General features: G+C 68.9%; 52 protein-coding genes and 1 pseudogene. 35 read left to right on the top strand and 18 right to left on the bottom strand.

Annotation, left to right across the window (positions count from 1 at the left end; all coding sequences use genetic code 11):
• Positions 1-48 precede the first annotated feature (48 nt).
• The 3 genes from GQ57_RS28990 to GQ57_RS28980 all read right to left on the bottom strand — a co-directional run bounded on the left by GQ57_RS28990 (position 49) and on the right by GQ57_RS28980 (position 2224).
• A complete protein-coding gene (locus GQ57_RS28990) occupies positions 49-864 on the bottom strand; it encodes an endonuclease/exonuclease/phosphatase family protein (protein ID WP_034199678.1) in 816 nt (271 codons plus the stop codon).
• Between the two features lie 5 nt (positions 865-869).
• Entirely contained in the window at positions 870-1358 is a 489-nt protein-coding gene (locus GQ57_RS28985; RefSeq protein ID WP_031399721.1) for a hypothetical protein, read from the bottom strand.
• A 146-nt stretch (positions 1359-1504) separates the two neighbouring features.
• Positions 1505-2224 carry a nitroreductase gene (locus tag GQ57_RS28980; protein WP_034199683.1) on the bottom strand — a complete coding sequence of 240 codons (720 nt, stop codon included), beginning with the start codon at positions 2222-2224 and terminating at the stop codon, positions 1505-1507.
• A gap of 228 nt (positions 2225-2452) precedes the next feature.
• Here GQ57_RS28980 and GQ57_RS28975 point away from each other — a divergent pair, with 228 nt between their 5' ends.
• The 10 genes from GQ57_RS28975 to GQ57_RS28930 all read left to right on the top strand — a co-directional run bounded on the left by GQ57_RS28975 (position 2453) and on the right by GQ57_RS28930 (position 13806).
• Positions 2453-3433: an AAA family ATPase gene (locus GQ57_RS28975; protein ID WP_031399723.1), complete on the top strand. Its 981-nt coding sequence runs from the start codon at positions 2453-2455 to the stop codon at positions 3431-3433.
• 144 nt (positions 3434-3577) lie between these two features.
• Entirely contained in the window at positions 3578-4687 is a 1110-nt protein-coding gene (locus tag GQ57_RS28970; RefSeq protein WP_031399724.1) for an NAD(P)/FAD-dependent oxidoreductase, read from the top strand.
• A 153-nt stretch (positions 4688-4840) separates the two neighbouring features.
• Entirely contained in the window at positions 4841-5152 is a 312-nt protein-coding gene (locus tag GQ57_RS28965; protein ID WP_031399725.1) for a high-potential iron-sulfur protein, read from the top strand.
• Between the two features lie 191 nt (positions 5153-5343).
• The gene (locus tag GQ57_RS28960; RefSeq protein ID WP_031399726.1) at positions 5344-6651 is read left to right on the top strand and encodes an MFS transporter; all 1308 of its coding nucleotides are present in this window, start codon (positions 5344-5346) and stop codon (positions 6649-6651) included.
• Between the two features lie 322 nt (positions 6652-6973).
• Positions 6974-8602 (top strand): ABC transporter substrate-binding protein, encoded by a 1629-nt coding sequence (locus GQ57_RS28955; RefSeq protein WP_031399727.1) that lies wholly within the window; start codon positions 6974-6976, stop codon positions 8600-8602.
• 117 nt (positions 8603-8719) lie between these two features.
• Complete coding sequence (locus tag GQ57_RS28950) at positions 8720-9730, top strand: ABC transporter permease subunit (protein WP_031399728.1); 1011 nt, start codon at positions 8720-8722, stop codon at positions 9728-9730.
• Positions 9731-9734: 4 nt separating this feature from the next.
• Positions 9735-10652, top strand: coding sequence for an ABC transporter permease subunit (locus tag GQ57_RS28945; protein WP_031399729.1), 918 nt, complete (start codon positions 9735-9737; stop codon positions 10650-10652).
• Between the two features lies 1 nt (position 10653).
• A complete protein-coding gene (locus GQ57_RS28940) occupies positions 10654-11652 on the top strand; it encodes an ABC transporter ATP-binding protein (RefSeq protein WP_031399730.1) in 999 nt (332 codons plus the stop codon).
• Positions 11649-12665, top strand: coding sequence for a peptide ABC transporter ATP-binding protein (locus GQ57_RS28935; protein WP_031399731.1), 1017 nt, complete (start codon positions 11649-11651; stop codon positions 12663-12665). Before GQ57_RS28940 ends, GQ57_RS28935 begins: the two co-directional genes overlap by 4 nt.
• On the top strand, positions 12658-13806 hold the full coding sequence (locus tag GQ57_RS28930) for a TraB/GumN family protein (protein ID WP_031399732.1): 1149 nt from the start codon (positions 12658-12660) through the stop codon (positions 13804-13806). Before GQ57_RS28935 ends, GQ57_RS28930 begins: the two co-directional genes overlap by 8 nt.
• 934 nt (positions 13807-14740) lie before the next feature.
• On the opposite strand, the gene GQ57_RS28925 is transcribed toward GQ57_RS28930, so the two are convergent.
• From GQ57_RS28925 to pxpB, 4 genes are all read right to left on the bottom strand, one after another.
• Positions 14741-15007, bottom strand: a complete 267-nt coding sequence (locus GQ57_RS28925) for a hypothetical protein (RefSeq protein ID WP_034199677.1) — start codon at positions 15005-15007, stop codon at positions 14741-14743.
• 643 nt (positions 15008-15650) lie between these two features.
• Positions 15651-16415 (bottom strand): 5-oxoprolinase subunit PxpA, encoded by a 765-nt coding sequence (gene pxpA / locus GQ57_RS28920; RefSeq protein WP_034199676.1) that lies wholly within the window; start codon positions 16413-16415, stop codon positions 15651-15653.
• Positions 16416-16470: 55 nt separating this feature from the next.
• Positions 16471-17538 carry a biotin-dependent carboxyltransferase family protein gene (locus GQ57_RS28915; protein ID WP_031399735.1) on the bottom strand — a complete coding sequence of 356 codons (1068 nt, stop codon included), beginning with the start codon at positions 17536-17538 and terminating at the stop codon, positions 16471-16473.
• Entirely contained in the window at positions 17535-18191 is a 657-nt protein-coding gene (gene pxpB / locus GQ57_RS28910) for a 5-oxoprolinase subunit PxpB (protein ID WP_031399736.1), read from the bottom strand. The genes GQ57_RS28915 and pxpB overlap by 4 nt, the downstream gene beginning before the upstream one ends.
• Before the next feature lie 148 nt (positions 18192-18339).
• On the opposite strand from pxpB, the gene GQ57_RS28905 reads away from it, so the two are divergent.
• Positions 18340-18852 carry a winged helix DNA-binding protein gene (locus GQ57_RS28905; protein ID WP_031399737.1) on the top strand — a complete coding sequence of 171 codons (513 nt, stop codon included), beginning with the start codon at positions 18340-18342 and terminating at the stop codon, positions 18850-18852.
• 71 nt (positions 18853-18923) lie between these two features.
• Here GQ57_RS28905 and GQ57_RS28900 read toward each other — a convergent pair whose 3' ends face one another.
• Positions 18924-19529 (bottom strand): 5-formyltetrahydrofolate cyclo-ligase, encoded by a 606-nt coding sequence (locus GQ57_RS28900; RefSeq protein ID WP_052001513.1) that lies wholly within the window; start codon positions 19527-19529, stop codon positions 18924-18926.
• A gap of 8 nt (positions 19530-19537) precedes the next feature.
• Between GQ57_RS28900 and GQ57_RS28895 the strand changes: the two genes are divergently transcribed.
• The 4 genes from GQ57_RS28895 (at position 19538) to GQ57_RS28880 (ending at position 24747) form a co-directional block, all read left to right on the top strand.
• On the top strand, positions 19538-21490 hold the full coding sequence (locus tag GQ57_RS28895) for a lytic transglycosylase domain-containing protein (RefSeq protein ID WP_031399739.1): 1953 nt from the start codon (positions 19538-19540) through the stop codon (positions 21488-21490).
• 344 nt (positions 21491-21834) lie between these two features.
• Positions 21835-22797, top strand: coding sequence for a complex I NDUFA9 subunit family protein (locus tag GQ57_RS28890; RefSeq protein WP_034199675.1), 963 nt, complete (start codon positions 21835-21837; stop codon positions 22795-22797).
• 64 nt (positions 22798-22861) lie between these two features.
• Complete coding sequence (locus GQ57_RS28885; RefSeq protein WP_034199674.1) at positions 22862-23509, top strand: glutathione S-transferase family protein; 648 nt, start codon at positions 22862-22864, stop codon at positions 23507-23509.
• Positions 23506-24747 (top strand): multifunctional CCA addition/repair protein, encoded by a 1242-nt coding sequence (locus tag GQ57_RS28880; RefSeq protein WP_031399742.1) that lies wholly within the window; start codon positions 23506-23508, stop codon positions 24745-24747. The genes GQ57_RS28885 and GQ57_RS28880 overlap by 4 nt, the downstream gene beginning before the upstream one ends.
• A gap of 36 nt (positions 24748-24783) precedes the next feature.
• Here GQ57_RS28880 and GQ57_RS28875 read toward each other — a convergent pair whose 3' ends face one another.
• Positions 24784-25560 carry a helix-turn-helix domain-containing protein gene (locus tag GQ57_RS28875; RefSeq protein WP_034199673.1) on the bottom strand — a complete coding sequence of 259 codons (777 nt, stop codon included), beginning with the start codon at positions 25558-25560 and terminating at the stop codon, positions 24784-24786.
• Positions 25561-25917: 357 nt separating this feature from the next.
• Here GQ57_RS28875 and GQ57_RS28870 point away from each other — a divergent pair, with 357 nt between their 5' ends.
• Entirely contained in the window at positions 25918-27768 is a 1851-nt protein-coding gene (locus GQ57_RS28870) for a M24 family metallopeptidase (protein ID WP_034199672.1), read from the top strand.
• Positions 27769-27787: 19 nt separating this feature from the next.
• Here the strand turns inward: GQ57_RS28870 and GQ57_RS28865 are convergent, their stop codons facing one another.
• The 4 genes from GQ57_RS28865 to flgA form a co-directional block, all read right to left on the bottom strand.
• Positions 27788-29131, bottom strand: coding sequence for an SGNH/GDSL hydrolase family protein (locus tag GQ57_RS28865; protein WP_034199671.1), 1344 nt, complete (start codon positions 29129-29131; stop codon positions 27788-27790).
• 149 nt (positions 29132-29280) lie between these two features.
• Positions 29281-29721: a flagella synthesis protein FlgN gene (locus GQ57_RS28860; protein ID WP_031399746.1), complete on the bottom strand. Its 441-nt coding sequence runs from the start codon at positions 29719-29721 to the stop codon at positions 29281-29283.
• Between the two features lie 72 nt (positions 29722-29793).
• A complete protein-coding gene (gene flgM, locus GQ57_RS28855; RefSeq protein ID WP_031399747.1) occupies positions 29794-30123 on the bottom strand; it encodes a flagellar biosynthesis anti-sigma factor FlgM in 330 nt (109 codons plus the stop codon).
• Positions 30124-30241: 118 nt separating this feature from the next.
• Positions 30242-31447: a flagellar basal body P-ring formation chaperone FlgA gene (gene flgA, locus GQ57_RS28850; RefSeq protein WP_034199670.1), complete on the bottom strand. Its 1206-nt coding sequence runs from the start codon at positions 31445-31447 to the stop codon at positions 30242-30244.
• A 204-nt stretch (positions 31448-31651) separates the two neighbouring features.
• On the opposite strand from flgA, the gene flgB reads away from it, so the two are divergent.
• From flgB to GQ57_RS28785, 13 genes are all read left to right on the top strand, one after another.
• A complete protein-coding gene (gene flgB / locus GQ57_RS28845; RefSeq protein ID WP_031399749.1) occupies positions 31652-32140 on the top strand; it encodes a flagellar basal body rod protein FlgB in 489 nt (162 codons plus the stop codon).
• A 46-nt stretch (positions 32141-32186) separates the two neighbouring features.
• A complete protein-coding gene (gene flgC / locus GQ57_RS28840; RefSeq protein WP_031399750.1) occupies positions 32187-32612 on the top strand; it encodes a flagellar basal body rod protein FlgC in 426 nt (141 codons plus the stop codon).
• Positions 32613-32667: 55 nt separating this feature from the next.
• Positions 32668-33459 carry a flagellar hook assembly protein FlgD gene (locus GQ57_RS28835; protein WP_031399751.1) on the top strand — a complete coding sequence of 264 codons (792 nt, stop codon included), beginning with the start codon at positions 32668-32670 and terminating at the stop codon, positions 33457-33459.
• A 27-nt stretch (positions 33460-33486) separates the two neighbouring features.
• A complete protein-coding gene (gene flgE, locus GQ57_RS28830) occupies positions 33487-34728 on the top strand; it encodes a flagellar hook protein FlgE (protein WP_031399752.1) in 1242 nt (413 codons plus the stop codon).
• A gap of 19 nt (positions 34729-34747) precedes the next feature.
• Positions 34748-35506: a flagellar basal-body rod protein FlgF gene (flgF, locus tag GQ57_RS28825; protein ID WP_031399753.1), complete on the top strand. Its 759-nt coding sequence runs from the start codon at positions 34748-34750 to the stop codon at positions 35504-35506.
• A 34-nt stretch (positions 35507-35540) separates the two neighbouring features.
• Entirely contained in the window at positions 35541-36329 is a 789-nt protein-coding gene (gene flgG, locus GQ57_RS28820; protein ID WP_031399754.1) for a flagellar basal-body rod protein FlgG, read from the top strand.
• A gap of 21 nt (positions 36330-36350) precedes the next feature.
• A complete protein-coding gene (gene flgH, locus GQ57_RS28815; protein WP_031399755.1) occupies positions 36351-37040 on the top strand; it encodes a flagellar basal body L-ring protein FlgH in 690 nt (229 codons plus the stop codon).
• A 5-nt stretch (positions 37041-37045) separates the two neighbouring features.
• Positions 37046-38224 (top strand): flagellar basal body P-ring protein FlgI, encoded by a 1179-nt coding sequence (locus GQ57_RS28810; protein WP_034199681.1) that lies wholly within the window; start codon positions 37046-37048, stop codon positions 38222-38224.
• A complete protein-coding gene (gene flgJ / locus GQ57_RS28805) occupies positions 38225-39196 on the top strand; it encodes a flagellar assembly peptidoglycan hydrolase FlgJ (protein ID WP_034199669.1) in 972 nt (323 codons plus the stop codon).
• A 224-nt stretch (positions 39197-39420) separates the two neighbouring features.
• Positions 39421-40176 (top strand): flagellar brake protein, encoded by a 756-nt coding sequence (locus GQ57_RS28800; protein WP_031403503.1) that lies wholly within the window; start codon positions 39421-39423, stop codon positions 40174-40176.
• A 204-nt stretch (positions 40177-40380) separates the two neighbouring features.
• Positions 40381-42318, top strand: a complete 1938-nt coding sequence (flgK, locus tag GQ57_RS28795; RefSeq protein WP_034199668.1) for a flagellar hook-associated protein FlgK — start codon at positions 40381-40383, stop codon at positions 42316-42318.
• 17 nt (positions 42319-42335) lie between these two features.
• The gene (gene flgL, locus GQ57_RS28790; RefSeq protein ID WP_034199667.1) at positions 42336-43571 is read left to right on the top strand and encodes a flagellar hook-associated protein FlgL; all 1236 of its coding nucleotides are present in this window, start codon (positions 42336-42338) and stop codon (positions 43569-43571) included.
• 261 nt (positions 43572-43832) lie between these two features.
• Positions 43833-45140, top strand: a complete 1308-nt coding sequence (locus GQ57_RS28785) for a solute carrier family 23 protein (RefSeq protein WP_031403506.1) — start codon at positions 43833-43835, stop codon at positions 45138-45140.
• 39 nt (positions 45141-45179) lie between these two features.
• Here GQ57_RS28785 and GQ57_RS28780 read toward each other — a convergent pair whose 3' ends face one another.
• Positions 45180-46064 carry a transcriptional regulator GcvA gene (locus tag GQ57_RS28780; RefSeq protein ID WP_031403507.1) on the bottom strand — a complete coding sequence of 295 codons (885 nt, stop codon included), beginning with the start codon at positions 46062-46064 and terminating at the stop codon, positions 45180-45182.
• A 96-nt stretch (positions 46065-46160) separates the two neighbouring features.
• Here GQ57_RS28780 and GQ57_RS28775 point away from each other — a divergent pair, with 96 nt between their 5' ends.
• The 6 genes from GQ57_RS28775 (at position 46161) to gor (ending at position 51866) form a co-directional block, all read left to right on the top strand.
• Positions 46161-46799, top strand: a complete 639-nt coding sequence (locus GQ57_RS28775) for a chromate transporter (RefSeq protein WP_034199666.1) — start codon at positions 46161-46163, stop codon at positions 46797-46799.
• On the top strand, positions 46796-47323 hold the full coding sequence (locus tag GQ57_RS28770) for a chromate transporter (RefSeq protein WP_031403509.1): 528 nt from the start codon (positions 46796-46798) through the stop codon (positions 47321-47323). Before GQ57_RS28775 ends, GQ57_RS28770 begins: the two co-directional genes overlap by 4 nt.
• A gap of 57 nt (positions 47324-47380) precedes the next feature.
• Positions 47381-48091 (top strand): YoaK family protein, encoded by a 711-nt coding sequence (locus tag GQ57_RS28765; RefSeq protein WP_034199665.1) that lies wholly within the window; start codon positions 47381-47383, stop codon positions 48089-48091.
• A 453-nt stretch (positions 48092-48544) separates the two neighbouring features.
• Complete coding sequence (locus tag GQ57_RS28760; protein ID WP_031403511.1) at positions 48545-49666, top strand: porin; 1122 nt, start codon at positions 48545-48547, stop codon at positions 49664-49666.
• Between the two features lie 375 nt (positions 49667-50041).
• Positions 50042-50266, top strand: coding sequence for a hypothetical protein (locus tag GQ57_RS28755; protein ID WP_031403512.1), 225 nt, complete (start codon positions 50042-50044; stop codon positions 50264-50266).
• Between the two features lie 244 nt (positions 50267-50510).
• Positions 50511-51866 (top strand): glutathione-disulfide reductase, encoded by a 1356-nt coding sequence (gor, locus tag GQ57_RS28750; protein WP_031403513.1) that lies wholly within the window; start codon positions 50511-50513, stop codon positions 51864-51866.
• 167 nt (positions 51867-52033) lie between these two features.
• Here gor and GQ57_RS28745 read toward each other — a convergent pair whose 3' ends face one another.
• From GQ57_RS28745 to GQ57_RS42175, 4 genes and pseudogenes are all read right to left on the bottom strand, one after another.
• Positions 52034-53335, bottom strand: a complete 1302-nt coding sequence (locus GQ57_RS28745; protein WP_031403514.1) for an NAD(P)/FAD-dependent oxidoreductase — start codon at positions 53333-53335, stop codon at positions 52034-52036.
• 27 nt (positions 53336-53362) lie between these two features.
• Positions 53363-54667: an NAD(P)/FAD-dependent oxidoreductase gene (locus GQ57_RS28740; protein WP_034199664.1), complete on the bottom strand. Its 1305-nt coding sequence runs from the start codon at positions 54665-54667 to the stop codon at positions 53363-53365.
• A gap of 111 nt (positions 54668-54778) precedes the next feature.
• Complete coding sequence (locus GQ57_RS28735; RefSeq protein ID WP_034199663.1) at positions 54779-56350, bottom strand: DUF3138 family protein; 1572 nt, start codon at positions 56348-56350, stop codon at positions 54779-54781.
• 100 nt (positions 56351-56450) lie between these two features.
• Positions 56451-56570 (bottom strand): annotated as a pseudogene (locus GQ57_RS42175) (putrescine ABC transporter permease PotI); the annotation flags it as partial.

The following is a 56570-nucleotide window of genomic DNA, read 5'->3' as shown; positions in this document are numbered from 1 at the left end:
AATGGGCGAGCCCCGAATGGTAGCGCGCCGCGCGACCGGAGCGCGGCGTTACGGCGGATCGAGGCGCAGGCGCGCGATGTACGGCAGGTGATCCGACAGCCACGCGGCCTCGCCGGACGGCGCGCGCCATTCGAGCGGCGTCAGCCCGCGCACGAACATCTTGTCGAGCGCGAGCGCCGGCGAGAACGCGGGGAACGTGCGGCCCGATTCGCCGAGCAGCGTCGCGACCTCGGAGAGTCCGATCTCGCCGAACAGCGCGACCGAATCGTTGCGCCAGTCGTTGAAATCGCCGGCGAGCATCAGCGGGCCGTCGCCCGCGTTGCGCACGATCCAGTGCGCGATCCAGTGCATCTGGCGCAGCCGCGCGGCCCGCGTGAGCGCGAGGTGCGCGCACAGCAGCGTGACGGGACGCGCGCCGGCGAGCGTCGCGCGCGCGACCAGCAGCCCGCGCCGCTCGAAGCGGTGCGCGGAGATGTCCCAGCGGCCGCCGAGGTCGAGCGGATGCGGCGACAGGATCGCATTGCCGTGCCGCCACGACGGCTTGAACACGTTCGGCCCGAGGGCGATCTGCCAGTCGAGCGCATGCGCGATCTCGGTGGCCTGGCAATGCCACACGTCGTCGACCGCATCGTCCATCGGCGCGCCGAAGCCCGGCGCGAGCACGGGGCGCGGCATGCGGCGCGCCATCGCTTCCTGCAGGAAATACACGTCGGCGTGCGTCGACTGCATCCAGTTGCGCATCGCGTTCCACGCGGTGAAGCCGAGCGGCGAGCGGCCCTTGTGCAGGTTCCAGCTCACCGCGGTGATTTCGTCGGGCGCGGCGTGCGGTTCGGCGAACGGCAGGGACAGGGCGTCGGCGGACATGACGTTCAATCCTGCGCGACGCGCGCACGCACGCGGTACACGAGATGCGGGCGCTGCTCGACGAGCGTCCAGTCCGTCCATGCGTCGCCGCCGACCGTCAGGCCGGGGTGGCTCGCGACGATTTGCCGCGGCGAGGCCGGCACGCACGGATCGCTGCGCGTCGCGCTTTCGTCGTCGAGCGTTTCCTGCACGTCGAGCGCGAGCGAGACCGTATTCGCGCCGGCGTCGACCGCGAGCGGCGCGACCGTCACCGCGCGCGAGCGCTCGGTCGGCACGACGCGGGCGGCGTTGCCGCAACCGACCGGCACGGCGGACGGATAGCGATGGGTATCGGTGCGGGTCTGGCCGACGGTGGTGTGCTGCTGGAACGTGTCGATCGTCTGGCCGTCGCGCACCACCTGGATCTCCCATGCGACGGAGGCCGGCGCGGGGCTCTGCGCATGGGCGGCGAGCGCGATGCTCGCGAGCAGGACGGCCAGGCCGTGTTTCAGCATGAAACGTCTCCGGAAATGCGCAATAGCGGGGAACGAACGTACATCTTACGCCCGATCGATTTCGATCGCGATGCGGCGGGGCGCGCCGCGCCGGCTTCGCCGCGCGATGCACGCATGTTGAAAAGGTAGGGCCGCGTCATGCGTTTTCAAGCGAAGAAGCGGGCGAACTCGGCGACCGGCGCGCGCTCGGTGACGAGACGGTTCTCGATCGCGGCGGGGTCCGCATGGCCGAGCGACATGCCGCAGACGAGCTGTTCGTTGGCGGGAATGCCGAGGTGTTCGGCGACGATCCGGTGAAACGGCACGAATGCCGCCTGCGGGCACGTGTCGAGCCCGCGTGCGCGGGCGGCCGTCATCACGCCCTGCAGGAACATGCCGCAATCGAGCCATGCGCCGTGGGTCATGATGCGCTCGAGCGTGAAGAACAGCGCGACGGGGGCGTCGAAGAAACGGAAGTTGCGCGCGTGCTGCGCGTGCATGCGGGCTTTCTCGTCGCGGGCGATGTTCAACAGGCCGTACAGGTCCCAGCCGACCTTGCGGCGCCGCTCGAGATACGGCGACACCCATTCGCGCGGGTAGTAGTCGTACTCGGCGACGTATTTCTCGTCGCGGGCGGGATCGTCGTGAGCCGCGGTGAGCGCGGCGGCGAGCGCATCGCGCGTGGCGCCCGTCGCGACGTACACGCGCCACGGCTGGATGTTGGTGCCCGACGGCGCGCGGCTGGCGGCTTCGAGGATCGCCTCGAGCGTGTCGCGCGACACCGGCGTGGGCAGGAACGCGCGGATCGCGCGGCGCGACGTGAGCGCGGTGTCGACGGCGTCGATCGCATCGGCGTCGATGCGCGGGGAAGCGGCGGGAACGGACATCGGCATACCTTCGGAGCGGGCGCGACCCGCCGCGCGGTCGTGGCCGGCGAAGCCGGCGCGGCGGGCGGGTCAACCGACGATCATACGCCGTGCCGCGCCGGCGTGCAGCGCGCTCCGGTGTTAGCAGCAGACGCGCGCGGCTGCTCGCTTGCGCGGCGATGCGGGCCCGCTACACTGAAATCGTAAGGGTCTGATGGTTGTGCGACGGCAAGCGGCAGCGAGGTTGGTATGACGACGGCGATGGTGAAACAGGAACTGGCGGTGGCGTCCTTCAGCACGGTGTACGACCTCGAACAGGTCGAGACGGCGTTGAGCGACCTGAACGAGAGTGCGAGCGACGCACTGCGCGCCACCTACGAGAAGATGCTCAAGACGGGCAATCTGCGCTTCTGCGTGAAGCCGAACCGGATGCCGTCGTTCGACGCGCTCGGCGACGCATTGCCCAATTTCACGGAGCCGCTCGACGACGTGCGCAAGCAGGTCGCGCTGTGTCTCGAAACGGACGACCGGCTCGAACTGATGCCGATCCTGCTGCTCGGGCCGCCCGGCATCGGCAAGACGCATTTCGCGAAGGCGCTCGCGCAACTGCTCGGCACCGCGTACCACTACGTGCCGATGAGTTCGCTGACGGCCGGCTGGATCCTGTCGGGCGCTTCGTCGCAATGGAAGAACGCGAAGCCCGGCAAGGTATTCGACGCGCTCGTGAACGGCAGCTATGCGAACCCGGTGATCGCGGTCGACGAGATCGACAAGGCCGGCAGCGATGCGCAATACGATCCGCTCGGCGCGCTGTATGCGTTGCTCGAGCACGACACCGCGCGGGCCTTCGTCGACGAATTCGCGGAAGTGCCGATCGATGCGGGCAACGTGATCTGGATCGCGACCGCGAACGACGCGCAGGCGATTCCGGAACCGCTGCTCAACCGGATGAACGTGTACGAGATCGCGCCGCCCGATGCGGCCGGCGCGCGCCGGATCGCGCAGACGATCTACGACGAGATCCGCACGTCGCACGCGTGGGGGCGGCGCTTCCCCGACACGCTCGGCGACGACGCGCTCGACGTGCTGGCCGCGACGCCGCCGCGCACGATGCGCCGCGCGCTGCTGCACGCATTCGGCGCCGCGCGGCTCGACGGCCGCGACGCGATCGGGCCGCGCGACATCCGCGCCGACGAGGGCGCCGCGAAGCGCCGGCCGATCGGCTTCTGACCGGGCGGCGCGCGCGGCGGCGGGCCGCGCGCGCCGCGCCGTGCGCGGTATCGTTGCGCCGCGTGCGCATCCGCTCGGCAAGCGGGTGAACCGGGACGTACAATTCTTATCTCTCCCCTCGACGCGCTAGCGGCGCGAAACGTCATGGAGCAGATGGATTGTGTCGTGATCGGCGCGGGCGTCGTCGGTCTGGCGATTGCACGCGAACTGGCCGCGCGCGGACGCGAAACGATCGTACTCGAGGCGGCCGATGCGATCGGCACGGGCACGAGTTCGCGCAACAGCGAAGTGATTCATGCCGGCCTCTACTATCCGCGCGGGTCGTTGAAGGCGCTGTCGTGCGTGCACGGGCGCGACCTGCTGTACGAGTTCTGCGAAACGCATCACGTGCCGCACCGGCGCGCGGGCAAGCTGCTCGTCGCGACGAGCGCCGCGCAGGTGAAGCATCTGAAGGCGATCGCCGCGCGCGCGACCGAAAACGGCGTGCTCGACCTGCTGCCGCTCACGCGCGCCGAGGCGCAGACCCTCGAGCCCGCGCTCGAATGCGTGGAAGCGCTGTTCTCGCCGTCCACCGGCATCGTCGACAGCCACCAGCTGATGCTCGCGCTGCTCGGCGACGCGGAGCGCGACGGCGCCGTGTGCGCGCTGAAATCCCCGGTCGAATCGATCGACGTGCTGCGCGGCGGCCGCTTCGTCGTGCGGACGGGCGGCGACGCACCGGCCGAGATCGAGGCCGCGTGCGTGATCAACAGCGCGGGCCTCGGCGCGCAGGCGCTGGCGCGTCGCACGCGCGGCCTCGATCCGCGCTGGGTGCCGCCGCTCTACCTGGCGCGCGGCAACTACTTCAGCCTGTCGGGCCGCGCGCCGTTTTCGCACCTGATCTACCCGATGCCCGACCGCTCGGGGCTCGGCGTGCACCTGACGCTCGATCTCGCGGGGCAGGCGCGCTTCGGCCCGGATGTCGAGTGGTGCGACGCGCTGCGCTACGAAGTCGATCCGGCGCGCGCGGCCGCGTTCTACACGTCGATCCGCACGTTCTGGCCGGAGCTGCCCGACGATGCGCTGCAGCCCGCGTACGCGGGCATCCGGCCGAAGGTCGCGGGGCCCGGCGAGCCGCCGGCCGACTTCATCGTGCAGGGCGTCGCGCAGCATGGCGTGCGCGGGCTCGTGAACCTGTTCGGCATCGAGTCGCCGGGGCTCACCGCGTCGCTCGCGCTCGCGCAGCGGGTAGGCGAGATGACTGCCTACCGGTGATGCGCCGCGGTGATGCGCGGCCGCGCGTGACGGCCGTGTGAAATTCCTTATCTCCGGCATTTCGGGGCGCACAGTCATTCGCATGAGCGTTATGCTGTCGAACGGCTGTCGCCAGAACAGCTTTCAAACCGATAACGTTGGAGCGAGTCCCCCATGAAAACATCCCGTCGGAGTTTCCTGATTACGAGCGTCGGTGTCGTGTCCGCGCTGGCGCTGTCGCGCGAGGCGCTGGCCGATGCGCCGCTGCTGTCGGAATCCGATCCGACCGCGGCGGCGCTCGGCTACAAGGCCGACGCCACGAAGGTCGACAAGACGAAGTATCCGAAATACGCGGCGGGCCAGGATTGCGCGGCCTGCATGCTGTACCAGGGCAAGAAGGGCTCGACCTCGGGCCCGTGCGGCGCCTTCCCCGGCAAGCAGGTGTCGGCGAAGGGCTGGTGCAGCGCCTTCTCGAAGATGGGTTGAGGCCCGTGCGGCATCGTGCGATGCCGCATCGTGGCGGAAACCGCGAAACGCTCGCCGTCGAAAGACGGCGGGCGTTTTTTATTGCTTGAAAACGGTTCCGCCGCTTTCTACACTCGCTGCAAACCGGCGCGCCGCGGGCACCCCGCGCGGCGCGTCGCCCGACACGGCGAACCGACGAGGACGAGGCACGCATGGCGACGATTGCGAACTCAACGAAAACGATCCGTCCCGAGCGTGCGCTGAACCGGCGCGCGGTGGCGGCCGCCGTGATCGGCAATGCACTCGAGTGGTACGACTTCACGGTGTTCGGCCTCATGACGGTCGTGATCGCCGAGCTGTTCTTCCCGACCTCCAGCGAATACTCGTCGCTGCTGCTGACCACCGCGACCTTCGGCGTCGCGTTCCTGATGCGCCCGATCGGCGGCATCGTGTTCGGGCTGTATGCGGATCGCGCCGGCCGCAAGGCCGCCCTGTCGCTCGTGATCCTGCTGATGACGGCCGGCATCTTCCTGCTCGCGGTCGCGCCGACCTATGCGGCGGTCGGCATCGGCGGCCCGCTCCTGATCGTGCTCGGCCGGCTGCTGCAGGGCTTCTCCGCGGGCGGCGAATTCGGCAGCGCGACGGCGCTGCTGATCGAGGCCGCGCCGTTCTCGAAACGCGGCTTCTACGGCAGCTGGCAGATGGCGAGCCAGGCGGCCGCGCTGCTGATCGGCGCGCTCGTCGGCGCGGCCGTCACGCGCGGGCTGTCGCACGAAGCGCTGCACAGCTGGGGCTGGCGCGTGCCGTTCATCCTCGGGCTCGTGATCGGCCCGATCGGTTTCTACATCCGCCGCCATCTCGCCGATTCCGAGGCGTTCCTGCATGCGCGGCAGAACGCGCGCCGCGCGACGCTCGGCGACGTGTTCACGCGCCACCCGCGCGAGGTGCTGTGCGGGCTCGGCTCGGTGATCGCGCTGACGGTGACGATCTACGTGCTGATCAGCTATCTGCCGACCTTCGCGGTCAAGCAGCTGAAGCTGCCGTATGCGGAATCGTTCTACGCGGTGATCATCGGCAACCTGCTGCTGACGGTGCTGTCGCCGGTCACGGGCGCCTGGTCGGACCGCATCGGCCGCAAGGGGCTGTCGCTGTGGTCGCTGGCGCTGACGCTCGTGCTGATCTATCCGCTGTTCGCGTGGCTCGACGCCGGGCCGAGCATCGCGCGGCTGATCGCGGTGCAGGCGGTGCTGTCGGTGACGCTCGCGGGTTATTTCGGGCCGTTCGGCGCGATGATCGCCGAGCTGTTCCCGGCCAACGTGCGCTCGACCGGGCTGTCGATCGCGTACAACGTCGCGGTGATGCTGTTCGGCGGCTTCGGGCAGTTCATCGTCACGTGGCTGATCAAGGTCACGGGGACGCCGCTCGCGCCAACCTACTACGTGATGGCGGGGCTCGCGCTGTCGATCGTCGCGGTTGCATGCGTGCCGGCGCGCAGCGCCGATCTGGACGCGCCGGCGTGACGCCGCACCAGTGCAAAACGGTCATCGGATAGTTTCGTAAAACGCAATGATGCCTGGCCGAATCCGCTAAAACGGCGCGCCGAACCGCCGTGTTCGCGCCCGATTTGTTTACTCGTCGAACGAAACTTGCGCAGAATGAACGGAATTGTCGCTCGCGCGCGTTTTTTCGCATTTTTTACCCACACCAAACATCGGCAAAAACCCGTGCGGGTGCATCTGGAAGAGTTTTTTCTCCGGCTTGTTGCCACATCGTTAGCTCAAGTAATATCCGCGTACGCCGGCCCCTGGCGGGCCGGTTCCGATCTGGAGACCTGGAGGAAACATGGAATACAACCGTCTGTTGCACACCCTGCGTGTTACCGCCATTGCAGGCGTGGCAGCGGCATCGCTCGGCGTCGCGGGCTCTGCATTCGCACAGATTCCGAACAAAACGCTCGTCTACTGCTCAGAAGGCAGCCCGGCGGGTTTCGATTCCGCGCAATTCACGACCGGCGTGGACTTCACTGCCGCCACGTTCACGGTCTATAACCGCCTCGTCGAATTCGAGCGCGGCGGCACGAAGGTCGAGCCGGGCCTCGCGGAGAAGTGGGACGTATCGTCCGACGGCAAGGTGTACACGTTCCACCTGCGCCACGGCGTGAAGTTCCATACGACCGACTTCTTCAAGCCGACGCGTGAATTCAACGCGGACGACGTGCTGTTCACGTTCCAGCGCATGCTCGACCCGAACCAGGCGTTCCGCAAGGCGTACCCGGTGTCGTTCCCGTACTTCACCGACATGGGCCTCGACAAGCTGATCACGAAGATCGATAAGGTCGATCCGTACACCGTGACGTTCACGCTGGCCGAGCCGAATGCGCCGTTCATCCAGAACATGGCGATGGAATTCGCGTCGATCCTGTCGGCCGAATACGGCGACCAGCTGATGAAGGCCGGCCGCGCCGCCGACATCAACCAGAAGCCGATCGGCACGGGCCCGTTCATCTTCCGCAGCTACACGAAGGACGCGACGATCCGGTTCGACGGCAATCCTGATTACTGGAAGAAGGGCGAAGTGAAGATCTCGAAGCTGATCTTCTCGATCACGCCCGATCCGGGCGTGCGCGTGCAGAAGATCAAGCGCAACGAATGCCAGGTGATGAGCTATCCGCGTCCGGCCGACATCGCCACGCTGAAGGCCGATCCGGGCGTCGACATGCCGTCGCAGGCGGGCTTCAACCTCGGCTATCTCGCCTACAACGTCGAGCACAAGCCGGTCGACAAGCTCGAGGTGCGCCAGGCGCTCGACATGGCGATCAACAAGAAGGCGATCCTCGAATCCGTCTACCAGGGCGCCGGCCAGGCCGCGACCGCGCCGATGCCGCCGACCCAATGGTCGTACGACAAGAACCTGAAGATGGCCGCGTACGACACCGCGAAGGCGAAGGCGCTGCTCGCGAAGGCCGGCTTCCCGAACGGCTTCGACATCACGCTGTGGGCGATGCCGGTGCAGCGCGCGTACAACCCGAACGGCCGCCTGATGGCCGAGATGATCCAGGCCGACTGGGCGAAGATCGGCGTGAAGGCGAAGATCGTCACGTACGAGTGGGGCGAGTACATCAAGCGCGCGCATGCGGGCGAGCAGGACACGATGCTGATCGGCTGGACGGGCGACAACGGCGACCCGGACAACTGGCTCGGCACGCTGCTCGGCTGCGAGGCGATCAAGGGCAACAACTTCTCGCACTGGTGCTACAAGCCGTTCGACGAGCTGGTCCAGAAGGGCCGCACGACGACGGGCCAGGACGCGCGCACGAAGCTCTACACGCAGGCCCAGCAGATCTTCGCGCAGCAGCTGCCGTTCTCGCCGATCGCGAACTCGACGGTCTACCAGCCGGTGCGCAAGAACGTGGTCGACATGCGCATCGAGCCGCTTGGCTATGCGCGCTTCGACGGTGTCGGCGTGAAGTAATACGACCGGCGTAAGCTGTCTACGAAGACCGAGACCGGCTAACTCATCCGGCGGCGGGCGGCCACGAGCTTCCCGTCGCCGGTCGCACATTTCCCACAAGAAAATACGAGACGCATCATGTTCACATTCGTGTTGCGCCGCGTGGGCATGGTGATCCCGACCTTCATCGGCATCACCATCCTGGCGTTTGCGCTGATTCACCTGATACCGGGCGACCCCATCGAAGTGATGATGGGCGAGCGCGGCGTCGATCCCGCGATGCACGCGGAGGCGATGAAACGCCTCGGGCTCGACCAGCCGCTGCCGGTGCAGTACCTCCACTACATCGGCCGCGCGCTGCACGGCGACCTCGGCACGTCGATCATCACCAACACGAGCGTCGCGGGCGAGTTCTTCGCGCGCTTCCCGGCGACCGTCGAACTGTCGCTGTGCGCGCTGGTGTTTGCGCTCGCGCTCGGCCTGCCGGCCGGCGTGATCGCCGCGCTGCGGCGCGGCTCGATCGTCGACCACGGCGTGATGGGCACCGCGCTGACCGGCTACTCGATGCCGATCTTCTGGTGGGGGCTGATCCTCATCATGGTGTTTTCGTCATACCTCGGCTGGACGCCCGTGTCGGGGCGCATCGCGGTCGAATACGACTTCCCGCATCCGACGGGCTTCATGCTGATCGACGCGCTGCTCGCGCCTGACGAAGGCTCGTTCAAGTCGGCGGTCAGCCACCTGATCCTGCCCGCGATCGTGCTCGGCACTATCCCGCTCGCGGTGATCGCGCGGATGACGCGCTCGTCGATGCTCGAAGTGCTGCGCGAGGACTACATCCGCACGGCCCGCGCGAAGGGGCTGTCGCCCGCGCGCGTGGTCGTCGTGCATGCGCTGCGCAACGCGCTGATCCCGGTCGTCACCGTGATCGGCCTGCAGATCGGCACGCTGCTCGCGGGCGCGGTGCTGACCGAGACGCTCTTTTCGTGGCCCGGGGTCGGCAAGTGGCTGATCGATGCGATCGGCCGTCGCGACTATCCGGTCGTGCAGGGCGGCATCCTGCTGATCGCGACGCTCGTGATCGTCGTGAACCTGGTCGTCGACCTGCTGTACGGCGTGCTGAATCCGCGCATCCGCCACACGAGGTAATCCCATGAGCAATCTGCAAAACACCCTGCCGACCGAATCCGCGCCGGCCGGCGGCCGTACGCTCGCGCTGCGCGAGTTCTGGGCCAACTTCTCGCGCAACCGCGGCGCCGTCGGCGCCGGCATCGTCGTGCTCGTGCTGATCCTGGTCGCGCTGCTCGCGCCGCTGCTCGCGCCGCACAGCCCGGTCGAGCAATACCGCGACTACGTGAAGATCCCGCCCGCCTGGCTCGACGGCGGCAACTGGAAATTCGTCCTCGGCACCGACGAAGCAGGCCGCGACATCCTCTCGCGCCTGATGTTCGGCGCGCGGATGTCGTTCTGGATCGGCTTCGTGTCGGTCGTGCTCGCGCTGATCCCCGGCATCGTGCTCGGGCTCGTCGCCGCGTTCTTCCAGAAGTGGGCCGACACGCCCGTGATGCGCATCATGGACGTGCTGCTCGCGCTGCCGTCGCTGCTGCTCGCGGTCGCGGTCGTCGCGATCATCGGCCCGGGCCTCACCAACACGATGTTCGCGATCGCGATCGTCGCGCTGCCGGCCTATGTGCGTCTCACGCGCGCATCGGCGCTCGGCGAGCTGCAGAAGGAGTACGTGACGGCGTCGCGCGTGGCCGGCGCCGGCACGCTGCGCCTGATGTTCTCGCAGGTGCTGCCCAACTGCACGGCGCCGCTGATCGTGCAGGCGACGCTCGGCTTCTCGTCGGCGATCCTCGACGCGGCCGCGCTCGGCTTCCTCGGCCTCGGCGTGCAGCCGCCGACCGCCGAGTGGGGCGCGATGCTCGCGTCCGCGCGCGACTACATCGACAACGCGTGGTGGATCGTGACGATGCCGGGCCTGTCGATCCTGATTTCGGTGCTCGCGATCAACCTGCTCGGCGACGGGCTGCGTGACGCGCTCGATCCCAAACTGAAACGGATGGCCTGACATGAGCGACAATCTTCTGACCATCCGCAATCTCGCGGTGAACTTCAACGGCCTGCCCGCCGTCGACCGGATCAACCTGTCGATCGCGCCGGGCGAGGTGGTGGGCGTCGTCGGCGAATCGGGCTCGGGCAAGAGCGTGACGATGATGGCGCTGATGGGCCTGATCGACGCGCCGGGCAAGGTGACGGCCGACGAGGTGACGTTCAACGGCGTCGACCTGCTGAAGGCGTCGCCGAAGGCGCGCCGCAAGATCGTCGGCAAGGACATCGCGATGGTGTTCCAGGACGCGCTGACGAGCCTGAACCCGAGCTACACGGTCGGCTACCAGATCAAGGAAGTGCTGAAGCTGCACGAAGGGCTGCGCGGCGACGCGCTGCACCGGCGCGCGCTCGAGCTGCTCGACCAGGTCGGCATTCCCGACGCGAAGAACCGCATCGCGTCGTTCCCGCACCAGATGTCGGGCGGGATGAACCAGCGCGTGATGATCGCGATGGCGGTCGCGTGCAATCCGAAGCTGCTGATCGCCGACGAGCCGACCACCGCGCTCGACGTGACGATCCAGGCGCAGATCATGGATCTGCTCGTGAAGCTGCAGAAGGAGCGCGGGATGGCGCTCGTCCTGATCTCGCACGATCTGGCCGTGGTGTCGGAGGTCGCGCAGCGCGTGGCGGTGATGTACGCGGGCGAGGTGATCGAGACCAACCGCGTGCCCGAGATCTTCCGCGCGCCGCATCATCCGTACACCGAAGCGCTGCTGGCCGCGATTCCCGAGCACAATAAGGGGGCGCGTCGCCTTGCCGCATTGCCGGGCATGGTGCCGGGCCGCGATGATCGCCCGTCCGGGTGCCTGTTCGCGCCGCGCTGCAAGTACGTCGGCGACGATTGCCGCAAGGCGCGGCCGGCGCTCGACACGCTGGTGGCCGGCAACGACGCGATGCGCGCACGCTGCATCAAGCCGCTCAATGTTTCCAACCTCGACCTGACGGGAGGCGCACGATGAACGCAGTCAATCAAACGCCTCGCGTACCGCACGACGAGGAAGCCGTGCTGGTGGCCGACGGCCTCGCGAAGCACTATTCGGTCAAGCGCGGGATGTTCGGGCAGGGCACCGTGAAGGCGCTGAACGGCGTGTCGTTTTCGCTGAAGCGCGGCAAGACGCTCGCCGTCGTCGGCGAGTCGGGCTGCGGGAAGTCGACGCTCGCGCGCCAGCTCACGATGATCGAGACGCCCACGTCGGGCAGCCTGACGATCGACGGCAAGAACGTGGCCGGCGCGAGCCGCGATACGGTCGCCGACCTGCGCCGCCGCGTGCAGATGGTGTTCCAGAACCCGTTCGCGTCGCTGAACCCGCGCAAGACCGTCGAGCAGACGCTCGGCGAGCCGCTCGAGATCAACGCGACCCTGACGGCCGCCGAGCGCGCGCAGCGCATCGCGCAGATCATGCGCACGGTCGGCCTGCGGCCGGAGCACGCGAAGCGCTATCCGCACATGTTCTCGGGCGGGCAGCGCCAGCGGGTCGCGATCGCGCGCGCGATGATCCTCGATCCGCGCATCGTCGTCGCCGACGAGCCGGTGTCCGCGCTCGACGTGTCGATCCAGGCGCAGATCCTGAACCTGTTCATGGATCTGCAGGAGCAGTTCAAGACGAGCTACGTGTTCATCTCGCACAACCTGTCGGTGGTCGAGCACGTGGCGGACGACGTGATGGTGATGTACTTCGGCAGCGTCGCCGAGCTGGGCGACAAGGCGACGATCTACGCGCGGCCGCGCCATCCGTACACGCGTGCGCTGATGTCGGCGACGCCGGCGATCTTCGAGGAAGACCGCCGCGCGCAGATCAAGCTGCAGGGCGAGCTGCCGTCGCCGCTCAATCCGCCGTCGGGCTGCGCGTTTCACCAGCGCTGCCCGTATGCGGTCGAGCGCTGCCGTGCGGAGGAGCCGCAACTGCGCGAGGTAGACGGCCGGCAGGTGGCCTGCCATCGCGCCGAGGAGGTAGGGGAGGCGAATGCCTGAAGCGTTGGCGGCGCGCGTGTCCGGCGTGCGCCGTGCTGGAACCGGCAGCGCGCGCGTGATGCGCGCGTACCGCTACGCGCGGCGCTGGAGCGTGCGTACCGTCACGGGCGCGGCGCTGGCCGGCGCGTGCGTGGCGGTTGCCGGCCTGGTGGTTCCCGTGGAGGTCGCACGTGCCGAAGGGCGCGCGCCGGCCACCGCACCGATTCATCCGTCGCAGGTCCCGCCGCCCGGCATGAGCCTGCCGGGCTTTCATGCACCTGCCGTGTCGAACGGCACGGTGGCGAGCGGTTCGGTGCGCATGCAGCCCGCGCGCATGCCGTTCTATGTCGCGACCAAGGGCAAGGTCACGCTCTACGTGCTCGGCACGCTGCATACGGGCGACCCGTCCGATTATCCGAGCGCGCAGCCGTTCCGGCCGCGCATCCTCGCGGCGCTCGCCGCGTCGCCGACGCTTGCGCTCGAACTGTCGCCCGACGACCTGCTCGAATCGCAGGATGACGTGTCGAAGTACGGCGTGTGCCGCTATCCGTGCCTGCAGCGCCTGCTGCCCGAGCCGCTGTGGCAGCGGCTCGCGGCGCGCCTGCGCGGCAACCCGGCCGCGCTCGCCGAGATCCGCAAGATGCGGCCCTGGCTCGCGGCGCTCGTCGTCGAGACCTACGATTCGCTGTCGGCCGGCCTGCAGACCGAATACGGCACCGAGGCGCAACTGCAGAACGTGTTCCTGAAGAAGAAGGGCGGCCGCGTGATCGGGCTCGAGACGCTCGCCGAACAGATGCGCGCGTTCACCGGGCTCACGCTGGCCGAGCAGCGCGAGATGCTCGCGCAGGACATGGTGCAGACGCCCGCACAAAACGCCGACGACATCAAGGCGCTGCATCGGCTGTGGCGAATTGGCGACGCCGACGCGATCTCGGCGTGGGCCGTCGCGAAGGGCGAACGCCTTGCGCGTTCCCCGGTGTTGTCGGCGTCGATCGACAACAAGATCGTGTACGAGCGCAACCGGCGCTTCGTTGCACGAATGACGGCAATCGCCGCGCCGAACCGGCCGCTGTTCGTCGCGATCGGCGCGCTGCACCTGGGCGGCCCGCGCGGGGTGCTCGAATTGTTGCGCCAGCAAGGATACCGGGTCGACGCGAACTGATCGCGCAAGGCGCCGCACGCTGATCGTCCCCTGTTTGATCCACGGTGCGCGCACGTCGCGCGGCGCCCGTACGGCGATGGAATTCGATAAGGAAAACCCTTGAATCGTCGGAAAATCGCGTTTAAAACGATTGACATCCCGATCCGCCAATAACTATTCTTCACCCCACAAGTTGAAAAAATGAAAAGAATAGATAAGTTCTACGGGGTAGCAGAAATAAGCGCGGGGTTAGCGTCGCCGGCACGTGAAGCGCGTGCCGGCCGCGGAGTGTCTGCATGCACGGCGGGGCCAATCATCGTCGAACAACACATGCATGCGGGCCGACTTGCAGATAAGCAACGTTCCGTCGTCTGACCGGGGAAGGTAGTGATCGGGCGGCGGCGGACGTTTTTTAATCCGGAAGATTTTTCCGGTCACCGTCGAAAGACGGTTTCGGGGGGCGAATCGACAGACGGCAAAGCCGCGGCGATTGCGCCAACGGAAAAGCGCCACGAGGGCGCTTTTTTCTTTTGTGCCGCCGATGCGTGTCGTTCGCGATCGCTTGCGTCGCGATGTCCCGGGTATCTCCACCTCGCTGGCCAGGCACGCCGGCACGAATCGTTCGCAGCCTGCGGGCGTCTTTGGCGGAATCGGACCGGCGCGGCGTGCCGTGTCTGCACCGCGCCGCCCGGGGGCGGCGCAATGGACGGCATACGATGGTTTCGAGGTGCTCGCGATGGCACCGTCTATGTCTTGCCTCGGTGCACGAACGGAGTGGACGGATGACAGGAGGAAGCGAGCGCCCGCCGGTGCTGGTTGTCGATGCGCACCCGATCGTCGCGCATGCGATAGGCAACGTCGGTGCAACACTTTCCGCTGCCAGCGTCTGGAAGTGCTTCAGCGAGTCTGTCGGGATGCGGGATTTCATGGCCGCGAGCGAGCGGCTGGATGCCGTTCAGCGGTGCGTTTCCCGGAGCGTGATCGCTTCCTGCAAGAACGCATACAAGAGGAAACAGAGTGCCCCGGCACTCCACTTGAAGAGCGACCAGTTGTTCAGCACGTAAAGCAGAAGCGCGTATCCCGCGGCGAAAACGAGCGCCCTGATTGCGCTGCCAACCAGGATGCCCATCCATCCGCCGCCAAAGCGAGGCGCAAGCGGCGCCATGAAGATGCCGTATCTGGCAAATTTCCTTGCCGCATGAATCATGGATTGAAATTTCATTGGCCCATGCGAAGAATGGGTGATCGCGATTTGGGAAAGGTAGTCGACTCAGCCGCCCAGGATTGCCCCTGACCAGTTTGCATCGAGCGCGCCGAGAGCGATGGCGCCGCCGGGTTCGGCAAGATTGATCGGATTTGGATTGAGCGTGCCGGTAATCGCGCCGCTGGCCTGGTTGGCTTCGTTTTGTGCCGGAGCCCGAATGATTCAGGCCTCCTTTGAATATGAGCAGGCCGATCGGCCTATCCGGTCGACTGTCCCGGCCTCAAACGTAACAGCGGCTCGATCAACAGGAAATATGGAATTTCTCACGCTTTTTTCGAGACAATCTCGGGACAGGTGGTCCGTGACGTGGACGAAGTGTGTGCGCGAGCTTCTCCGCGGCTCCGGCGGATCGATTTTCTGTACGGGTCTTAAATGTGTCGGAATGTCACGCTTTTCGAATGAAGGCGCTGGCCGACAAGGAGACTTAAGGGCGGGCAGTTGAAATCCGCCGTGTTCGACACGGCGAGAAGGCGAGAAGTCGGGAGGCCGTTGAAGGTGCGTCGCGTCGCGTGCCCGGTTTATCGCGACGCATGAGGGCAACGCGGCTTGCGCTCGAAAAGCGCAACGCGTCGGTCAAGAGGTTGCATGCCGGCGGGAAGGCTTACGCCCCGCCGTCCGTCTGCAGTACCCCCGGCGCCACGACATCGACGCCCACCGCCTCGAGCGCGGCGCGAATCCGTTTCGCGAATGCGAGCGCATGCGGCCCGTCGCCGTGCAGGCAGACGGTCTGCGCATTGAGCATCACCCATTCGCCGCCGACCGCGCGCACCTGGCGGCTGCGCACCATGTCCAGCGTGCGCGCGATCATCGCGTCCTCGTCGTCGACGAGCGCGCCGGGCTGGTTGCGCGGCACGAGCGAGCCGTCCGCGCGGTAGCCGCGATCGGCGAACACTTCCTCCACCGCGGCGAGCCCCGCATGCCGCGCGGCCGCGACGAACACGCTGTTCGCGAGCCCGAACACCGCGAGCGACGGATCGAAATCGCGGATCGCGGACACCACCGCATCGGCGATCATCGGGTCGCGTGCCGCCTGGTTGTACAGCGCGCCGTGCGGCTTCACGTGCGCGATGCGTCCGCCCTCGGCCTGCGCGATCGCCGACAGGGCGCCGAGCTGGTACAGCACGCCCGCGTAGATGTCGCCGGCCGGCAACTGCATTTCCTTGCGGCCGAAATTCTCCGGGTCGTGAAAGCTCGGGTGCGCGCCGATCGACACGCCTTTCTGCACGGCCCAGCGCACGCAGTCGCGCATCGCGTTGGCGCCGCCCGCATGCCACCCGCATGCGATGTTCGCGGACGTGACGAGGTCGAGCAGCGCCTCGTCAGATCCGCATCCTTCGCCGAGATCGGCGTTCAGGTCGATTTCCATGATGTTCCTCGTCCACGGATTGCGTGGCACGTATTCGGTACGGCTTGCGCCATTGTCACGCCGCGCGAGAGTCTGCGCGGCGGCGCGCTTCCTCGCGCAGGTCGATCGCGACGTCGATCTGCCGCAGATAGGCACGTTCTGCGGTCAGGGCGGCGCGCGCGGCGTCGGGTGTCGTGCGCACGAAGCGGATCGGCAGGTTGAGCCGCGCCTGCGCGAGTTTCCACAGATCCGCACGGATCACCGTGCCGATCTTCGGGTAGCCGCCGGTCGTCTGCGCGTCGTGCATCAGTACGATCGGCTGGCCGTTCGGCGGCACCTGGATCGTGCCGGGCAGCACCGCGTGCGACAGCAGCTCGGCCGGCCGCTCGCGCACGAGTTCGACACCCGCAAGACGATAGCCCATCCGGTTGCTGTTTGCCGTGACCAGCCATTCCTCGTCCCAGAACGCCTGCTGCGACGCGGCGGCGAACGACGCGTAGTCGGGGCCCGGCAGCACGCGCACGGGCATCGCCCACGGCGCATGCGCGGGGCGGTGGCGGCGCGGCGGCTCGTCGACGCGCACGAACGCGCACCAGGCCGGCGCCTTCACGCCGAATTCGGGCGCATCGGCCGCGAGGCAGCCCGCGCTGGACGCCAGCACGCCGACCGGCAGGCGATCGCCGTCGCGCAGCGCGCGGCCGCCGAGGCCGCCGAAGCGCGACGCGAGATCGGTGCTGCGCGAGCCGAGCATCGGCAGGACGTCGATGCCGCCCGCGATGCACAGGTAGCCGCGCATCCCGCGTTTCGCGGCAGGCAGCACGAGCGTCTGTCCGGCCTCGACCGGCAGGCTCCACCACGAATAGACGCGCCGGCCGTCGAGCGTCGCGCCGAACTCGGTGCCGGTGATCGCGATGCGGGTGGCGCGGGTGAAGCGGAAGGCGGCCGGGCCGATCGTGATCTCGACGGCCGCCGCGTCGGGGCGGTTGCCGACCAGCCGGTTGCCGACCTCGAGCGCGAGGCCGTCGAGCGCGCCGCCCTGCGCGACGCCGAGATGGCGCGCGCCGCGGCGCCCGAGATCCTGCACGGTCGACAGCGGGCCGGCCCGCACGACCTCGATGGTGCCCGCTGCGGTGCTCTGGGTCATGGCGAGTCGACTCCGGCAATGGTGAAGCGTACGCGGTCGCCGGGCAGCAGCAGCGTCGGCTGCGGCCGCGCCGGGTCGAACAGCACGCGCGACGTGCGGCCGATCAGTTGCCAGCCGCCGGGCGACGTGGCCGGGTAGAGGCCCGTCTGCGCGCCGCCGATGCCGACCGAGCCGGCCGGCACCTCGAGGCGCGGCGCCGCGCGGCGCGGCGTGTGCAGCGCGGGGTCGAGGCCGCCGAGATACGCGAAGCCGGGCTGGAAGCCGACGAAGAACACGACGTATTCGCCGGCCGCATGGCGCGCGACGACCTCGTCGGCCGACAGGCCGGTATGCGCGGCGACGACCGCCAGGTCGGGGCCGGCCGCACCGCCGTATTCGACCGGGATCTCGACTTCGCGGCCGTCCGCGTGCTCGACGTCGGCCGTTTCCCACGCGTCGCGCAGCGCCGGCGTGAGCGACTCGGCCGTGGTGGCGAGCGGATCGAACACGATCGTCAGGTTGTTCATGCCCGGCACGACGTCGAACACGTCGGGCCACGCGCGCGCGGCCTCGGCGACGGCCCAGACGCGGCGCTGGCAGTCGAGCGTGGCGGGCGGCGGCACCTCGCAGACGAGGGCGGCATCGCCGAGCGGATAAATGCGAGGTTGCGTCATCGGGCTGGCACGGTTCGGACGGCAATGTTAGCGCACATTGTCAATAAAATATCGATAACTTACCAATAAGCGTTTTCGCCTAGCCCGTATACCGGGGCATCTGGCGTACACTCGGCACACCCTGTCATCCGGCTTGCGCCGCCTTTCCATGAAGCGTCCTGCGACCAAGATCGTGTCATCCGAACACCTCGTTTCCGATTCGAGCGCGGAGCTGTCGGAGCTCGAATACGGGCTCATCATGGCCGGCAACGCGTTCAACCGCTGGATGGTGCGCTGCATGTCGGCGGCCGGCGCGAAGGACATGACGGCGGTCGAGGTGTCGCTGCTGCATCATGTCAGCCATCGCGAACGCAAGAAGAAGCTCGCCGACATCTGCTTCGTGCTCAATATCGAGGATACGCACGTCGCGACCTATGCGCTGAAAAAACTGATCGCCCGCGGCTATGTGAAGAGCGAGAAGAGCGGCAAGGAAGCATTCTTCTACGCGACCGACGCGGGCCGCGACCTGTGCCTGAAATATCGCGAGGTGCGCGAGCACTGCCTGATCGAGACGCTGAAGGACAGCGGTCTCACCAACGAGCAGATCGGCGACGCGGCGCAACTGCTGCGCCACGCCTCGGGCCTGTACGACACGGCGGCGCGCGCGGCGGCCTCGCTGTAGACGGCCGCGCCGCGGCGGTTGCGCGGCGATGCGTTGACGGACGTGCGGCGACCGCGGCGCGTCGCGCCGCCTCATCCGGCGGCCGGGTAGAGCGCGCAGTCGGTCACGATCCAGCGCAGCGCGAGGTCGTGCGCCTCGGCCGGCAGCGCGTCGACGCGGCACGCCTCGTAGGCGATGCCGACCGTCACGGGCAGATTGCCCGGCCACGCGGCGAGCGTGCGGTCGTAGTAGCCGCCGCCGTAGCCGAGCCGGTAGCGCTGCGGATCGAATCCCACACAGGGAATCAGCAACAGGTCGGGCACGACGACGATTCCCGACGCCGGTTCCGGAATCCGGTGATGCCCTTCGCGCATCGGCGTGTGCGCGTCCCACGCATGGAACGCGAGCGGCGTGTGCCGCTCGCCGATCACGGGCAGCGCCGCGCGCCGGCCGGCACCGGCCGCGCACCAGGCGAGCACGGCGGCGCGCGCATCGAATTCGCCCGGCAGCGGCCAGTAGAACCCGACCGTGCGCGGCGCGAGCCGTTCGAGCAGCGTGCGCAGGCGAGCGTCGAGCGCGGCGTTCGCGGCGGGTTGCGACGCGGCGTCGCGACGTGCGCCGGACAGCGTTTTGCGTAGCGCAACCTTCGGGTTCGGCACAGGGTTGCGTGCTATGCTTTCGCTCACTTCGCGCTCCATTCAAAACGATGTCGAACAGCCTTTTCCGAGTATATCGCGCGGTCGCGCTGACGCTTTCGGCCGCCGCGCTCGTCACGGGCACGACCGCGTGCGCCGCGCCGAGCGACGATACGGTCTCCGGGGACGATCAGGTCTTCGTGCAGCTGCGCGAGGCCGCGCGCCGCAACGACGCCGCGAAAGCCGCGCAGCTCGCGTCGATGATCCCGAACTATCCGGTGCCGTCCTACGTCGAGTATTTCCAGATCAAGCCGCAGTTGTTCGATGCAACCGGCCGCGCGCGCGTCGATGCGCCGGACGCGCCCGTGCAGTCGTTCCTGCAGCGCTACGACGGCCAGGCAATCGCCGATCGCCTGCGCAACGACTACCTGCTCGTGCTCGGCGCGCGCCACGACTGGCGCAGCTTCGACGATCAATACAAGCGGTTCGTGCTCGACGACGATACCCAGGTCAAGTGCTATGCGCTCGAATCGCGCGCGGCGCGCGGCGAGAACGTCGCCGACGCCGCACGCGCGCTGCTGGTCGAGCCGAAGAACTACGGCGACGCGTGCGTCGACCTGATCACCGCGCTGACGGTCAACCAGCAGTTCACGAGCGACGACGTGTGGCAGCAGGCGCGCCTCGCGTACGAGCAGAACTACACGACGCTCGGCGGCAAGATCGTCGATGCGCTGGGCCCGCGCCCGGTCGGCTTCGACCAGGCGACCAGCGCGCCGCCGCTGTACCTCGCGCGCGGCATCGGCCCCGACGCCGCCTCGCACCAGCTCGCGCTGATCGCGTTCGGCCGCATGGCGCGCAACGATCCGGACGCCGCGGCCGGGACGCTGACCTCGGTCGCCGCGTCGCTGACCAAGCAGGAGCAGGCGATCGCGTGGGGGGCGATCGGCTACCAGGGCGCGATCAAGCGCTCGCCGCTCGCGTCGGTCTGGTACGCGAAATCCGCGAATGCGCCGCTGTCGAACCCGGGCTACGAATGGCGCACGCGCGCCGCGCTGCTCGCCGGCAACTGGCCGATGGTGCGCTGGTCGATCGAGCAGATGCCGCCGTCGCTGCGCGACGATCCGGCCTGGATCTACTGGCATGCCCGCGCGCTCAAGCAGAGCGGCGACACGCTGCAGGCGAACCAGGAATTCGAGCAGGTCGCGGGGCAGTTCAACTTCTACGGGCAGCTCGCCGGCGAAGAGCTCGGCCAGCGCACGACGATCCCGCCGCGCACGAAGGTGAGCGACGCCGAGATCGACGCGATGAGCAAGATTCCGGGCTTCGCGCTCGCGCAGCGCTTCTATGCGCTGAACCTGCGGCTCGAAGGCAACCGCGAATGGAACTGGCCGCTGCGCGGGATGACCGACCGCCAGCTGCTCGCGGCCGCCGAGTACGGCAAGCGTGTCGACCTGCTCGACCGCACGGTCAACACGGCCGACCGCACGAAGGCCGAGCACGATTTCACGCTGCGCTACCCGTCGCCGTACCGCGACATCGTCGAGCGCTACGCGCAGTCGACGGGGCTCGACACCGAATGGGCGTACGGCCTGATCCGCCAGGAGTCGCGCTTCATCACGAGCGCGCGCTCGTCGGTGGGCGCGGGCGGCCTGATGCAGCTGATGCCGGCCACCGCGCAGATGGTCGCGAAGAAGCTCGGCCTGGGCACGATCTCGCGCGCGCAGATGCACGACATCGATACCAACGTGCAGCTCGGCACCTGGTATCTGGCCGACATCTACAACAACTTCGACAGTTCGCCGGTGCTCGCCACGGCAGGCTACAACGCGGGCCCGGGCCGGCCGCGCCAGTGGCGCCAGGTGTTGACGCAGCCGGTCGAAGGCGCGATCTTCGCGGAGACGATCCCGTTCAACGAGACGCGCGACTACGTGAAGAACGTGCTGTCGAACACCGTTTATTACGCGGCGCTCTTCGAGGGCAAACCGCAGTCGCTGAAGAGACGCCTGGGCATGATCTCGCCCTGACCGGCGATCTTCACGCGGCCGCGCGAGACGCGGCAGCCTGATCGAGGGCGCGCTCACGCCGGCCGTGTCCTTGCGCCCGCCGCCGGAAGGGCCGCGCGCAAGGACGGCGACGGCCGCCGGGCGCCGCCGCGGGGCGACGCGAATGCGCGACGTATCCGCGACGCGCATGACGCGGCGGCCGGCCCTTCGGGCGGCCCGCCCCATTTACGATTTTTCCTGGTCACGGGAACGCGCGTTGCCGGCCGCATGGCGGCGTCGCGCGTCGCTGGTCCCCCCGGGGGACGGCCGGCCACGCACGGTCGCCAGTCCGTCATCGGCGTGAACAGGCTCTTGGAGTCACGAACATGGATCGCCAGACCGTCGCGCTGCTGGGTGGCACCGGCTTCATCGGCAGCCGGCTCGTCAGTGCACTGATCGACGCCGGCAAGCAGGTACGGATCGGTACGCGGCGGCGCGAGCACGCGCGTCACCTGCAGATGCTGCCGGTCGAGATCGTCGAGCTCGACGCGCTCGACACGCGCACGCTCGCGCGCTTCGTCGCCGGCTCGCATGCGGCGATCAACCTGGTCGGCGTGCTGCACGGCGGCCGCGGCACGCCGTACGGCCCCGGCTTCGAGCGCGCGCACGTCACGCTGCCGGCCGCGCTCGCGACCGCGTGCACCGAGGTCGGCGTGCGGCGCGTGCTGCACATGAGCGCGCTTGGCGCCGATTCGCGCGGCGCGAGCATGTACCAGCGCTCGAAGGGAGACGGCGAGGCGGCGCTGCATGCGATCGCGGCGACCGATTCGCTCGCGCTGACGATCTTCCGCCCGTCGGTCGTGTTCGGCCCCGGCGATGCGTTCCTCAACACGTTCGCGAACCTGCAGCGCACGGTGCCCGTGCTGCCGCTCGCGATGCCCGACGCGCGCTTCCAGCCGGTGTTCGTCGGCGACGTCGTGCGCGCGTTCGTCAATACGCTCGATCTCGCGGCCGCGTACGGCAAGACCTACGAACTGGGCGGCCCGACCGTCTACACGCTCGAGCAGCTGGTGCGCTATTGCGGCACGCTGGTCGGCCGGCAGGCGCGCATCGTGCGGCTGCCCGACGCGCTCGCGCGGCTGCAGGCGAGCGTGTTCGAATGCCTGCCCGGCGAGCCGGTGCTCACGCGCGACAATCTCGCGACGATGTCGGTGCCGAACGTGCTGTCGGGGCCGCTCGCGCCGGAACTCGGGATCGCGCCGGCGAGCCTCGAAAGCGTCGCGCCCGCGTACCTCGGCACCGCCGCGCAGCGGTCGCGGTTCGAATGGTTCCGCTCGCGCCGCCGCTAGGCTGCCGCGGGGCGCCGCCGTTGCGCGCGTTTTCTTTCACCTCCGCGTTTTCCGGAACACCATCATGAAGCTCGTCATCGGAAACAAGAACTACTCGTCGTGGTCGATGCGTCCATGGCTGCTGCTCGCGCATTTCGGCATCCCGTTCGACGAGATCGCGGTCGACCTGCACTGCGCCGACACGGCCGCGCGCATCCACGAATATTCGCCGTCCGGCAAGGTGCCGTGCCTGGTCGACGACCAAGGCCTGGCGATCTGGGATTCGCTCGCGATCGCGGAGACGCTCGCCGAGCGCTATCCGCAGTTCCCGTTGTGGCCGGCCGATCCGCTCGAGCGCGTGCATGCGCGCTGCATCTCGGCCGAGATGCATTCGGGCTTCGCGGCGCTGCGCACGCAGATGGGCATGAACGTGCGCGCGTCGCTGCCGGGGCGCGGCGCGACGCCCGAGGCGCTCGCCGACGTCGCGCGCATCGACGCGCTGTGGAGCGCGTGCATCGAGGCGTCGGGCGGACCGTTCCTGTTCGGCGAGTTCGGGATCGCCGATGCGATGTATGCGCCCGTCGTGATGCGCTTCAATACCTATGCGCCGGGCCTGTCGCCGGAAGCGGCCGGCTATGCGGCGCGCGTGACGGCGCTGCCGGCCGTGCAGCGGTGGATCGATGCCGCGCGCGGTGAAACCGCCGTGATTGCCGAGTACGAGCCGACCCCATGAACATCTATGCAGTAGGCGGAGCGATCCGCGACGAATTGCTCGGCGTGCCGGTGCAGGACCGCGACTACGTGGTGGTGGGTGCAACCCCCGAACAGATGGCCGCGCAGGGCTTCCGGCCGGTCGGCAAGGATTTTCCGGTGTTCCTGCATCCGCGGACGCAGGAGGAATACGCGCTGGCGCGCACCGAGCGCAAGACGGCGGCCGGCTATCACGGCTTCCAGTTTCATTACGCGCCGGACGTGACGCTCGACGAGGATCTCGCGCGGCGCGACCTGACGATCAACGCGATGGCGCGTGAGGTGAGCCCGGAGGGCACGCTGGTCGGGCCCGTGATCGATCCGTTCGACGGGCAGGCCGACCTGCGCGCGCGCGTGTTCCGGCACGTGAGCGACGCGTTCGTCGAGGATCCGGTGCGGATCCTGCGGATCGCGCGCTTTGCCGCGCGGTTCGCGGATTTCACGGTGGCGGACGAGACGCTCGCGCTGATGCGGCGGATGGTCGACGCGGGCGAGGTCGACGCGCTCGTGCCCGAGCGGGTGTGGCAGGAGATCGCGCGCGGGCTGATGGAGGCGAAGCCGTCGCGGATGTTCGCGGTGCTGCGCGCGTGCGGTGCGCTCGCGCGCATCCTGCCCGAGGTCGATGCGCTGTGGGGCGTGCCGCAGCGCGCCGACTACCACCCGGAGGTCGACACGGGCGTGCACGTGATGATGGTCGTCGACCATGCGGCGAAGCAGGGCTACTCGCTGCCGGTGCGCTTCGCGGCGCTCACGCACGATCTCGGCAAGGCGACGACGCCCGCCGACGTGCTGCCGCGCCACATCGGCCACGAGGGCCGCAGCGTCGACCTGCTCAAGCCGCTGTGCGAACGGCTGCGCGTGCCGAACGAATGCCGCGACCTCGCGCTGGTGGTGGCGCGCGAGCACGGCAACCTGCATCGCGTGATGGAGATGGGCGCGGCCGCACTGGTGCGGCTTTTCGAGCGCAGCGACGCGCTGCGCAAGCCGGCGCGTTTCGCCGAGATGGTGCAGGCGTGCGAATCGGATGCGCGCGGGCGGCTGGGGCTCGACACGCAGCCGTATCCGCAGGCCGAGCGGCTGCGCGTCGCGCTCGCGGCCGCGCGCAGCGTCGATGCCGGCGCGATCGCGCGCGGCATCGGCAACGACGCGGAGAAGATCAAGGACGCCGTGCATCGCGCACGGATCCAGGCCGTCGCGCAGGCGCTCGAAATCGGCGAATAGCGGGGCAGCGCGGCGGGGCGGACGCCCCGCCAGCCGTTACGCCTTCCTTTTGCGTGCCGGGGTGGCGGCCGGCGGGCGCTGGACGGATGCGCGCGACCTGGCGGCCGGCTTCCGTGCCGCCGCGTTGGCCGGTCGCGCCGCGTCGGCGTCGAGGCCGCGCTCGCCGCGCTTCGGCGCCGGCGCGCGGCGGCTCACGCGAGGCTCGCCCTGCGCGGGCAGCCTGGCTTTCTTCCTGGCGGACCCGAATCCGGCGCAAGTGTCGTCGAACAGCGGCTGCGTGCTGACCGCGATCAGTTCGGCGGGCCCGTCGCCCACGTTGGCGACGCGATGCCGCTTGCGTGCGTCGAAGTGCAGCGAATCGCCGGGCGACAGCGGGTAGTCCTTCTTGCCGATCGTGTAGCTGATGCGGCCGGCCAGCACGTACACGAACTCGTCGCCGCCGTGCGACACCCATTCCGAACGGTAGCCTTCCATCATCTGCACCTTGAGCGCGTTGATCTGGCTGCCGTCGAACGAGGTGGAGAGCCGCTCGTACCACTGCGACGCGGCGTCGAGCGCGTACGGCTTGCGGCTGCCCTCGTGCGAATCGGGCTGCGCCTGGCGCGGCTGGTCGATCAGTGCGCCGAGCGGCACGTCCAGCGCTTTCGCGACGTTGGCGAGCGACGACAGCGAGATGCCGGTGAGATGGCGCTCGACCTGGGACAGGAACCCGACCGACAGCTTCGCTTCGGTCGCGACTTCCAGCAGCGTTTTCTTCGCTTCCCGGCGCAGGCGGCGAATGTGCTGGCCGATACGCATGATGTCTGAATCCATGAATCTCTTTCGTGGCAACGAGTCGGGAGGCGAGCGTGAGCGCGGGGGCGACGATGCCGGCGCATTGTACCGCGCAGGGTCAACGGACGAATTGAGGCTGTGCCGGGATGCGCGCGTCGCGCGCCGATTTTAGCCCCACGAAAATTTTGGCTTGACCTCAATTTCAGGGTGCTCTAGATTCTGTCGCGCGCGTCAAAAAAAGTTAAGTGAGACCAAAATTTCCCCCCAGGGCCTGCTGCGGGAGCGACACGGCGGCACGGCCGTGTCGCGCATCGTCCGCGCAGCGGCGCCGTGGCGCGTCGGGCATGCGACGCGCCGCGCCGCCGGCCGCCGACAACAATGAATAGTGGGCATTCGATGATCGATCGACTGAAATACAGCTTCTCCGGCCTTCCCCAGTACGACGCGTCCGTCGGCGACACGCAGGCCGGCCTGTCGCGCCTGCTCGACGCCGCGCGGCTCGACGCGGTCGTGGTCACGTCGCAGGACGAATACGTCACCGAGTACCTGCCGCTCGCCAACAACCCGCGCTACGCGCTGTCGGGGTTCGACGGCTCGGCCGGCTGCGGGATCTTCCTCGGCGCGGCGACCGCGCAGGCGCTCGATCTGCCGCCGTTCGTGCTGTTCGTCGACGGCCGCTATCACCTGCAGGCCGAGCAGCAGTGCGATCCGGCGCGGGTACGCCTCGAGAAGCTCGGGATGAACGAGACGATCTGGCAGGCGATGGCCGACTGGCTGGTCGCGCACGCGAGCCGGCTCGCGCGGGTCGGCTACGACGCGCGGCGGATCAGCGTCGCGCAGCGCGATCGGCTGTTCGCGCAGACGCAGGCCGCGTCGCTCGACTGGACGAGCCTCGCCGATCGCGAGATCGATCGCGCGATCGCGCTGCCGGGCTGGGTGGTCGAGCGGCCGATCTTCGAGCTGCCGGAATCGATGACGGGCCTGAGCGTCGCGCAGAACCTCGACGCGCTGAACCGCAAGCTGGCCGCGCACACCGGCGCGGCCGACGGCAGGACCGCATTCTTCACCTGCGCGTCGGACGATCTGGCGTACCTGCTGAACAGCCGCGGCTATCACATCCCGAATGCGTCGTCGCACCTCGGCTTCCTGTTCGCGGTCGGCGACCAGGTCGCGCTGTTCCTGCCGGATGGCTGCGATGGCTGCGAGGTCACGCTCGCGTCGTATCCGGCGCTGCACGTGATCCGGCGCGATGTCGCGGCGCTCGAGCGCTTTCTCGCGCCGTTCGCGGTCGAGCACGTGTGTTACGGCTTCGAATCGGTGAACTGCGCGCTCGTCGACGTGGTGCGCCGCGTGTGGCCGCAGGCGCGGCACGCGGACTTCAACCCGGTCGAGGCGATGCGGGCCGGCAAGACGCCGGCCGTGCTCGACCGGTTCCGCGACGCGTTCGCCCGCAGTTCCGCGGCGATCGCCGAGACGATGCGCTGGGCGAAGACCGGCGAGCCGGGCGTGCGTCACACCGAATACGACCTGGCGCGCGCGATCAACGACGCCTATGGCGCACGCTCGGCGGTCGCGCTGACGTTTCCGTCGATCGCGGCGAACGGCGCGAACAGCGCCTTCGCGCACTACACGGCCGCGAGCGCCGACGTCGAGCTGACGGAGGGCGAACTCGTGCTGCTCGACAGCGGCGCCTATTACGAAGCCGGCTTCGCGACGGACTGCACGCGGGTCGTGCTGCGCCGTACGCACCCGGACACGGTTGCGCAGCCGTGGCAACGCGAGATCTACACGGTCGCGCTGAAGGCCTGCATCAAGGGGCTCGTCGCGCGCTTCCCCGACACGGCGACGGGCGGCGAGGTCGACGCGCTCGTGCGGCAGGTGTGCCGCGACCACGGCCACGATTTCGGTCACGGCACCGGGCACGGCGTCGGGATTCACGTGCACGAGGGCGGCGTGCGGTTCGCGCCGGGCTCGAAGTACGGGCTGGTGCCGAACGCGGTGATTTCGGTCGAGCCGGGCATCTACCTGCCGGGCAAGGGCGGCGTGCGGATCGAGAACATCGTGATCGTCCGGCCGGACGAGGCCCGGCCCGGCACGGTGACGTTCGAGAACATCGTGACGGTCGGCTACGACTGGGACCTGATCGATCTCGACCTGCTCGACGACGACGAGCGCGCCTACCTGCGCGACTACGAGCGGCTGTGCGTGGAGCGCGGCACGCAGGTCACCGCGTGTCCGCTGCTGTGAGCGCAGCCGCCCGCGCCGATCAGTTCAGCAGGCGCGTGCGCACGAACGGCGCGATCTGCCCGGCGAGCCAGGCGTGCGTGCGGGTCGTCGGGTGCAGCGTGTCCCAGAACACGAAGCGCGCCGGATCGCGGCAGTCCGCCCGCGGCGTCTGCGTGCTCAGGTAGGTGAGCGACGACGGCTTCGGAATGTCGAGGCAGGCGCGCTGCGCGTCGTCGAAGCCGTAGCGGGCCGGGTGGCTCAGCAGGTCGTTGAACGGCGCGTACGCGTCGAAGACCTCGAGCCGCAGCGTCGCGCCGTAGCGGGCGCGCAGCGCGGCGGCCGCGTCGACCAGGCGCCGGTTGTAGTCCTTGACCTGCGCGGCGACGCTCGCCGTGTCGGTGCGGGTGGCGAACACCGGCGCGCGCGACACGTCCGGCAGCGTGACGAGCATGATCCGCGTCGCGCCGGCCGCGGCAAGCCGCTCGAGGCTGTCGCGCACCGCATTCGCCGCCTGCTCCGGCGAGCGCCCGTAGTTCACGAGATCGTTGCCGCCCGCGAACACCGCGAACAGCGTGTTGGCCGGCCGGTAGCCCGGCGCGCGCTCCATGTATTCGCGCCACGAGTCGATCTGCTGCACGAGGCCCGGCACGACGAGGTGCTGGTCGGTCGCCGCGCCGCCGATCGCCCAGTTGTAGAGCGGCAACTGCAGCGCGTTCGCCAGATACTCGGCCCACACCGGGCCGTTGCTGAAGCGTCCCGCATGCCAGCTCGTGCCGTTCGGCAGCTTCCACTGGCTCGCGTTGAACATGTTCTGGGTGTCGGACAGGCTGTCGCCGAACACGATCAGCTTGTTGACGCGCGCATCCTGCTGCGCGGCATCGAGCGTCCACACCGTGTAGTTGAACGACAGCGCGTTGTTGGCCGCGACCGCCTGCGTGAGGTCGGTCCGGATGCCTTTCGCGGCGAGCGTCTTGCGGCACACGTCGGCGAGCGTCTCTTGCGCCGTCGTGCTGTAGAACATGTTCTTCCACTGCGTGATGCCGTCCGCCCACCAGTAGCCGGGCACGCGATACCAGTCGCCGGCGGCGGGGTCGCGCGCCCACTCGTAGGTCGCGGCCGGCTTCAGCGGATCCGGATCGATCCGGTACCAGCAGCGCAGGTACGTGTAGGTGTCGGTGCCGCGGCGCGCCGCGCGCGGCGTGGCGGCGGACGCGCTCGACGCGGCCGGCGGCACGACGTCGGGGCCGCCCGGCGACAGCGACATGTCGCCCGTCGGCGTGGGCAGCGGCGCGGGGGCCGCGGCGTGCGCGGCGGGGAGCGCCAGCGCGACGACGGCGGAAACGGTGGCAATGCGGGATGACGCGGGAATGCGGAAATATGGCATGCGGCCCTCTTCTGATTGTTGTGACTGGACGGCGGCGCGGTGGCGCGGCCGTGTATCGGAAGGGACCGTGGATGCCGGGCTCGGGCCCGGTCTGTCGAAACGTGAAATGCCGCGTGGCGGCAAGGGGCGGCGGGCGTGCCGCCGGCCGGTCAGCGCGTGAGTGCGGACACGCGGCCGTCGGGGCCGTAGACGCCGGCCGGTGCGGGCGTCGAGCGCAGTACCGCGAGCGCGCGCTCGTTGTAGTCCATCCGGATCCGGATCAGCATGCCGTTGTTCGCATTGGCCTGGCGCGCGCGTTCGGCGGCCTGCTGCAGCAGCTGCCAGCGGCCGGCGAGGCGGGCGTCGCGTTCGGCGGCCTGGTCCATCCCCTTCTTGCCGGACGGAAAGCCGAGCGCGGAAAGCTGCGTGTCGCGCGTGCGTTCGAGCTGCGCGAGCCGGTCGATCAGCTCGCTTTTCTTTTCGACGATCCCCGGCAGCATCGCGAGCGGCTGGGCCGTCGTCAGCGCCTTTTCCTCGTAGGCGAGCAGGGACGCGAACGCCTCGACCGTCGCGTGTTCGTCGTTGACCGTGGCCAGCAGCTCTTCTCTCATCGCGTCATGCTCGTCGCGCCGGCGCACGGGGTTCGGCGCGCCGGCAAACCGGGGGCCGGCCGCGAGGCCGGATCAGCTGCCCTGCGGGCGCTGTTGCTGCAGCAGCTCGCGGGCGGTATTCAATACGCCGTCGGCGATCTTGTTCGCGTCGATCGTCAACGTGCCGTTGTTCAGCGCATCCTTGATCGACTGGACCAGGCCCGAGTCGATATCGGCGCTGCCCGACGCGGATGCCGAACGCAACTGGCCGGACAGACCCGACAGGTTCACGGTCGAATCGCCGCCGGTCGATCCGGCATCGGCCGCCTGCGCGGACGACTGGGCCGTGCCGGAAGGCGCACGGGTCGCGCCGTTGCCGGTCGGCGCCACGGGGCTCGGGTTCGGAGTGGAATCGATCTTCACGATGGGTTTCCTGTTCGGTTTGACCCAGATAACGGCCGGGCCGGCCCGAACTTTAGCATCGCGAGCCTGGAATTCTCCGAATAAACAATTCTTTACATTCTTGCGGCGCTATCCGTCCCTATAACGGAATCTCCACGGTGCCGGCGTCCTTGACGATCGCCGTGACGATCTGGCCCGCCGCCATCCGCACCCGTACCGACTGGCCCGGTGCCGCATTCGCCAGCGCGCTGCCCTCGGCCGAGATCGTGAAACCGGGGCCGGCCGCGACGACCCGCACCGTCTGGCCGGCCGACACCGACGCGGCGCTCTTCAGCATGTCCTGCCGCAGCGGCAGCCCGGCCGAGATGCGGGCGAGCGGGGTCGAGCCGATCGCCTGCGCCGGGTCGGTGATTACCGCGAGCGGCAACACCGTCAGGTCGCCGTCGCGTGCGACCAGGTCGGCCGCGGTCAGCGGCTCGCCGGGCGCGATCTGGCGCGCGGCGACGTAATAGGTGGCCTGCACGGTGACCTTGGCCTGCAGGTAGACGGTCCACGGCCGTTCGCCCGCGCAGCGCACGCCGACCGTCGTGCGGCCCCACAGGCGCGCGCCGGTCGGCAGGAACGGTTCGAGCGTCGTGCACGTGGCGAGCCCGCGCGGAAACGCGTTCGTGACCGTCGCGGTGGGCTTGCCGGGCAGGCCGGCGATCTGCTGCTGCAGGAATGTGAGGGCCGCGCGGCGGATCGTGTCGGGATCCTGCTGGCCGGGCGGCGTCGCGGGCTGGGCCGCGGCAGCCGTTGCCGGGGTGGCGGACGCCGCGATCGGGCGCGGCGCGGCGCGGGTGGCCGCCAGGCGTGCCGCGGGCGACGGTTGCGGTGCCCGCCGTGCCGGATTCGATGCGGGTTCGGCCGTGCCGGCGACGACCGTCGCGACCGTGTCGCGGTCGGCGGTGCGCGGGGCGCCATACCCGGCGCGGGCGGCGGCCGCGTAGGCCGGGGCCGGTGCGGCGACCGGCGGCGGGACGGTCGTCACGACCATCGTGCCGGCCGGCTGCGCCGCGTAGCCGCTGCCGGATGCGCCGGCGCCGGCCACCGCGCCGCTGGCCGCGCGACCCGCGTCGGGCGCGAGGCCCGCACCCGGCGCGGCCGTGCCGCCGAATTGCCCGCCGCTCGCCGCGTTGGCGTGCGCGAGCGCGGTTTCGGCCGTCTCGCCGCGTCCCGGAATCACGATCATCCCGTCGTCCGCGTGCGCGGCCGGCGCGGAGATCCACAGCGCCGCGACGAGCGCAAACGCACGCCGGACGTGCGTAAGCCGCCCGTTCCTTCCGCGAAGTGCGCTGCCAGTCATCGCCGTGCCCCCGATTCGTTGCTCCGCTTCGCATTCTAGGGAGCGGGGCGGTCGCGCAAACGATGAATAGAGGGGGGCTTTGCCGCGTTATTCGCCCGATTGCCGGTTGCGCGCGACGCCTACCATCGCTGTCATGGAAAAAAGCCTCTCGGGTCGCCATCCGGCGTGAGGGGCGTGCAGCGCTTCATACGGAGAGACGCACACATGCTGGACAAACTCGATGCGGAATTTGCGTTCGGCCGACAGGCGCTCGACGTGCGCGCCTACCGGCAGGAACTGCTTTCGTCGAACATCGCGAACGCCGACACGCCCGGCTACGAGGCCCGCGACGTCGATTTCGCGTCGACGCTCGCGCGCTCGCTGAAGCAGACGGGCGGCGGCCTTGCGCCGAGCAACGCCGCGCAACTGCCGATGACGCAGCCGGCCGGCGTGACGAGCGGCATGTCGATGGTGTCGACGGCGGCGGGCCACATGGCCGGCACCGTGAAGCTGATCCCGACGGGCGGCCCGTCGGACGATTACGGCCGCGCCGCGTACCGGATGCCGCTGCAGCCGTCGCTCGACGGCAACACGGTCGATCTCGACGTCGAGCGCGTGCAGTTCGCGAACAACGCGCTGCATTACCAGACCGGGCTGACCGTGATGACCCAGCAGATCAAGTCGATGATCGCCGCGATCACGACCAACCAGTGACGGCGCGCACCGCCTCCGAATCCGTATCCGAGCAAAAGGAGCTTCCATGCCCTCGTTGATGAACATCTTCGGCGTTGCCGGCTCGGCGCTGTCCGCGCAGTCGCAGCGCCTGAACGTCACCGCGTCGAACCTCGCGAACGCCGACAGCGCGACGGGCCCCGACGGCAAGCCGTACAAGGCCAAGCAGGTCGTGTTCGCGACCGACCCGATCGGCGGCGCGCGCACCGCGTCCGGCCAGGGCGTGGGCGGCGTGCGCGTGACCCGGGTGGTCGACGACCCGTCGCCGATGAAGTCGACCTACGACCCGGCGAACCCGGCCGCCGACGCGAACGGCTACGTGCAGATGCCGAACGTCGATCCGGTGCAGGAGATGGTGAACATGATTTCGGCGTCGCGCTCGTACCAGGCCAACGTCGAGACGCTGAACACGGCGAAGACGCTGATGCTCAAGACGTTGACGATCGGCTCGTAAGCCGCGCGCCGACCGACCTTACAGACCCGACAGTTTCGACAGAAGGCTACCCAGGATGACCTCCTCCTCCAGCACGACGATCGGCAGCAACGGCACGACCGTGTCCAACCTGCCGACCGACACGATGAATACCAACAACGTGTCGTCGACCAACGGCACGTCGGCGAGCGACCTGCAGGCGACGTTCCTGAAGCTGCTCGTCACGCAGCTGCAGAACCAGGACCCGACCAGCCCGGTCGACAGCTCGCAGATGACGTCGCAGCTCGCGCAGATCAACACGGTGAGCGGCATCGCGCAGCTGAACACGTCGCTCACGTCGCTGTCGACGCAGCTCGCGGCCGGCCAGCAGACGCAGGCCGCGATGCTGATCGGCACCAACGTGCTGGCGCCGGGAAGCTCGGTCGCGGTGAAGAACGGCGTGGCGTCGCCGTTCGGCGTGACGCTGTCGAGCGCGGTGTCGAACCTGACGGTCACCGTGAAGAACTCGTCGGGCACCGTCGTGAACACGATCAACGCGGGTGCGCAGTCGGCCGGCACCGTGCCGCTCACCTGGAAGGCGACCGACTCGTCGGGCAACCCGCTGCCGGACGGCAAGTACACCATCAGCGCATCGTACGTCGACAGCAACGGCACGCCGCAACCCGCCACGACGCTCGCGACCTCGCAGGTGCAGAGCGTGATCAAGCAGGCGGACGGCTCGGCGGGGCTCGTGCTGGCGAACGGCACGACGGTGGGGCTGACCCAGGTCGCGTCGATCTACCCGAGCACCGCGTCGTCCACGCCGGCTTCTTCGTCGACGACGGCTTCGTCGTCCACGTCCTCGTCCGGCACCACCACCAGCAACTGATCGAGCTTTCTCGCAACGGAGACCGAAATGGGTTATCAACAGGGTCTGAGCGGCCTCGCCGGCGCATCGAACGCGCTCGACGTGATCGGCAACAACATCGCGAACGCGAACACGACCGGCTTCAAGTCGAGCACCGCGGAGTTCGCCGACATGTACGCGAACTCGGTCGCGACGTCGTCCGATTCGCAGATCGGGATCGGCACGCAGCTGAATTCGGTGGCGCAGAACTTCAGCCAGGGCACGATCAACACGACGAGCTCGTCGCTCGACGTCGCGATCAACGGCAACGGCTTCTTCCAGATGTCGAACAACGGCTCGATCACGTATTCGCGTGACGGTACGTTCCAGCGCGACAAGAACGGCTACATCATCAACTCGCAGGGCATGAACCTGATGGGTTACGCGGCCAACGGCAACGGCGTGATCAACACCGCGCAGACCGTGCCGCTGCAGGCGCCGACGACCAACATCGCGCCCACCGCGACGACCACGATTTCCGCGCAGTTCAACCTGAACTCGCAGGACACGGTGCCGACCAAGACGCCGTTCAGCGCGACCGACAACACGACCTACAACTACTCGACGTCGATCCAGGTATACGACTCGCTGGGCGGTTCGCAGGCGGTCAACATGTACTTCGTGAAGTCGACGTCCGGTACGTGGGAAGCGTACGCGGGCGTCCAGGGCGGCAGCACCACCGATCTCGGCACGGTCACGTTCAATTCGTCGGGCGCGATCCAGAGCACGACGACGGGCACGCCGCCGACGCCGACCACATCGCTCGGCGAGTTCCAGTTCACCGTGCCGAACACCGATGGCTCGGCGACGCCGCAGAACCTCACGCTCAACCTGACCGGCACGACGCAGTACGGCGGCAAGGACGGCGTGAACAACCTCGCGCAGGACGGCTACGCGAGCGGCACGCTGACGACCTACACGATCGGCACCGACGGCAAGCTGACCGGCAACTACTCGAACGGCCAGACCGCCGTGCTCGGCCAGATCGTGCTCGCGAACTTCAACAACCCGAACGGGCTGGTGAACCTCGGCGGCAACCAGTATGCGGAAACCGCCGCGTCGGGCGTGCCGCAGATCTCGGCGCCGGGCAGCACGAACCACGGCACGCTGCAGGGCAGCGCGCTCGAGAACTCGAACGTCGACCTCACGTCGGAGCTTGTCAACCTGATCACCGCGCAGCGCAACTACCAGGCGAACGCGCAGACGATCAAGACGCAGCAGACCGTCGACCAGACGCTCATGAACCTTTAAGCGCGGATAACCGGCAGCCATGGACCGACTGATCTACACGGCGATGACGGGCGCGTCGCAGTCGCTCGACCAGCAGGCGATCGTCGCGAACAACCTCGCGAACGCATCGACGACGGGTTTTCGCGCGCAGCTCGCGACGTATCGCGCGGTGCCGATGAACTTCGGCGACGGCAGCAACATCGACCCGACGACGACGCGCACCTACGTGCTCGCGTCGACGCCCGGCGCGGATTTCGCGCCGGGTCCGGTCACGCGCACCGGCAATCCGCTCGACGTCGCCGTGCAGGGCCCCGGCTGGCTGTCGGTGCAGACCGCCGACGGCAACGAGGCGTACACGCGCGCCGGCAACCTGCACGTCGACGAGAACGGCCAGCTCGTCAACGCGAGCAACCTGCCGGTGATCGGCAACGGCGGCCCGATCTCGGTGCCGCCGAACGCGGAAGTGACGATCGGCAAGGACGGCACGGTGTCCGCGCTGATGCCGGGCGACCCGCCGACGGCGGTCGCGATCGTCGACCAGATGAAGCTCGTCAATCCCGATCCGGCCACGCTCACGCGCGGCAACGACGGGTTGTTCCGCACCGCCGACGGCAATCCGGCCGACGCCGACGCGAACGTGGTCGTCACGCCGAACTCGCTCGAAGGCAGCAACGTCAATCCGGTGACCGCGATGGTCGCGATGATCGACAACGCGCGCGCGTTCCAGCTTCAGTCGAAGCTGATCCAGACGGCCGACCAGAACGAGCAGTCGGCGAACCAGCTGCTCAATTTCAGCTGAGCGTCCACGCCAGCCCTAGCAGGAGAATCGACAAGTGAACCGTTCGCTCTACATCGCCGCCACCGGCATGAATGCGCAGCAGGCGCAGATGGACGTGATTTCGAACAACCTCGCGAACACCAGCACGAACGGCTTCAAGGCCTCGCGCGCGGTGTTCGAGGATCTGCTGTACCAGACCATCCGCCAGCCGGGCGCGAACTCGACGCAGCAGACCGAACTGCCGTCGGGCCTGCAGCTCGGCACCGGCGTGCAGCAGGTCGCGACCGAGCGGCTGTACACGCAGGGCAGCCTCACGCAGACCGGCAACGCGAAGGACGTCGCGATCAACGGCGCGGGCTTCTTTCAGGTGCTGATGCCGGACGGCACGAACGCGTACACGCGCGACGGCTCGTTCCAGACCAACGCGCAGGGCCAGCTCGTCACGTCGAGCGGCTACCAGATCCTGCCGGCGATCACGATCCCGCAGAACGCGACGTCGCTGACGATCGGCAAGGACGGCGTCGTGTCGATCACGCAGCCGGGCTCGACCAACTCGGTGCAGATCGGCTCGCTGCAGATCGCGACCTTCATCAACCCGGCCGGCCTCGAGGCAAAGGGCGAGAACCTGTTCGCGGAAACCACGTCGTCGGGCGCGCCGAACGTGTCGCAGCCGGGCCTGAACGGCGCCGGCACGCTCAACCAGACCTACGTCGAAGCGTCGAACGTGAACGTGGTGCAGGAGCTCGTCAACATGATCCAGACGCAGCGTGCCTACGAGATCAACAGCAAGGCCGTGACGACGTCCGACCAGATGCTGCAGACCGTCACGCAGATGAAGAGCTAACCGGAAAGTCCCGTCGTCGCCATGAAGCAGGTTCGCCTCCTCCCGTTCGCCCCCGTTCGCACCGTCTGCGTGCTCGCGGTGGCGGCATTCGCCGGTTGCGCGCAGATTCCGCACGATCCGATCATCCAGCAGCCGATGACGGCGCAGCCGCCGAGGCCGGTGTCGATGCAGGCGCCCGGCTCGATCTACAACCCCGGTTATGCGGGCCGGCCGTTGTTCGAGGATCAGCGGCCGCGTAACGTCGGCGACATCCTGACGATCATGATCGCGGAGAACATCAACGCGACCAAGTCGTCGGGCGCGAACACGAACCGGCAGGGCAACACCGACTTCAACGTGCCGACGGCCGGCTTCCTCGGCGGCCTGTTCGCGAAGGCGAACCTGTCGGCGACCGGCGACAACAAGTTCGCCGCGACCGGCGGCGCGAGCGCGGCGAACACGTTCAACGGCACGATCACGGTGACCGTCACCAACGTGCTGCCGAACGGCAACCTGGTGGTCAGCGGCGAGAAGCAGATGCTGATCAACCAGGGCAACGAATTCGTGCGGTTCTCGGGCGTCGTGAACCCGAACACGATCTCGGGCGCGAACTCGGTCTACTCGACGCAGGTCGCCGACGCGAAGATCGAATACTCGGCGAAGGGCTACATCAACGAAGCCGAGACGATGGGCTGGCTGCAGCGCTTCTTCCTCAACATCGCGCCGTGGTGATGACGATGCAGACGACCCTGTTCAACCGGCTGTCGGCCCGCGTGCAGGCCGCCGTGCGGCTCGCCGTCGCGTTCGCGGCCGTGGCCTGCCTGTTCGGCGCGGCGCCCGCGCAGGCGGAGCGCCTGAAGGATCTCGCGCAGATCCAGGGCGTGCGCGACAACCCGCTGATCGGCTATGGCCTCGTCGTCGGTCTCGACGGCACGGGCGACCAGACGATGCAGACGCCGTTCACGACGCAGACGCTCGCGAACATGCTCGCGAACCTCGGCATCTCGATCAACAACGGTTCGGCCAACGGCGGCACGTCGTCGCTGAACAACATGCAGTTGAAGAACGTCGCGGCCGTGATGGTGACCGCCACGCTGCCGCCGTTCGCGCGGCCCGGCGAGGCGCTCGACGTCACGGTGTCGTCGCTCGGCAACGCGAAGAGCCTGCGCGGCGGCACGCTGCTGCTGACGCCGCTCAAGGGCGCGGACGGCCAGGTCTATGCGCTCGCGCAGGGCAACATGGCGGTCGGCGGCGCGGGTGCGAGCGCCAACGGCAGCCGCGTGCAGGTGAACCAGCTCGCGGCCGGCCGGATCGTCGGCGGCGCGATCGTCGAGCGTGCGGTGCCGAACGCGATCGCGCAGATGAACGGCGTGCTGCAGCTGCAACTGAACGACATGGACTACGGCACCGCGCAGCGGATCGTGTCGGCGGTCAACGCGAGCTTCGGCGCGGGCACGGCGACGGCGCTCGACGGCCGCACGATCCAGCTCGCGGCGCCGGCCGACTCGGCGCAGCAGGTTGCGTTCATGGCGCGGCTGCAGAATCTCGACGTGAGCCCGGACAAGGCCGCGGCGAAGGTGATCCTGAACGCGCGCACCGGCTCGATCGTGATGAACCAGATGGTCACGCTGCAGAGCTGCGCGGTCGCGCACGGCAACCTGTCGGTCGTCGTCAACACGCAGCCGGTCGTGTCGCAGCCGGGGCCGTTCTCGAACGGGCAGACGGTGGTGGCGCAGCAGTCGCAGATCCAGCTCAAGCAGGACAACGGCGCGCTGAAGATGGTGACGGCCGGCGCGAATCTCGCCGACGTCGTGAAGGCGCTGAACACGCTCGGCGCGACGCCCGCGGACCTGATGTCGATCCTGCAGGCGATGAAGGCGGCCGGCGCGCTGCGCGCCGATCTGGAGATCATCTAAATGGCAGCCACTCTCCCGAACTCGAACGACCTCACACAGCGCTTCGCGCTCGACGTGCAGGGTTTCGACGCGCTGCGCGCGCAGGCGAAGCAGTCGCCGCAGGCCGGCGCGAAGGCGGTTGCGGGCCAGTTCGACGCGATGTTCACGCAGATGATGCTCAAGAGCATGCGCGACGCGTCGCCGGACGGCGGCCTGTTCGATTCGCATACGTCGAAGATGTACACGTCGATGCTCGACCAGCAGCTCGCGCAGCAGATGTCGAAGCGCGGGATCGGCGTCGCCGACGCGCTGATGAAGCAGCTGCTGCGCAATGCGGGGCAGGGGGCGGGCAGCGACACGGCGGCCGACGTCGGCGGCATGGGCGGGGCGGGGGCGGACGGCAACGAAGGCGGCCTCGCCGCGATGAACGCGATGGCGCGGGCCTACGCGGACGCGGCGAACAACGGCGCGCTCGCCGGCGGGCGCGGCTATTCGGGCGGCAGCGCGCTGACGCCGCCGCTGAAGGGCGCGAGCGGCGTGCAGGACGCGGACGCGTTCGTCGACCGGCTCGCGGGCCCCGCGCAGGCGGCCAGCGCGTCGACCGGGATCCCGGCGCGCTTCATCGTCGGCCAGGCGGCGCTCGAATCGGGCTGGGGCAAGCGCGAGATCCGCGCGAGCGACGGCTCGACGAGCTACAACGTGTTCGGCATCAAGGCCAGCAAGGGCTGGACGGGCCGCACGGTGTCGGCGCTGACGACCGAGTACGTGAACGGCGCGCCGCGCCGCGTGGTCGCGAAGTTCCGCGCGTACGATTCGTACGAGCATGCGATGACCGACTACGCGAACCTGCTGAAGAACAATCCGCGCTACTCCGGCGTGCTGAGCGCGAGCCGCAGCGTCGAGGGCTTCGCGCACGGGATGCAGAAGGCCGGCTATGCGACCGACCCGAATTACGCGAAGAAGCTGATCTCGATCATGCAGCAGATCGGCTGACGGGCGCACCGCCGGCCACTCGCCCGTTGTTTCCTTCGGACCGCGCCCGGCAGCCCGCCGCGCGCGGTTTCAACGTTTGCGCGAAAAAAATCCCCAATTCGATCTAAACTTTCGGTCAGCACTGCCGCTAAGTGTGAGAGACCTGCGACCGGGCCCCCGTTCTGGCCCGGTTTTATTGCGCACCGGTTGCCCCGGCGCGTCCATGAAAGAAAGACCGGCTAGCCATGAATATCGAAACGTCGACGGACCCCAGCCTGGATGCAGGCCACTCCGGGCCCGACTATGCCCGCCGCAATCCGCTGGAAATCGGCGTGCAGCTGCGCAACCTCGTGAACCGGGGCGATTTCCTGACCGTCCAGTATCCGGGCGGCCAGCTCGTCACGCGCCTGCTCGAGGTCGACGTCGGCGCGCGGACGTTTACGTTCGACTGGGGCGCGCTGGCCGAGCAGAACGCGGGCATCCTGGCTGCGTCGCACTGCACGTTCGCGGCGGCTCCCGAGGGCGTGCGCGTCGAATTCACCACGAGCACGCCGCGCGAGACGCGCTACGAGGGGTTGCCGGCGTTCGTCGCCGATTTCCCCGAGGTGCTGATGTGCATCCAGCGCCGCGAGTATTTCCGGGTCGATGCGCCGATCGTCGATCCGTTCCTGTGCCGCGGCAAGCTGCCGGACGGCGAGGGTTTCCTGTTCGAGGTGCATAACCTGTCGCTCGGCGGGGTGGGGCTGCGCACGGCCGACGAGCGCGTCGAGGCGCTCGAGGTCGGCACGCTGCTGCCCGACGTCGAGCTCGAACTGACCGGCCACGGCAAGCTGTCGCTCGACCTGCAGCTGGTGTCGCAGCGCTCGACGCAGCTGCCGAACGGGTCGCGGCGCTACCAGCTCGGGTTCCGCTACATGTCGTTGCCGGGCAGCGCGGAGAACACGCTGCAGCGCCTGATCACGCAGCTCGAGATGAAGCGCCGCTCGCTCGCGCGGGCCTGACGCGCACCCGGCCGCCGGCCCGCACCGGGCCGCACCGGGCCGCCCGCGCGGCGTTCGCGGCACCGTCGGCCGGACGTTGCGACGGGCGACGCGCCAGCGCGCGTCGCGCGCGCATTTTTTCCTCAATTTTTCCGATCCGCGGCCGTTATACCGGGAGTCACGCAACCCGGCGGCCGCAGCGCGGCCGGCTCATCAGGATCGCGCATGTCTTCCAACACACTCATGAACCTCGGCGTCAGCGGCCTGAATGCTGCGCTCTGGGGCCTCACGACGACCGGCCAGAACATCAGCAACGCCGCGACGCCGGGCTATTCGGTCGAACGTCCGGTCTATGCCGAGGCAAGCGGCCAGTACACGAGCAGCGGCTACCTGCCGCAGGGCGTGAACACCGTCACCGTGCAGCGGCAGTACAGCCAGTACCTGAGCGACCAGTTGAACAGCGCGCAGACGCAGAGCGGCTCGCTGTCGACGTGGTACTCGCTCGTCACGCAGCTGAACAACTACGTCGGCAGCCCGACGGCCGGCATCTCGAGCTCGATCACGAACTACTTCACCGGGCTGCAGAACGTCGCGAACAGCGCATCCGACTCGTCGGTGCGGCAGACCGCGATGAGCAACGCGCAAACGCTCGCGAACCAGATCACGGCGACCGGCCAGCAATACGACGCGCTGCGCCAGAGCGTGAACACGCAGCTCACGAGCACCGTGACGCAGATCAACGGCTACACCGCGCAGATCGCGCAGCTGAACCAGCAGATCGCGGCCGCGAGCAGCCAGGGCCAGCCGCCGAACCAGCTGATGGACCAGCGCGACCTCGCGGTGTCGAACCTGTCGAACCTCGCGGGCGTGCAGGTCGTGAGCAACAGCGACGGCTACAGCGTGTTTCTCGCGGGCGGCACGCCGCTCGTCGTCGCCGGCACGAGCTACCAGCTCGCGGCCGTCACGTCGCCGTCCGACCCGAGCGAGCTGACCGTCGTGTCGCAGGGCATCGCCGGCGCGAACCCGCAAGGGCCGAACCAGACCCTGTCCAGCACGTCGCTGTCGGGCGGCACGCTCGGCGGCCTGCTCGCGTTCCGCAGCCAGACGCTCGACCCGGCCGAAGCGCAGCTCGGCGCGATCGCGACCAGCTTCGCCGCGCAGGTCAACGCGCAGAACGCGCTCGGCGTCAACCAGTCGGGCAACGTCGGCGGCAACCTGTTCACGACCGGCACGCCGGCCACGTACGCGAACCAGGGCAACACCGGCAACGCGACGCTGTCGGTATCGTTCGCGAATGCGGCGCAGCCGACCACGAGCGACTACACGCTGTCGTACGACGGCACCAACTACACGCTGACCGATCGCGCGAGCGGTGCGGTGGTCGGCACGCTGTCGAACGCGCAGATGCCGGGCCAGATTGGCGGCCTGAACCTGTCGCTGTCCGGCACGATGCAACCTGGCGACCAGTTCACCGTGCTGCCGACGCGCGGCGCGCTGAACGGCTTCGGCCTCGCGACGTCGAACGGCTCGGCGATCGCGGCGGCGGCGCCGTTCGTACCGTCGGCGACCACGACGAACACGGGCACCGGCACGATCGGCGGGCTGACGGTCACGAGCGCGACGGCCGCGGCCAACCCGCACAACTACACGATCACGATGGGCGGCACGGCCGCCAACCCGACCTACACGGTCACCGACAACACCGCCTCGCCGGTGACGACTACCGGCCCGCAGAATTACCAGTCCGGCTCGCCGATCACGCTGACGGCCGGCGTCACGGTCACGGTGTCGGGCACGCCCACGGCCGGCGACACCTTCACGGTCGCGCCGAACACGGGCGGCACGAACGACGGCAGCAACGCGCTCGCGCTGTCGCAGCTCGTCAACTCGAAGGCGTTCGGCGGTGGCACGACCACGCTGACGGGCGCGTACGCGAACTACGTGAACAGCATCGGCAACACGACGAGCCAGCTGAAGTCGTCGAGCGCCGCGCAGACTTCGCTGATCGGCCAGATCACGGAAGCGCAGCAGTCGGTGTCGGGCGTGAACCAGAACGAAGAGGCGGCCAACCTCATGCAGTACCAGCAGGCCTACCAGGCGAACGCGAAGGTGATCCAGACCGCGTCGACGCTGTTCCAGACCGTGCTCGGCCTGTTCAACTGATTTCGGGGATCGAAGCGATGCGGATTTCCACCACGCAGTTTTTCCAGATGAACGTCGCGCAGATGAACGATCAGCAGGCGCAGCTCTCGCAGCTGTACCAGCAGATCTCGAGCGGCGTGAGCCTCTCGACGCCTGCCGACAATCCGCTGGGCGCCGCGCAGGCCGTGCAGCTGTCGATGACGTCGGCGACGCTGTCGCAGTACTCGTCGAACCAGAACACCGCGCTGTCGTCGCTGCAGGCCGAGGGCCAGACGCTCACCAGTATCAGCACCCTGCTGAACAGCATTCATTCGGTCGTGATCCAGGCCGGCGACGGCTCGCTGTCCGACAGCGACCGCTCGGCGCTGTCGACGCAGTTGCAGGGCTATCGCAACCAGTTGCTGACGCTCGCGAACTCGACGGACGGCTCGGGCAACTACCTGTTCGCCGGCTTCCAGTCGACCACCGCGCCGTTCGCGAATGCGCCGGGCGGCGGTGTGACGTACAGCGGCGACTCGGGTTCGCGCCAGGTGCAGATCGCCGACACGACCACGGTCGCACAGGGCGACAACGGCGCGAGCGTGTTCCTGTCGGTGCCGATGCTCGGCAGCCAGCCGGTGCCGGCCGCCGGCGCCAGCAACACGGGGACGGGCACGATCGGCGCGGCGTCGATCACCAGCCCGGCGGCGGCGACCAATACGCACCAGTTCACGATCACGTTCGGCGGCACGACCGCCGCGCCGACCTATACGGTCACCGACAACACCGCCGTGCCGCCGACCATGACCGCCGCGCAGCCGTATTCGGCCGGCGCCGCGATCGCGCTGGGCAACGGCCTGACCGTGCCGGTGTCGGGCAACCCGGCCTCCGGCGACAAGTTCACGGTCACGCCGGCGCCGCAGGCCGGCACCGACGTGTTCGCGGCGCTCGACTCGATGATCGCCGCGCTGAAGGTGCCGGTCAGCAGCAACACGTCTGCCGCCGCCGCGCTCGCGAACGCGATGACCACCGGCACGACGAAGCTGAACAACATGATGACGAACGTCCTCACCGTGCAGGCGTCGGTCGGCGGCCGCCAGCAGCAAGTGAAGGCGATGCAGACCGTGAACCAGACCGACACGCTGCAGGTCACCAGCAACCTGTCCAACGTGACGAGTACCGACATGGTGTCGACGATCAGCCAGTTCCTGCAGATGCAGAACGCGCTGACGGGCTCGCAGAAGGCTTACTCGGCGCTGCAGAACCTCTCGCTGTTCCAGTACATCAATCCGTGATGCACGACGCGCCGGCTTCGATGTGAGCGCACGCTTATGTCGAAGCCGGCGCCGGCTGCCGCCCGCGCGCGATGCGCGGCCGGCAGCCGCAGCCGGGCCGCGCGGTCGCGCCCCGGTTCGCGCGCCCGGCAAGCCGCCCCCCGCGCTTGCCGGCCCGCGTGTCAGTCCGCTTGCCAGCCCGATTCCCGCTCCGTAAACTCGCGCCAGATTCCAGACCGGCGCATCCTCCGCAGCCGGCGATCGACAGGAGCCCTTTTCCCCATGTCCGATTCCTATTTCCCGCGCTGGCGGGTGCAATCGACCGGCGCGGCAGCGCGCGTGGTCGGCCCCGACGAGCGCCTGCCGTGGCCGCAGATGGTCGCGATGGGCGTGCAGCACGTCGTCGCGATGTTCGGCTCGACGGTGCTCGCGCCGCTGCTGATGGGTTTCGACCCGAACCTGTGCATCCTGATGTCGGGCATCGGCACGCTGCTGTTCTTCGTGCTGGTCGGCGGCCGCGTGCCGAGCTACCTCGGCTCGAGCTTCGCGTTCATCGGCCTCGTGATCGCGGTGACCGGCTACGGCGGCAGCGGCCCGAACCCGAACATCCCGGTCGCGCTCGGCGGGATCGTCGCGTGCGGCGTCGTCTACGTCGCGCTCGGTGCGCTGGTGCAGGCGGTCGGCACCCGCTGGATCGAGACGCTGATGCCGCCCGTCGTGACCGGCGCGGTCGTCGCGGTGATCGGGCTGAACCTGGCGCCGATCGCGGTCAAGGGCGTGTCGGCGTCGACCTTCGATTCGGTGATGGCGCTCGTCACGGTGCTGTGCGTCGGCGGCGTCGCGGTGTTCGCGCGCGGGATGATGCAGCGCCTGCTGATCCTCGTCGGGCTCGCGATCGCCTACGCGCTCTATGCGATCGCGACCAACGGGATGGGGCTCGGCAAGCCGGTGGATTTCTCGATCGTCGCGCACGCCGCGTGGTTCGGCTTGCCGGCGTTCACCGCGCCGGTGTTCGATCCGCACGCGATGCTGATGCTCGCGCCGGTCGCGGTGATCCTCGTTGCCGAGAACCTCGGCCACATCAAGGCCGTCGGCGCGATGACCGGCACGAGCCTCGACCGCTACATCGGCCGCGCGTTCATCGGCGACGGGCTCGCGACGATCGTGTCGGGCAGCGTCGGCGGCACGGGCGTCACGACGTATTCGGAGAACATCGGCGTGATGGCCGTCACGCGGATCTATTCGACGCTCGTGTTCGCGGTCGCCGCGCTGATCGCGATCGTGCTCGGCTTCTCGCCGAAATTCGGCGCGGTGATCCAGACGATTCCAGGCCCGGTGCTCGGCGGCGTGTCGATCGTCGTGTTCGGGCTGATCGCGGTGACGGGCGCGCGGATCTGGGTCGTCAACAAGGTCGACTTCTCCGACAACCGCAACCTGATCGTCGCGGCCGTCACGCTCGTGCTCGGCGCCGGCGACTTTTCGCTGAAGATCGGCGGCTTCGGGCTCGGCGGGATCGGCACCGCGACGTTCGGCGCGATCATCCTGTACGCGATCCTGCGCAAGGAAAAGGAACCGGGCCCGGTGGTCTGACCGGGCGCGGGCGGCGCAACGCCGCCCGCCGGCGCGCACTCACGCGCCGGTATTGGACTGCGCCTGCAGCCACGCGCAGAACTGCGCGACGAGCGGATCGTCGGCCGGCGCGCGCGGCGCGATCCACCAGTAGCTGCGCGTCGCGATGCGCGGCCCCTCCAGCGGCATCACGAGCCGGCCGCTCGCAAGCTCGTCGTCGATCAGCGGCAGCGGGCCGAGCGCCACGCCGAGCCCGTCGACGGCCGCCTGCAGCGCCAGGTAGAAGTGGTCGAACGACTGCCGCTTGCGCCCCTTCATGGCGACGCCGGCCGCCGCGAACCAGTCGCGCCAGCCTTCCGGCCGGGTATCCGAATGCAGCAGCACGTGCCGCGCGAGATCGTCCGCGCGCGCGATCGGCGTGCGCCTGAGCAGCGCGGGGCTGCAGACGGGAATCACGCTTTCGTCGAGGAAGTGGCCGCTCGTGCAGTTCGGCCAGTGGCCGGGGCCGCGGCGGATCGCGACATCGAAGCCGTCGAGCGCGTCGAGCGGCGCGTTCGACGTCGACAGCTTCAGCTCGACGTTCGGCACGTCGCGCTGGAACCGCGACAGGCGCGGCAGCAGCCATTTCATCGCGAAGGTCGGCAGCGCATTGATGCGCAGCACGCGCGCGGCGCCCGTGTTGCGCAACTGCTCGGTCGCGAGCGCGATGCTGTCGAACGCCGCGCGCACGGTGTCCAGGTAGCGGCGGCCTTCGTCGGTGAGCTTCACGCGCTTGCCGTAGCGGTGGAACACCGGCCGGCCGAGCCACGCCTCGAACCCGGCGATTTGCCGGCTGATGGCACCATGAGTCACATGCAGCTCGTCGCCGGCGGCGCTGAAGCTTTCATGTCTTGCCGCTGCTTCAAAGGCCCGAAGCGCGGAAAAGGGCGGGAGGTCGCGTGCCATGCTTGTGATTCTAGATCACAAGGGCGCGCCGATAAAATCGTTTTGCAGGCCTGTCGAACGGCGGTAACCTCGGCGAACCGTTTGATGAGGATCCCCATGCAATCCGTTTCCCAGCCGCCAGCCGCCACGCCCCGCCGCGTGGGCGTCGCCGAGGTGTTCACCGGCTTCCTTTCACTTGGCTTCATGTCGTTTGGCGGCGCGCTGCCGTTTGCGCGGCGCATCATCGTCGAGGAGCGCAAGTGGCTTTCCGCCGACGAGTTCACCGACCTGCTCGGCCTGTGCCAGTTCCTGCCGGGCGGCAACGTGATCAACCTGTCGGTCGCCGTCGGCATGCGCTTTTGCGGCGTCGCCGGCGCGTTCGCCGGCATTCTCGGGCTGATCGCCTGCCCGACGCTCGTCGTCGTCGCGCTCGGCGTGCTGTATGCGAAGACGCAGAACGATCCGCACGTGCAGCACCTGTTCGCGGGGCTGGCCGCCGCGGCCGCCGGGCTGCTCGTCGCGATGGCCGTGAAGGTCGCGAAGCCGCTGCGGCATATGCGTGCGGCGGCCGGCATCGCGGCGCTCGCGTTCGTCGCGATCGCGGTGCTGCGCATTCCGCTGCTGACCGCGATGCTCGTGCTCACGCCCGTCAGCATCTGGCTCGCGTCGCGGCGCCGCGACGCGGACGCGCCGCAGTCGCAGCCCGCGCAAGCGCCGGCCGCCGCGCGCGACACCCGGCAAGGAGGCCGGCCATGAACGCCACACTGATTGCCATCGCGACGATCTTCAGCCAGCTGTCGCTGCTCGCGTTCGGCGGCGGCAACACGATCCTGCCGGAGATGCAGCGGCAGGTGGTCGACGTGCATCACTGGATGAGCGCGCACGAGTTCACCTCGCTGTTCGCGCTGGCCCAGGCCGCGCCCGGGCCGAACATGATGATCGTGTCGCTGGTCGGCTGGCACGTGGCCGGCTGGGCCGGGCTGCTGGTCGCGACGGTCGCGAAGTTCGGGCCGTCGTCGGTCATCACCGTGCTCGCGCTGCACGCGTGGGAGCGCTTTCGCGACCGGCCGTGGCGCCGCTACGTGCAGCAGGGGATGATGCCCGTCACGGCCGGGCTCGTCGCGGCGAGCGCGGTGCTGATCGCCGAGGCGTCGAACCGCACGGCGATCCAGTGGGGCGTCACGGCCGTGTGCGCCGTGCTCGCATGGCGCACGCGCATCCATCCGCTGTGGCTGCTCGCGGGCGGCGCGCTGATCGGGCTCACCGGCATCGGGCAGTAACCGGCGCAAACCGGCCGCCCGTGCGCCATACTGGCGCGATTCTTCACGGGAGGCTCGATGGATCTCGACGGCGCCAGCCGCAATCTCACTGTCGCCGCGTTGCTGACGCTGTCCGGCGGCTATCTCGACGCGTACACGTATGTCGGTCACGGCCACGTGTTCGCGAACACGATGACCGGCAACGTCGCGCTGCTCGGCATCAACCTGTCGGCCGGCGAATGGGCCGCCGCGCTGCATCACGTGCCGCCGCTCGTCGGCTTCGTGATCGCCGTGTTCGTCGCGCACCTGCTCGGCCTCGCCGCGCAGCGCGGCTGGATGCGGCACACCGCGTTCGCGAGCCTGCTCGTCGAAATCGCGTTCCTCGGGGTCGCCGCGAGCGGCCTCGTCGGCGCATCGAGCGCATGGCTGATCCCCGGCATCTCGTTCGTCGCGACGCTGCAGACGCTGTCGTTCACCCATCTCGAGGAACTGTCGTACACGTCGGTGATGACGACCGGCAACCTGCGGCGCGCCGCGCAGAAGCTGTTCGTCGGGCTGATCCCGCGCTACGACGCCGGCGCGTTGCACGACTCGGCGCTGCTCGCGACGATCAGCTTCTGCTTCCTCGCCGGCGCGGTGGTCGGCGGCCTCGTGACGCGGCTCGCGCCGACGGTCGCGCTGTGGGGCGCCGTGCTGCTGCTCGTCGGCGCATTCGTGGAGATCGTGCGGCGCGCGTGGCATCGCGCGGGGCAGGGCGGCGGCGGCGACGGGGCCGCGCAAACGGCCTGACGGCAAGCCCGGCGCGGCGGCCGTTGCTGCCGCGGTGCATCCGCTGCGGTGCGCTCCGGCGCGGCCACGTTGCCCCGGCCGCGCAGCACCGGCCACGCAGCCCTGGCCACGCGTGCCGTCCTTGCTTGCGGTACGCGCTGGCGACGTCGATCGCGCGGGCCGGCCCGCCGCGCTCCGGTTGTGACCTCGCCTTCCCGGCGCCGAACCTTACAGCACCGCGCGCACCGGCCGGCACCGTCGCGCACCGTTCCGCCCGCGTGCGAGGCAAGCCTGGCGCGGGAACCGTTGTTCCCGGGCGACATTCGCACGATTACTGCGTGTTTCAATTTCTTTCAACGATTGCACTCGTCATATGATTCAGGCCGCATCGCGCGCGCCAGGAACGCGAGCGATCGCCACCCGGCTGCGCACGCGGCCGGCCATGAACGGAGACACCTAAAAAAAGGAAAGCTCATGAAGCAGACCACCCGGCTCGCAGCCATCGCAGGGGGCGCCGCGCTCGCATTCGCCAGCCAGTACGCGGCGGCGCAAAGCTCGGTCACGCTCTGGGGCGTCGCCGACGCCAGCATCCGCTACCTGACCAACGCCAACGCGAAGAACGACGGCCTGCTGTCGATGACCAACGGCGCGATCACCAACAGCCGCTTCGGCATCTACGGCACGGAAGATCTCGGCGGCGGCCTGAAGGCCGTGTTCAACCTCGAAAGCGGCGTGAACCTGCAGAACGGCGCATCCGCCGACAGCGGCCGCCTGTTCAACCGCGCGGCGTACGTCGGCCTGCAGAGCCCGTACGGCACGGTGACCCTCGGCCGCCAGAAAACGCCGCTGTTCGACCTGCTGTCGGACACCTACGATCCGCTGACGGTCGGCAACTACCTCGAGAACGCGTGGCTGCCGGTCGCACTCGGCGGCGGCCTGTATGCGGACAACCAGATCAAGTACACGGGCAAGTTCGAGGGGCTCACCGCGAAGGCGATGTACTCGACCGGCACCAACTACGAATCGACCGGCGCCGGCGGCTTCTCGGGCCAGATTCCGGGTTCGCTCGGCAAGGGCAATGCGTGGGGCGTGTCGCTGTCGTACGTGATGGGCCCGCTGAGCGTCGCGGCCGGCGCGCAGCAGAACAGCGACAACTCGGCGCGCAAGCAGACGATCTACCACGCGAACGTCGTGTACGCGTTCAGCAAGGCGAAGATCTACGCGGGCTACCTGCGCTCGAAGGACGACACGGGCTTCGTCGACAGCCTGCTCGCGCAGCAGACGATTCCGGTCGCGAAGGGCACCGGCCGGATCGACGACGGCCCGTTCGCCGGCGTGAGCTGGCAGGTCACCGCGCCGCTGACGCTGACGGGCGCGTTCTACTACGACCACATGCGCAACGCGATGACCGCGAACGGCACGCTCGCGAGCGGCAACCGCTATGCGATCGTCGGCATTGCCGAGTACGCGCTCAGCAAGCGCACGGAAGTCTACGGCACCGTCGACTTCAACAAGACGAACGGCGCCGCGAACGTCGAGCTGCCGGGCCGCAGCAACCAGACCGGCATCGCGATCGGCCTGCGCAATATCTTCTGACGAACGTCGGAACGCATGCGCCGGCATTCGCCCGGCACGCATCGAAGGGGCGCCGCGAGGCGCCTCTTTTTTTTCGTCACGCGACCTTCATGCGCGCGCACGACTATTCGGCGAATGCTTCATCACGAGACCCCCGCGCCGTAAGGGATCCGTCGGCAAGCCAGAACATACTTTTACAGTGCGCGCGCAGGCTTTCCGCTACGCTGCGTGCATCGCCCGTCGCGTGCCGTCCGGCTCGCGCGTGCGTCGTTCCGGTGGCGCTCGGCGAGTGCGGCCGGCTTGGTGCGTAACTTGTGTATCCGGCGATGACAATCGCTGTCTGCCGGTTTTTTTCGTGGGACGATGCGCTCACGATTTTCTTGAAAGGGGATGACGATGGGTATCCTGAACACCGTGGGTGAAATCGCCGGTGCAGTCGCAGCCGTTGAAGGCGCGGAAAAGCTGGATCCGGATGCGGGCCTGCTGACGAAGGCGGCGGCTGCCGTCGCCGGCTTCAAGGGCGCGGAAGCGCTCGAAGGTCTCGTCGAGAAGAAGAAGGACGACGAACAGGCGGCAGACGATACGCAAGCGACGGACGGCGGCGACACGTCGCAGGCATGAGCATGGCGGCCGGTCCGGCCGCGGGCGCGCCGTTCGCGCGCCCGGACGGACCGGTGCCGCGCGGCCGGCGGGTCGGGCATGTGGTCGATCGGTGACGCATGGCACACCCGGCAGCCGGTTTGATCGGCGAGAGGCCACGTCTCTCGCCGTTTTTTATTGCGCGCGCGCCCGGCTGCGCCGTGCGCCGCAAGAATGCCGGAATCTTGCTATCGTGCCTTCATCCGAACCGTGATGAGGGAATGCGATGGATTTCGACTACGACCTGTTCGTCATCGGGGCCGGCTCGGGCGGCGTGCGGCTCGCGCGCCTGTCCGCGTCGTACGGCGCCCGTGTCGGCATAGCGGAACAGGAGCAGATCGGCGGCACCTGCGTGCTGCGCGGCTGCATTCCGAAGAAGCTGCTCGTCTACGCATCGCATTACCCGCACGAAGTCGACGACGCGAAGGGCTTCGGCTGGCGCTTCGGCGCCGGCACGCTCGACTGGCCCGCGCTGATCGCCGCGAAGGATCGCGAGATCAACCGGCTCAGCGACATCTACATCAACCTGCTGCGGCAATCGGGCGTCGAGATGCACGTGGGGCGCGCGACGCTCGTCGATGCGCATACGGTCGCGATCGGTGAACGCACGATCTCCGCGCGCCACATCGCGATCGCGACCGGCTCGCGTCCGTCGCTGCCGCCGCGGCCCGGCATCGAGCATGCGATCACGTCGCGCGAGGCGCTGTCGCTCGCCCGGTTGCCCGGGCGCATCGCGGTGGTCGGCGGCGGCTATATCGCGGTCGAGTTCGCCGGCATCTTCAACGGCCTCGGCAGCCGCGTCGACCTGTTCTATCGCGGCGAGCGGATCCTGCGCGGCTTCGACGACGACGTGCGCGGGTTCCTGACCGACGAGATGACGAAGCAGGGCGTCGCGATCCATTCGCGCGCGGAGGTCGAGGCGATCGAGCGCGCGGACGACGGCACGTTGCGCGTGCGTATCGGCGAGGCGTGGCACGGGCCGTACGACGACGTGCTGTATGCGACCGGCCGCGTGCCGAACGTCGACGGTCTCGGGCTCGAGCAGGCGGGCGTCACGCTCGACGCGCGCGGCGCGATTGCCGTCGACGCATATTCGGCGACGTCGGTGCCGTCGATCCATGCGATCGGCGACGTCACGTCACGGCCGCAGCTCACGCCGGTCGCGACGCGCGACGGCGGGTTGCTCGCGCGCACGCTGTTCGGCGGCTCACGCGTCGCGGCCGATCACGAATACGTGCCATCGGCCGTGTTCAGCCAGCCCGAGGTCGCGACGGTCGGCCTGACCGAAGCCGATGCGCGCCGCGTGCACGGCGACGTCGACATCTACCGCACGTCGTTCAAGGCGTTGCGCCATACGCTGTCGGGCCGCGACGAGCGCACGCTGATGAAGCTCGTGGTCGCACGCGACAGCCAGCGCGTGATCGGCGCGCACATGGTCGGCCGCGACGCCGGCGAGATCGTCCAGGGCATCGCGATCGCGATTCGTGCGGGCGCGACGAAGGCGCAGTTCGACGATACGATCGGCATCCACCCGACCGCGGCCGAGGAGTTCGTGACGATGCGGCAGAAGGTGGCCGACTAGCGGCGGAGGGCGGCGCGCGGCCGGATTGTCGGGCCGCGCATCGGCCGGGGAAACGCCGTTTCCATAGAGCGGAGTCAGGCGCTATCAGCGATTTTCGATGGGCGTCGTTGACAAGACCGGTGCGCCGGATGCATTTCCGGGACGGTTGTGCGCCCCGGTCTTGCGTCCTAGTGCACGCCGAACGCATCGAGCAGCCGGTACCAGCCCATCGCGAGCACCAGCGCCGGCGTGCGCAAGGCCGCGCCGCCCGGGAAGTCGCGATGGCGGATCCTGCCGAACAGGTCGAAGCGGCTCGCCTGTCCGTCGATCGCCTCGGCGATCAGCCGGCCCGCGAGCGCGGTCGTGTTGACGCCGTGCCCCGAGAACCCCTGCGCGAAGTACATCGTCGGCGCGATCCGGCCGAAGTGCGGTGCACGGTTCATCGTGATGTCGACGAAGCCGCCCCATGCGTAGTCGACCTTCACGTCCGCGAGCTGCGGGAACGTCTTCAGCATGTCCGCGCGCATCGCCGCCGCGAGATCGCGCGGCTCCCGTGTCGAGTAGCTGACCTTGCCGCCCCACACGAGCCGCGTGTCGGGCGCGGGCCGGAAATAGTCGAGCACGAAGCGGCTGTCGCAGATCGCCGCGCGCGCAGGCATCAGCGTGGCGGCGCGCGCCGGCCCGAGCGGCTCGGTCGCGATCACGTAGGTGCCGACCGGCATGATCTTGCGTGACAGCGCGGGCGCGAGCGTGCCGACATAGGTATTGCATGCGAGCACGACGAAACGCGCGCGCACGTTGCCGCTGTCGGTCTCGACGACGTGGCCGCCGGCGACGTCGCGCACGCGCGTCACGCAACTGTCCTCGTGGATGCGCACGCCCGCGCCGGTCGCCGCGCGGGCGAGGCCGAGCGTGTAGTTGAGCGGGTGGAGGTGGCCGCTGTCCGGGTCGTACAGGCCGCCGCAATAGCGTTCCGACTGCACATAGTCGCCGAGTTCGTCGGCTTCGACGAAGTGGAAGCGGTCGTAGCCGAAGCGCTTCGCGGCCTCGTCGCGCCAGCGCTTGAGCGAGTCGGCGTCGCGCTCGGTGTTCGCGGCGGTCAGGTAGCCGGGCACCAGCGCACAGTCGATGTCGTGCTGCGCGATGCGCGATTTCACGAGCGACAGCGTTTCGAGTCCCATGTCCCAGATACGCTTCACGTCGCTTTCGGGCATGAATTGCCCGAACGTGTCGATGTCGCATGCGAACCCGCCGATCAGCTGGCCGCCGTTGCGGCCGCTGGCCGCCCATCCGACCCGCGACGCTTCGAGCACGGTCACCGAATGGCCGCGTTCGGCAAGGTTGAGCGCGGCGGACAGGCCGGTGAGGCCCGCGCCGATCACGCACACGTCGGCGTCCGTCGTGCCGGCGAGCGGCGCGTGGCGGGTCGTATCGTTGGCGGTCGCCGCGTAGTAGGACGCGACGTGCGGCTGGTTGGCGAATGTCAGCATGGTCAGGATGACGAAGGAGAGAGGGGCTCAGAACAGCTCGCGCACGCGGTGGTACAGCATCCCGAGTTCGAGCGCGGGCTGGCGCCAGGCGTCGCCGCCGGGGAAGCGCCGGTGACGCATGCGCGCGAACAGGTCGAACGCGCGGGTGTCGCCCGCGATCGCGCCGGCGACCGCGCGTCCGGCGATGCCGGTGAGCGCGACGCCGTGCCCGCTGAAGCCCTGCACGTAGAAGAAGTTCGGATCGAGCGCGCCGAAGTCCGGCGCACGGTTGCGCGTGACGTCGACGAAGCCGCCCCACGCGTGGTCGACGCGCACGTCGCCGAGCTGCGGGAACACGCCCGCCATGCGCCGCCGGATCGTTTCGGCGAGCGCGGCGGGCGATGCGCCGGCCGAATTCGCGCGGCCGCCGAACAGCATCCGGTGGTCGGCCGACAGCCGGAAATAGTCGAGGAAGAAGTTGTTGTCGCACACGGCCTCGCGTTGCGCGATCAGCGCGTCGGCGCGCGCCTGGCCGAGCGGCTCGGTCGCGATGATGTACGACGCGATCGGGGCGATGCGGGCCGCGGTCGCGGCGGGCAGGATGCCGCCGGGGCCCGCGTTGCAGCACGACACGACGAAGCGGCAGCGCACGTCGCCCGACGGCGTGCGCACCACGGGCCGCGGGCCGCGCACGACGTCGAGCGCCGGCGTATGCGCATGCAGCGCGACGCCCTCGCGCCGCGCGGCATCGGCGAGGCCGAGGCAGTACTTGAGCGGATGCAGGTGCCCCGACAGCGGATCGTGCACGCCGGCGAGATAGCGCGTCGACGCGATGCGCGCGCGAATCGCGCCGGTGTCGAGCCAGGCGAGCGACGGATGGCCCCAGCGCGACGTCGCGGCGTCCATCCACGCGCGCAGGTCGTCGATGCGGCGCGGCTTCGTCGCGACCGTCAGGTAGCCGCGCGTGAAGTCGCAGTCGATCCCGTAGTGCGCGATCCGCTCGGCGATCAGCGCGACGCCATCGAGCGACAGTGACCACGCGGCGCGCGCGCCGTCGGCGCCGAGCTGCCGCTCGATCTCCTCGTCCTTCGCGAAGCCGGTGATCGCCTGGCCGCCGTTGCGGCCCGAGGCGCCCCAGCCGGGCCGGTGCGCGTCGATCACCGCGACGGACAGCCCGCGCGCGCGGCAGTCGAGCGCCGTCGACAGGCCCGCGAAGCCGGCGCCGATCACGCAGACGTCGACGTCGATCGTGCCGTCGAGCGCGGGGTCGTCCACGGCGGGGCGCACGGCCGTCGCTTCGTAGTACGAGTCGCGCGCGAGCGCGTCGGCGCGGCGGGTGAAAGACTGCGTCATGAAACCGACTCCCTCGTGGCGGCCGGCGGCGGCGCGGGGCGCACCGTCATCCGGCCGGTGAAAACGGCGCGGGACGCCGTGCGCGCGGCACGGCGTCCCGCGCGGCCCGCATCAGAACGAATAGATGAACTGCGTGGCGAGCAGGTCGTTGGACTTGCCGTACGATCCGTCGTTGCGCAGGAACACCCGGTTGTTCGCCCAGTCGTGCCGGTATTCGACCTTCACGGTGATCTGCTGGGTCGGATAGAACAGCAGGTCGAGCGCGACGTCCTGGCGGATCGCGCCCTTGCAGTCGAAGCCGAGGCCGCCGTTCGCCTGCGACGTCGCGACGCAATTCGCATCGACGCCGAAGCCGTTGTTCGGATCCATGCCGTTGCCGTTCAGCGCGATGCCGCCGCCGCCGCCGCCGTTCTTGCTGTTCACGAGCGCATCGTAGCGCAGCGTGACGCCCATGCGGCCGACCACCGGCGCGTTGAACTTGCGGTGCGCGAGCAGCGACAGGCCGTACCATTGCGCGAGCCCGCCGTTGAAGGCCGCGTGCTGCTGCTGGCCGTAGTCGAGTTCCGCGTTGTACTGAACGTCGGCGAGCGTGTAGGTCGCGTCGGCTTCCGCGAAGAAGAACGTGCCGTAGCCGCTCGGCGATGCGCCGCCGGGGCCGTAATGCACCACGCCGTTCTTGTCGATCGAGCTGGACAGCGTCTGCCGCCCGATGTTGAACGAGCCGCCGATATCGAGTGCGCTCGACCACGTGTAGTCGGCGCGCGCGGTAAAGGTCGGCACCTTGTTGCTCGTCGTGATCGGATCGCCGAGCGCGTTGGTGCCCGTCGTCGTGACCGAGCCGTAGGTGCGGTACTGCTCGTTGCCGACGAAGAACTTCCACGCCCAGTTGCCCTTCGTGTAGTTCGCCCCGGCCCCCACGTAGCTGCCCGGATCGGAGAAGTCGTACAGCAGGTTGTGCGTGAGCGTGAGCATCTGGTTCGACTGCTGCACCTCGTAGCCGCCGAAGCTCGGGATCAGGCCGGCGACGAGCGTCGTTTCCGCGGTGATCGGCACGTTGACGACGGCGGTGTTCAGCAGGTTGTCGGTGACCGAGCCGCGCGAGTTCTGCAGCAGCGTGATGCCGTTGCCGCGGTTCGGCATCAGCGTGATCTCGGCCGACGGCGCCATCGGGCCGACGCCGAAGGTCTTCTTGATGTCGAGGTAGAGATCGCCGAACGTGCTGTTGAAGTAGTTGTACGCGTTCTCGTGGTTCGCGAACAGGAACGACGACGTGCCGGCCGCGCGGTTGTACATGTAGGTCGGGTCGATGTAGCCCGTCACCGACAGGCCGGCGATCGGGCCCGTGTTGGCCGCGTCCGACAGCGAGTCGACCTTCAGCTGCTGGTTCGCGATCTGCTGCTTCATTTCGGTGACTTCGTCGTTGGTCAGCGTGGCCTGCGCCTTGCCGTATTCCGGCGAGCCCGGATCGACGGCCGCGGCGGCCGCCGCGCCCGCGCCCGCGCCGGACGTCGCGACCACCGCCCCGCCGGGCTTCGCGGCGAGCTGCGCCTGCATCGCCTTCATCTGTTTCTGCAGCGCCGCGACCTGCGCCTGCAGCGCCTTGATCTCGGCGGATGTCGAGTCGGCCAGCGCGATGCCCGGCAACGCGCCGGCCACCAGCAGGCAGATCAGTTTCTTCTTCATTGCGGATTCTCCTTGTCGTGCGCCTGTCAACTTGCGATCGGTTCGCGCGCCGCATGGCGCGGCGCGCGGGTCTTGTTGTCGATGGAAAGGGGCGGGGCGTTCAGGCTGCCGCGAAGGCCGCCTTCATGTCGGCCATGCGGCGTCGTTCGCGCGCGATCATCATCCGGTTCACGACGATCACGCCGATCGTCACCGCCGTGATGAACAGCGTCGCCAGCGC

The sequence above is a fragment of the Burkholderia sp. MSh2 genome, from assembly GCF_000731655.1.
GTDB classification, from domain to species: Bacteria; Pseudomonadota; Gammaproteobacteria; order Burkholderiales; family Burkholderiaceae; genus Burkholderia; species Burkholderia paludis.
This window is presented reverse-complemented; position numbering and strand designations above follow the sequence as displayed.

Excerpts from the sequence above, each read along its gene's own strand:
- GQ57_RS28970 (WP_031399724.1), top strand. The coding sequence starts at position 3,578 with ATGGAGCAGATGGATTGTGTCGTGATCGGCGCGGGCGTCGTCGGTCTG.
- GQ57_RS28960 (WP_031399726.1), top strand. The coding sequence starts at position 5,344 with ATGGCGACGATTGCGAACTCAACGAAAACGATCCGTCCCGAGCGTGCG.
- GQ57_RS28940 (WP_031399730.1), top strand. The coding sequence starts at position 10,654 with ATGAGCGACAATCTTCTGACCATCCGCAATCTCGCGGTGAACTTCAAC.
- GQ57_RS28800 (WP_031403503.1), top strand. The coding sequence starts at position 39,421 with ATGAATATCGAAACGTCGACGGACCCCAGCCTGGATGCAGGCCACTCC.
- GQ57_RS28965 (WP_031399725.1), top strand. The coding sequence starts at position 4,841 with ATGAAAACATCCCGTCGGAGTTTCCTGATTACGAGCGTCGGTGTCGTG.
- GQ57_RS28875 (WP_034199673.1), bottom strand. The coding sequence starts at position 25,560 with ATGGATTCAGACATCATGCGTATCGGCCAGCACATTCGCCGCCTGCGC.
- GQ57_RS28985 (WP_031399721.1), bottom strand. The coding sequence starts at position 1,358 with ATGCTGAAACACGGCCTGGCCGTCCTGCTCGCGAGCATCGCGCTCGCC.
- GQ57_RS28915 (WP_031399735.1), bottom strand. The coding sequence starts at position 17,538 with ATGACCCAGAGCACCGCAGCGGGCACCATCGAGGTCGTGCGGGCCGGC.
- GQ57_RS28745 (WP_031403514.1), bottom strand. The coding sequence starts at position 53,335 with ATGCTGACATTCGCCAACCAGCCGCACGTCGCGTCCTACTACGCGGCG.
- flgK (WP_034199668.1), top strand. The coding sequence starts at position 40,381 with ATGTCTTCCAACACACTCATGAACCTCGGCGTCAGCGGCCTGAATGCT.
- GQ57_RS28810 (WP_034199681.1), top strand. The coding sequence starts at position 37,046 with ATGCAGACGACCCTGTTCAACCGGCTGTCGGCCCGCGTGCAGGCCGCC.
- flgF (WP_031399753.1), top strand. The coding sequence starts at position 34,748 with ATGGACCGACTGATCTACACGGCGATGACGGGCGCGTCGCAGTCGCTC.
- GQ57_RS28780 (WP_031403507.1), bottom strand. The coding sequence starts at position 46,064 with ATGGCACGCGACCTCCCGCCCTTTTCCGCGCTTCGGGCCTTTGAAGCA.
- GQ57_RS28990 (WP_034199678.1), bottom strand. The coding sequence starts at position 864 with ATGTCCGCCGACGCCCTGTCCCTGCCGTTCGCCGAACCGCACGCCGCG.
- GQ57_RS28760 (WP_031403511.1), top strand. The coding sequence starts at position 48,545 with ATGAAGCAGACCACCCGGCTCGCAGCCATCGCAGGGGGCGCCGCGCTC.
- GQ57_RS28955 (WP_031399727.1), top strand. The coding sequence starts at position 6,974 with ATGGAATACAACCGTCTGTTGCACACCCTGCGTGTTACCGCCATTGCA.
- flgH (WP_031399755.1), top strand. The coding sequence starts at position 36,351 with ATGAAGCAGGTTCGCCTCCTCCCGTTCGCCCCCGTTCGCACCGTCTGC.
- flgC (WP_031399750.1), top strand. The coding sequence starts at position 32,187 with ATGCCCTCGTTGATGAACATCTTCGGCGTTGCCGGCTCGGCGCTGTCC.
- GQ57_RS28935 (WP_031399731.1), top strand. The coding sequence starts at position 11,649 with ATGAACGCAGTCAATCAAACGCCTCGCGTACCGCACGACGAGGAAGCC.
- GQ57_RS28735 (WP_034199663.1), bottom strand. The coding sequence starts at position 56,350 with ATGAAGAAGAAACTGATCTGCCTGCTGGTGGCCGGCGCGTTGCCGGGC.
- gor (WP_031403513.1), top strand. The coding sequence starts at position 50,511 with ATGGATTTCGACTACGACCTGTTCGTCATCGGGGCCGGCTCGGGCGGC.
- GQ57_RS28860 (WP_031399746.1), bottom strand. The coding sequence starts at position 29,721 with ATGAGAGAAGAGCTGCTGGCCACGGTCAACGACGAACACGCGACGGTC.
- flgL (WP_034199667.1), top strand. The coding sequence starts at position 42,336 with ATGCGGATTTCCACCACGCAGTTTTTCCAGATGAACGTCGCGCAGATG.
- flgE (WP_031399752.1), top strand. The coding sequence starts at position 33,487 with ATGGGTTATCAACAGGGTCTGAGCGGCCTCGCCGGCGCATCGAACGCG.
- flgJ (WP_034199669.1), top strand. The coding sequence starts at position 38,225 with ATGGCAGCCACTCTCCCGAACTCGAACGACCTCACACAGCGCTTCGCG.
- GQ57_RS28900 (WP_052001513.1), bottom strand. The coding sequence starts at position 19,529 with ATGGAGCGCGAAGTGAGCGAAAGCATAGCACGCAACCCTGTGCCGAAC.
- GQ57_RS28865 (WP_034199671.1), bottom strand. The coding sequence starts at position 29,131 with ATGCCATATTTCCGCATTCCCGCGTCATCCCGCATTGCCACCGTTTCC.
- GQ57_RS28770 (WP_031403509.1), top strand. The coding sequence starts at position 46,796 with ATGAACGCCACACTGATTGCCATCGCGACGATCTTCAGCCAGCTGTCG.
- pxpA (WP_034199676.1), bottom strand. The coding sequence starts at position 16,415 with ATGGAAATCGACCTGAACGCCGATCTCGGCGAAGGATGCGGATCTGAC.
- GQ57_RS28765 (WP_034199665.1), top strand. The coding sequence starts at position 47,381 with ATGGATCTCGACGGCGCCAGCCGCAATCTCACTGTCGCCGCGTTGCTG.
- GQ57_RS28975 (WP_031399723.1), top strand. The coding sequence starts at position 2,453 with ATGACGACGGCGATGGTGAAACAGGAACTGGCGGTGGCGTCCTTCAGC.
- GQ57_RS28980 (WP_034199683.1), bottom strand. The coding sequence starts at position 2,224 with ATGTCCGTTCCCGCCGCTTCCCCGCGCATCGACGCCGATGCGATCGAC.
- GQ57_RS28785 (WP_031403506.1), top strand. The coding sequence starts at position 43,833 with ATGTCCGATTCCTATTTCCCGCGCTGGCGGGTGCAATCGACCGGCGCG.
- GQ57_RS28905 (WP_031399737.1), top strand. The coding sequence starts at position 18,340 with ATGAAGCGTCCTGCGACCAAGATCGTGTCATCCGAACACCTCGTTTCC.
- GQ57_RS28950 (WP_031399728.1), top strand. The coding sequence starts at position 8,720 with ATGTTCACATTCGTGTTGCGCCGCGTGGGCATGGTGATCCCGACCTTC.
- GQ57_RS28880 (WP_031399742.1), top strand. The coding sequence starts at position 23,506 with ATGAACATCTATGCAGTAGGCGGAGCGATCCGCGACGAATTGCTCGGC.
- GQ57_RS28885 (WP_034199674.1), top strand. The coding sequence starts at position 22,862 with ATGAAGCTCGTCATCGGAAACAAGAACTACTCGTCGTGGTCGATGCGT.
- GQ57_RS28930 (WP_031399732.1), top strand. The coding sequence starts at position 12,658 with ATGCCTGAAGCGTTGGCGGCGCGCGTGTCCGGCGTGCGCCGTGCTGGA.
- GQ57_RS28755 (WP_031403512.1), top strand. The coding sequence starts at position 50,042 with ATGGGTATCCTGAACACCGTGGGTGAAATCGCCGGTGCAGTCGCAGCC.
- flgB (WP_031399749.1), top strand. The coding sequence starts at position 31,652 with ATGCTGGACAAACTCGATGCGGAATTTGCGTTCGGCCGACAGGCGCTC.
- GQ57_RS28945 (WP_031399729.1), top strand. The coding sequence starts at position 9,735 with ATGAGCAATCTGCAAAACACCCTGCCGACCGAATCCGCGCCGGCCGGC.
- GQ57_RS28740 (WP_034199664.1), bottom strand. The coding sequence starts at position 54,667 with ATGACGCAGTCTTTCACCCGCCGCGCCGACGCGCTCGCGCGCGACTCG.
- pxpB (WP_031399736.1), bottom strand. The coding sequence starts at position 18,191 with ATGACGCAACCTCGCATTTATCCGCTCGGCGATGCCGCCCTCGTCTGC.
- GQ57_RS28870 (WP_034199672.1), top strand. The coding sequence starts at position 25,918 with ATGATCGATCGACTGAAATACAGCTTCTCCGGCCTTCCCCAGTACGAC.
- flgA (WP_034199670.1), bottom strand. The coding sequence starts at position 31,447 with ATGACTGGCAGCGCACTTCGCGGAAGGAACGGGCGGCTTACGCACGTC.
- GQ57_RS28775 (WP_034199666.1), top strand. The coding sequence starts at position 46,161 with ATGCAATCCGTTTCCCAGCCGCCAGCCGCCACGCCCCGCCGCGTGGGC.
- GQ57_RS28925 (WP_034199677.1), bottom strand. The coding sequence starts at position 15,007 with ATGAAATTTCAATCCATGATTCATGCGGCAAGGAAATTTGCCAGATAC.
- GQ57_RS28895 (WP_031399739.1), top strand. The coding sequence starts at position 19,538 with ATGTCGAACAGCCTTTTCCGAGTATATCGCGCGGTCGCGCTGACGCTT.
- GQ57_RS28835 (WP_031399751.1), top strand. The coding sequence starts at position 32,668 with ATGACCTCCTCCTCCAGCACGACGATCGGCAGCAACGGCACGACCGTG.
- GQ57_RS28890 (WP_034199675.1), top strand. The coding sequence starts at position 21,835 with ATGGATCGCCAGACCGTCGCGCTGCTGGGTGGCACCGGCTTCATCGGC.